Below are 56,233 nucleotides of genomic sequence, written 5' to 3'. Positions count from 1 at the left end.
GAACCCGCGAGACGCGGAGGTCGATGTCCTCGACCCGGCCGCTTTTACCGTCCCACTCGATCCAGTCGCCGACCTCGAACGGCTTGTCCTTGAGGATGAACACGCCGGCGACGAAGTTGCCCAGGAGGTCCTGTGCGGCGAACCCGATCGCCAGCGCGAACGCGCCCCCGAAGACGGCGAACGCCGAGAGGAACGCGCCGAAGCCGGCGACGGTGAAGGCGACGGCGATCGCTGCGAGCCACACGACTGCGTTCGCGACGCTGGTTCCGAGGCTCTGGACCGCCTGGTCGAACCCCCGCGTCCCGAGGGCTCTCCGAACGACCGGCACGAACGCGATCTTGCCCAGTAGGAAGACGACGACGAACCCGACGACGAACGCGACGAGTCCGGTCGCGACCGCGCCGACGTCGATGGCCTCCCACACCGACTGGAGCTGCAACACTGACATGTTCCGTCACGAACGACGGTTCCTACTTAAAAGAAGGTGTTGACTTCCCGATCGTCCGCTGGGGCGAACTCGCCTGCATCGACCCGTCGGCGGATCCGTCTGCTCGACCAGCCGTCCCGGAGATATCTATCGTACACAGGGAGCCGCTCGACGAGCGGGACACCGGCGACATCGGCGATTTCGCGCAACTCCGACAGGGCGGGCCACTCGTACTCCGGATTGACGTAGTCGTCGGTCACGGGGGAGACGCCGCCGAGGTCGTCGACGCCGCAGTCGAGCAACGTGCGGGTCGGCGAGAGGTTCGGCGGCACCTGCACCGACACTGACGCCGGCAGCGCCGCACGCGCCATGGCGACGGTCCGACGCATGGTCTCTCCGTCGGGCCGTTCGAACTCCGATCGGTCGTTCGGGACGACGTTCTGGACGATCACCTCTTGAACGTGGCCGTACCGTTCGTGTAGCTCCCGAATCGCCAGTACCGACTCCGCCCGGTCCCGCGCTGTTTCCCCGATTCCAACGAGGATCCCCGTAGTGAACGGTACGCGTGCACGTCCTGCGTCCCGTATCGTTGCGAGCCGCTGTCCGGGTAGCTTTCGGCGGTTTCCCGCGTGGGCCTGCACGTCGGCGGTCGTCTCTAACATCACGCCCATCGACGCGTTCACCTCCCGGAGTCTGCAAAACGCCGACTCGTCCAGGTCGCCGGGGTTCGAGTGCGGTAACAGCCCTTCCTCTAGAGCAATTTCACACGCTCGATACAGATACTCGAGAACGTCGTCGTACCCCCATTCTGCCAACTGCTCGTGGATCCGCTCGTACCGCGCGTCGGGATCGTCGCCGAAGGTGAAAAGCGCCTCCGTACAACCGGCGTCGGCCCCTCGACGGCACTCTCTGCGGATCTCGTCCGGGCTCATGAGCGACGCCTCGCCCGGTGGATCGTAGAACGTACAGTACGTGCAGGTGTACCGGCATGCGGTTGTCAGCGGCAGGAAGACGTTCCGGGAGAACGTGAGTGCTTCGGCGCTCTCCACGTCGTCGGGCGTGACTTCGAGAAGTGCATCAACCTCCCGTCGGTCGACCGTCACGTCGACGCCGTACTCTTCGCTGCCGGGAAACACGCTGGCGTCTCCGGCGCGGACACACAAAAACCTCACTCCCGCAGGAGATCACTCCCGTCGGACGCCGACCCGTCCGTCGGTGGCGTCGAGTTCGAACCCGGCGCGTTCGAGCCACGCACGGGCGAGCCCATCCGACAGCGACAGTACCTCCACGAGATCCGCAGGCTCGTCGACGTCCGTCGACAGTCGGTGGGAATCGAACTCGCGGACGCTCGCCCCGATCCCCTGGGCGATCCGGAGGTGATCCAGATACGACGTGCCGTGGTAGTCGACGGAAAAGTCGGCGTCGCGCACGACGAGCGCGTTCGTCCCGCCGCCGCGCCCGGGTGCGATGGCGACGTCGCCGTCGACCTCGAGGAACCGGCGGAGTACGGTGGGGGTAACGAGCGGGAGGTCGCTCATCACCACGGCGATCGGGACCTCGTCCAACCTGGCGTTGACCGCATCCGTCAGCGGTCGATCCTCGACGATCGTCCGGGCGTCGGAAAGTACCGTCTGCAGTTTGTCGGTCGGATCCTCGGGCGGCGCCGTCGAGAGCACGACCGGCTCGTGTCCGGCTGCGAAAATCGCTTCGAGAACGTCACAAAGCATTGCGGAGGCGAACGCGGACCGCTCTGCAGAGGAAAGGACAGGGTCGAGTCTCGTCTTCGGTCGATCGGCTGCGAACGGAACGAGTACGTGCACGTTCCTCGAATCGGTGGCCGCGGAGGTTAGAACAGCGATTCCAGCTCGTCGGCGTCGTCGTTGATGAGACTCGAGAGGTTCTCCTCGCTTTCCTCCCGGATCTCGTCGAGGTTGTCCTGCGCCTCGATCGCCACCTGCTGGAGCTCCTTGATGCGCGGGACGTTCGTGACGCCCGACAGGAGGATGACGCTGGCGACGAAGTCGCTGCCGCGTACGGGGTAGTCACCACCCCGGACCTCCATGCTCCCGGTCTGCTCTTCGATCCACTTGCGTCCCCGTTCGATCCCTTTCCGGTTGAGGTACCGCGGCGGACCGGCCATCACGAGGAGAGCGCGCTCGGCCCCCTCGATCTCGCAGGGGAGAGTCAGGCGTCCGAGCGCCGCCTTCCGAACGAGACTCGTGATCCGGTTCGTCGTGTGCGCCGTATCGAGCTCGTCGTCGCTGTCGTCGCCCCGAAGCCGGGAGAGCAGTCCGCCCGACTCCCGCGGTTCGACGTCCTCGCTAGCGTAGCCGACCGTCGAGACTCCGCCGCCCGACAGCGTGTTGATGATCTCCGAGGAGTCGACGACGCTCTCGGCCACCTCCTGGCCTTCGGCCACTTCGCCGGCGCCAAAGAGGATGCCGAACCGGCGAACGATCTCCTCGTTGATCTGATTGTACCCCCCAGAGACCGACTCGCCGGTCTGGCGCCACGCGTCGTTGTCGAACACGAGGAGGTTGTCGACCTCGCGGACGAACGTCTGGAACGACCGTGCGGCGTTCAGCGTGTAGATCCCTCCCTCGTCGGAGCCCGGAAGGATCCCCAGTCCGTAGACGGGCTCCGTGTAGATCCGCTTGAGGTGCTTTGCGAGTACCGGAGCGCCGCCGGAACCGGTCCCCCCGCCGAGCCCGGCGACGATGAGGAACGCGTCCACCTCGTGGACGGGAATCGAGTCGATCGCTCCCTGGATCTCGTCGATGTCCTCCTCGGCGATCTCGGCGCCGAGTTCGTTGTCTGCGCCGACGCCGTGGCCCTTCACGCGGGCCTGTCCGATGAGCACCCGCTTGTCCTGTGGGACGTGTTTCAATCCCATCAGGTCCGCCTTCGCGGTGTTCACCGCGATCGCGGACCGAACGATCTCGGAGCCGTGTCTTTCGTCGTACTCGATGAACTTGTCGACGATCTTTCCCCCTGCCTGCCCGAAGCCGATCATTGCGAGCTTCATTCCTTATTCCCCGTCCTCATTGCTGGATTCAAACACGATTGCGGATATAACCCTTGTGATGGCTGTACCCGCCGTTTCGATCCGCCGTATTGCTGACCCCGTCGTCGTCCGTTATTGGTGATCATTCGTTGTCGTTATCTTTTCCGTTCGTCCGACGGTGCGCCTTCCTGACACGTTCCGATGTCGTGCCCGGACATATTAGCGTTCGTATCAAATTATCACCCGTGATATATCCTGTGAAAGTGTGACGATCCGACGATCTGGTGTCTCTTGCCAGTCAAACCCCCAGATACTCCCGAAACGTCAGTAATTCCTCCTGGTCGACGTCGAACGCACCGATGTCGTTTTCGGCGGTCGTGTTTTCGAATTTGAGCGAGCGATACTGGTCGGGCCCCATCGGGAACCCCGGTACGACGTCGAGAACGGTCAATCCGATTCCGGCAAGTCCCATCGGGAGCGAAACGATGGTGACGTTTTTCCCCTCCGACTCGTAGACGAGATCCGTGATCTCCCGGAGCGTGAGCGGTTCGGGTCCGCCGATCTCGTACGTCTGCTCGGCGTGTTCGTCCGACTCGACGGCGTCGGCGAGCATCGGCACGAGGTCGCCGACGTAGATCGGCTGGAATCGCGTCTTCCCGCCACCGGGAAGCGGATAGACTGGAACGCCGGGCGCGAACATCTTTTTGAGCCGTTTGGTAAAGGAGACGAACTCACCTCCCTCACCGAAGATCACCGAGGGACGGAAGATCACCCACGAGAGATCCGATTTCCGAACGGCGGTTTCCGCCCGGCCCTTCGCTCGAATGTAGGCGGTGTCTCCGTCGGGATCCGCGCCGAGTGCGCTCATCTGTACGAACCGGTCGACGCCTGCCTGTTCGGCAGCCGTGACCAGGTTCTCGGTACCGCGCCGGTGGACCAGGTCGTGCATCTCGTTTCCGCCCTTCGGAACCGACAGCGGTGACAGGGACACCAGATTCACTACGACGTCCTGGTCGGCGACGGCGGGCTCGAGCGAGTCGATCGCCGTGACGTCGCCGGCGACGGCCTCGACGCCGTCTGGGAGCCGCTCCTCGTCCGGCGTCCGAGCCAGAACGGTCACCTCGTGACCGCGATCGACGAGTTCCCGACAGAGGTGAGTTCCGACAAAACCGTTTCCGCCCGCCACGAGCACTCTCATATCGTCAGTTTACGGACTCTCGAGACCTAAAACTACCGCGGCGTCAGACGTGTGACAGACGGCCCACTGATCCGCCCAACCGACGGAGCCTTAAACGCTCCACCGGCACGTTCGGGTATGCTCGTCACCCTGGAGGGACTCGACGGAACAGGGAAAACCACCGTTTGGGAGGCGTTGCAACCTCGATACCCCGAGGCAGTCTTCACTCACGAACCGACCGACTCCTGGTACGGCGACGCGGTGAACCGATCGATAGCCGACGACGACGCCGACTCGCTTGCGGAGCTGTTCCTCTACACGGCCGATCACGCCGACCACCTCTCGAGAGTCGTCCGTCCGGCCCTTTCGGCGGGGACCCTGGTCATCTCTGACCGCTACTCCGATTCCCGATTCGCGTATCAGGGCGCGACGCTGGCTGCCGAGACTGATCTGGAACGGCCGATGGAGTACGTTCTCGGCGTTCATTCGGCGTTCTCCAGGAAACCCGACCTCACGCTCTACTTCGATCTCGATCCGAAAACCGCAGCCGAGCGGGCCGGCGCGACGAACAAGTTCGAACAGGTGGAGTATCTGACTGCGGTCCGGGAGAACTACGAGCGGCTGGTCAGTTCAGAGCCCGAACGGTTCGTCCGGATCGACGCCTCGAGATCCCCGGAAACCGTGATCGAGCGGTGTGAACGCGTTCTCGCCGAGCGGATCGACGGCTGATTGCAACTGGCCCGAAGGCCGGCTGACTACAGGCGACCGTCATCTGACGCTAGACGCCGGCGGCAAGCAGCCCGGCGGTGACGAGCAGGAGGATCGCGAACAGTGCTGCCGCCTGAAACAGTCGGCGCGCGTTCCGGGCGGGCTCTCTGAGTTTCCGCTGGCTCAGTCCCGACTGGACCCGGCGGGAACCGACCTCGACGAGGCCAGTAACGACGAGCCACAGGAAAAACATCGTGAGCACCGTGTGTCCGCTTGGTGTGGCGACGAGTGCACCGAACTCCGGCGGAATCCCCGTGTAGCGAGTCCCGACCAGGTGGGCGCCGGTGACGAGAAATATCACCGCGCTCACGCGGGTGAGCAACTGTAGCTTCGAGAGAAACTCCTCCAGGGGATCGACGTCGATTTCACCCCGGTACGCCGGCGGCATCACCACGCCGGCGACGAACAGAACGCTTCCGGTCCACACTCCCGCAAAAACGACGTGGAGAACCCACATCGCCGTGTCGACGACCATATCTCTCTGTCGGGTGGCCTCCCCTTTGATGTGTCGCTCCGTGGCCCGCTTGACACTGGGAGTCTGGTGCCTCCGGTCTCGGAAACTGTTTTCCTGCTGTAGCCCCAGATTCGGTCGATGGAACGCGACGCCGCCCTCGAATGGATCGAATCGATGCTCGACGTGCTCGACGACGAGGTGATGCCGGTTCCCGTCCGCGAGGTGTGGGTGTACGGCGACGTGGCAATCGGGCTGGATCCGATCGATCGCCTCGACGTGTATCTCACCAAGGACATTCTCATGCGGGGCGACGACGAAGCGGCCGCCGAATTCGAGGAATCACACGGGGTGAAAGGCGTCGGACGAACTGTCAGGGCCGAGTGGGCCCACGAGCATCCGGGGTACGTCGCGACGAACGACAACGGATACGTCGCACCGGAACGGTGCCTGGCGACACACCTTCTGGATGCGACAGTACGGACTACACTACAGTCGACGGACGAACAGACGACCGGGCGGCCCCCAGTTCACTTCGAGGTGTGTAACGCCAGTTTCGATGCGAACGTTACGCAGCGACTGAAGGGGGCGTTGCCCCGTGAGGCGTACGACGAACTACTCGACCCTCGGGGGGTCTGTCTGTGGGTCGATGGTCACCGCGACGAGGACGCGCTCGAACGCTTGCGCGAAGGATCCTTCGTGATGCCCACGCTGTCGGACGCGCTGGAGATGATCGGTGCGGACGGGGAAAGAGCCGACGTGGCGGCACGGACGATCCGCGAGCGCCGCCGAGAACAGTCGGGATCCAGCGTCCGTGGCGACGTCGTCTAGCTTGCATTCGGTCGTGCGTCCGGCCGGGGATCGCCGTCGAACGGCTCCCACCCGAGCGCCTCGTGGACCAGGAATTCGAGGACGTTGACCACGTAATGAGCTACGATCACGAGAAGCAGGCTCCCGGACGCGATGAACAGCGCCGCGAGGAGGAACCCGAGCACTCCAGTTACTACGATCCCCAGTTTCCCCTGGGCGCCGTGACCGAAGCCGAAGGCGACCGAGGAGACGACTGCGAGCAACCACGGGGAGACGTCGAACCCCGCTGCTGCCACGCCGATCAGTGCGCCGCGAAAGAGCACCTCCTCGAAGACGGCGATCAGCGGCAGCACGACGAAGAGTAACGCGAACCACCCCACGACAGTATCGGGTGCAAGGCGGCGACGGAGTTCTTCCGAGCCCGTAAACCCGTGTCGCTTGCCGATCGCTGCCGCCGCTTCGTTTCCGAGGTACAGGAGGACGCCGGCGACGAGGCCCAACCCCACGAGATCGACGCCCACTGTGGCTTCGTCAACGCCGAACGCCCACGCCGGAACTCCGAACAGCCAGGCGCCCAGACCGATCAGGAGCAGAAACGCACCCTGTGAGACGGCGACGTTGGCAAGCAGCGCGGTCGTCGTAAGCTCCGGCTCTGCGGTCGTCATCGTCGACTCCGCACTCGTCGTCGCCGACTCCGTGCTCGCCGGTACGTCACCGGGGGCGGCGGCCCGCCCGTCGTTTCCCGGCTGTCCGCTGTCGTCGGCGTCGGTCTGGCTTTCCGGTTGATCGGTCCGGGCGAGCATCGACTGGGAGGCACGAGCGAGAAGCAACACGAGCACAGTCGTCACGGCTGCAAACGCCGTGAACGTCGTCCAGTCCGGCATTCGTGTGTGGTGATGGAAAATCGGAGTCGGGCTTCGGTCGGCCCGCCGTGACTGTGCTATTGTGGGCTCGGACTCGATGGTCCGGACACGCTTGCCCCCTCGTTCAGCGCCGAGCCGGTGATGCTCTTGAGGCGGTCGACCAGCGAATCCTTCTCGGGTTCGCCCTCCAGGGCGACGTCGAGCACTTCGCTGATGTGCGAGACCGGGATGATTTCGATCATCTCCTCGTATTCGTCTTCGATCATCACGTCCTGCTCGTTCGCTTTGGGGATGATCACGCGTTCACAGCCGGACTTTGCGGCCGCCTCGATCTTGTGGGTGACCCCGCCGACGGGGAGCACGTCACCCCGGACGGACAGCGATCCGGTCATCGCGAGGCTCTGATCGACGCCGACGTCCTCCAGTGCGGAGATCACCGCCGTCGCGACCGTGATCGACGCCGAGTCGCCGTCGACACCCTGCTGGCCCGCCTGGATGAACTGGATGTGGATGTCTTTCTCCGAGATGTTGACGTCCGAGAACTTCTTGATGATGGCGGAGACGTTCGAGACGGACTCCTGGGCCATTTCCTTGAGTTTGCCGGTAGCGATCACTTCGCCGGGGCCCTGGGAAGGGGTGACTTCTGCCATGACTGGTAGCATGATCCCGGAGTCTTCTCCCATCACCGCGAGCCCGTTGACGCGACCGACGACGAACCCTTCAGAGACCTGCATCTCGTAATCCTTCCGACGCTCGATGTAGTCGTCGGCGAGCTGCTGTTCGATCGACCGGGAGCGGTCCTTCGCGGAGAGCACGTGCTGTCGGGTGGTCATCTCCGCGTCCTCGCCGCGGGCGATGTCGCCGGCGACGCGGACGAGCCCGCCCAGCGTCCGGAAGTGAAGCGTCAGGTGGTTCTTCCGCCCGGCACGCCGTTTCGCTTCCAGGATGAGCTCCCGAATCGCGTCGTCGGTGAACTCCGGGAGCCGGCCGTCCTTGGCGACCTCTTGGGCTACGAAGCGTGCGTACTTGCGCCGCATTTCTGGAGTGTCCTCGATGGTGTCCTCCATGTACACCTCGTAGCCGTATCCCTTGATCCGGTTCCGCAGCGCGGGGTGCATGTTCTCCATCGCGTCGAGGTTCCCCGCGGCGATCATGATGAAGTCCGTCGGGACCGGTTCCGTCTGGACCATCGCACCCGAGGAGCGTTCGGACTGGCCGGTGATGCCGAACTCGCCCTCCTGGATCGCGGTCATCAGGTGCTGCTGGCTGCGGATGTCCAGCGTGTTGATCTCGTCGACGAACAGCACGCCCTTGTTCGCCTTGTGGATGGCGCCGGCTTCGACACGGTCGTGACTCGGCGTCTCCATGCCGCCGGACTGGAACGGGTCGTGGCGGACGTCCCCCAGCAGTGCACCGGCGTGGGCGCCGGTGGCGTCGCGGAACGGCGCCGTTTTCGTGTCGGCGTTGTTCACCAGCAGGTTCGGCACCATCGCGTCGGAGCCTCGGGACGCGTACTTGAAGGCGATGTAGATGATACCTGCCGCGAGGATACCCAGCAGGATCTGTCCCGCGATGATGAGCGCGTACCCGAGCACCACGATGATGATGATCCACATCAAAAACGAGCGCATCTGGTTGCGCTTGCGGGCCTCCTCCTTGTGGGCCTGGACGATCTGTTCGCCCTTGCCCGCCGGCACCGTCCGAACTTTGGGCTTGTTGCCGTCGTCGGGATTGTGGTAGACGAGGACGTCCTGAAGCTCCTCTTTCGGGAGGAGTTCGGACATCGCCTTCGCCAGCATCGACTTCCCGGTTCCCGGGGAGCCGATCATCATCACGTGGCGCCGCTGTTTGGCAGCCTTGATGATTACGTCACGGGCGTGTTCCTGGCCGATAACCTGATCGACCAGCCGTTCGGGGATGTTGATCTCCTCGGTCGAGTCGATCTTCAGCCCACCGAGTAGGTCCTCGGGGTCGGGATCCTCTTCGATCTCTGCGTCGATCTCGACGTCGCTACCGAGGTCGTCGATCGACGGTGCTTGCTCCTCCCCGTCGGCCGACTGCTCGTCGGCCCCTTCCTCGAACGTCTCTCCCGGTGATTCGCCGTTTCCGGCGAGCGTTTCTTCGATCGCCGATCCGGGGGTTTGCCACGGATCGTCGTCGTCCTGTTTGTTCCCGTCGATCGGATCGACTGAATCGCCGACTTCCTCGGAATCACCGACTTCCTCGGAATCACTGACTTCCTCGGAATCACCGACTTCCTCGGAGCCGTCGGACTCCTCGACGTCTTCCGATTTCTCGGGGATTGTCCGTTCCTCGCGGTCGGACGACGCGTCCTCGGCGGGCTCTTCCCCGTCGGAACGTCGCCGATCGCGGGAACCGTTGTTGTCGTCGTTACTCATAGAACCGATTGGTTACCCGAAAAGTAGTCCTCGCGATTGATATACTTTCTCCCCCTGGGCGATCCGTGTGCACCGAGTTAATCACCAGATAGAGGGCGTATACCTCCGTTATTCTGCGTTTCGATCGGACCCGCGGACTTTATAAATGTACTCGAGAAAGAACGGTGTATGCGGGGGTTCTACATCGGCCGCTTCCAGCCGTACCACAACGGCCATCAGTACATGGTCGAGGAAATCGCCGAGGAGGTCGACGAGCTCGTCCTCGGAATCGGGTCGGCGGGTGACTCTCACACCGAGAAGAACCCCTTTACTGCGGGGGAACGCGTCATGATGCTCACGAAGGCAGTGCAGCCGTACGACCTCACCGCGTACGTAGTTCCGATCGAGGACCTCGATCGCAACTCCGTCTGGGTGAGCCACGTCCAGTCGATGTCGCCGGCGTTCGAGGTGGCCTACTCGAACAATCCCCTGGTCATTCAGCTGTTCGAGGAAGCGGGCGTCGAAGTACGGCAGTCGCCGATGTTCAATCGGGACGTCCTGGAGGGTTCAGAACTCCGACAGCGGATGATACACGGCGAGCCCTGGAAACATCTCGTTCCCGAACCTGTCGTCGAGGTGATCGACGAGGTCGATGGCGTCGAGCGACTCCAGCGGGTCAGCGAGACGGACTCGACCGACGACGAGTACGGCGTCGACGATCCCGATATCGGATCGTTCGACGAATCGGAGACGGAAACCGACGCGAAATGATCACGCTCAGTTCGGACTTCGGATCGCCGTATCCTGCCGCGATGAAGGGGGTACTTCTCCGACGCACGGACGCCCGAATCGTCGATGTGGCCCACGACCTTCCCAGACAGGACGTCCGCGCGGCCGGTTTCTGGCTTCGGTTCGTTCTCCCGGAGTTTCCACCTGGAGTTCACTGTGCGGTGGTCGATCCTGGTGTCGGGACCGACCGGGATGCGATCGTCATCCGAGCCGGCGACCACGCGCTCGTGGGTCCGGACAACGGGTCGCTCGTTCCGGCTGCCCGAGCGTTCGTTGACGAAGGCTCGCCCGGTCGCGGGTCCAGTGGAGACGAGTCGGGAGGCGACTCGGGGGGCGATCGCTTCGAGGTGTTCGTCTATCGTCCCGACGATCCCGCCTCGTCGACGTTTCACGGCCGGGACGTCTTCGCGCCGCTTGCCGCGGACGTCCACGAAGCGGGGATATCGTCGATCGAGGATATCGACGGGGTGGAACCGACCGGGTCGTTCGTCGATCTCCGATTTCCCGAACCGGTGCCGATCGACGACCCAGAAGCGGTAGGCAGGGACGTTGACACTGTCGACGGGATCGCGGGGGAAGTACTCGTGGTCGACGGGTTCGGTAACGCCATCACAAACGTTCCTGGTGCTGTCGCGGAAGGCCACGACCGGGCCGCAGTGAACGGGACATGGCTGCCGGTCGTGGACACGTTCGCAGACGTCGATCCGGGAGATCGCCTCCTCACGGTCGGAAGTCACGGCTATCTCGAGTGTGACGTCCGGGAAGGCCGAGGGGACGAAGCGTTCGATCTCGAACCGGGAGATCGAGTCGTGTTCGGGTTTCCCACGGCGGCCGATGGCTCCGGAGACGTTTCGGAGAGACTCCGCAACGGTTAGGGGCCGAGCAGCCGGACTGGAGCGTATGAGCGAGTCAGACTGGGGAACGTGGCTGCCGGACGCGATCGCAGACGCCGAACCGGAAACCGTCGCCGTGTGGTATCTGGGCTGCAACGGCTTCGTTTTCAAGGGATGTGCGGGAACGACGGTGTGGATCGACCCGTACGTCGGCCTCGGTGATCCACCACGGACGGTTCGGATGATCCCCGTGCCGTTCGACCCGGAGGACGTCGAGGAAGCCGATGCGGTTCTCGCGACTCACGAACATACCGACCACGTTCACGGGCCTTCACAGGCACCGATCCTGGCAAACACTGGGGCGACGTATTACGCCCCCGACGACTCGCTGTCCGTCGCCCGCGACGAGGAATCCTGGACGGAGCACTGGGACGCCGAGGAGAGTCAGTTCGCGGAAGTCTCAGAGGGCGACACCGTCGAGATCGGGGAGTTCGAGATCGACGTCGTCGAGGTGTTCGATCCGGACGCGACTCACCCCGTGGGCTACGTCATCGAACACGATGCCGGAACCGTCTTCCACGGCGGGGACACCAAACCGTCGGAGGATTTCTCGCAACTCGGGCAGGAGTACGACATCGATCTCGGAATCCTGGCGTTCGGGAGCGTCGGGAGGATACCGGACAAAGAGACCCGCGAGCCAGTTCGGACGAAGTGGTACAGCGACGAAAACGAGATCGTCGAGGCGGCGAGCGATCTCCAGATCGATCGGCTGGTCCCGTCCCACTGGGACATGTGGAAGGGACTCACTGCGGACCCGACTGTCCTCCACGATCACGCCCGGAGCTTCGAGTACCCCCGCCGACTGGAGATCGTCGAGATCGGGGATCGGATCGATCTCTGAGTGTTAAGTCACTCGATAACCCGTCCGTGAGTTTATGTCATCTCCCAGCGAACTTCGCGTATGCGCCACGCGCTTGCGGTCGTCTCGTCGACGGAGGGATCGAAGGAGCTGGTTCGAGAGGCGGGAACGCTCGCGGCAGGTGTCGACGCACGGCTCACGCTGTTGCACGTCACGACGGAGGAGAAGTACAACGACACGTATCGGGAGCTACAGTCGATCTCCAGCTACGGTGGGGAGTACGGGGTTTATCAGGCGGAACAGGGTGCGGCGAACTACGCGGAGGACATCGCACGGGAAGTGCTTTCGGACGTCGACATCGAGTACGACGCCGTCGGTGCGCTGGGCGATCCCGTAGAGAGGGTGCTCGATCACGCCGAAAGCGAGGGGTGTGATCACGTCTTCGTCAGCGGTCGGACGCGTTCCCCCGCCGGCAAGGCGCTGTTCGGCGACGACACTCAGCAGATCATTCTCGAGTTCGACGGCCCGGTTACGGTTTATACGACCTGACTGTCCACGGCCACCTTCCCAGTATCAACCGCGACAATCGGCCCATACCATTTACAAGCCCGTCTGCTGAACGGCTATCCATGAGTCCCAGCGACGGCGCCATAACCGCTTCGAACGGCGAGTTGAAGGTGAGAAAGACCTTCAGCACTGACGAATTCCCGGTGCCGGCTGTTTCGTTTCTGGTCCATTCGACCCACGAAGCGCCGGTCACCGTCCGCCTCGTGGATCAAATCCCGGAATCGTTCCCGATGGACCGGATCGGGTTCCATCCCGATTACGGCAGCGAAAACTGGACCGCCTACCGCGACAACAGAGTGGAGTTCCGAACCACCCTGGAGCCTGGAGAAAGCGTCACGACGGTGTACGGTGTGCGGACCGACGACCCGTCGGACCTGGAGGCGTTCCGAACCGAGCCGCAGGTCGAGGAGGTGACGGAAGACGACCCGGAGCCGGAATCGATCGAGGACGTCCTCGGCTCGGACAACAGTCAGGCGATCCGGGAAGTGCTTGCGGGGGAACGATCGACGCTACCCGGGCTCGACGAGGAGGACGACGACGAAACGGACGACGAGGAGCCTGATCCGCTGGCGGAACCCGTAGAGGAGGATCCGCTTGCCGAGCCAGCGGAAGCTGATCCTCTGGCTGACCCCGAAGAATCCGAACCGGTGGACGAGAGTGACGATTCCTCGGAGGAGCCGATCGTCCTCGGCGAACCGGACGAACCTGCTGAAGCCGAGGAGTCTACGGGCGCCGAAGACGACGAGGACGTCGAGGAAGAGCCCCTCGAACTGGAAGATCCCGTCTCGGACGAGGGGCCGGAGGAGGAAGCAGAACTGGAGTTGGACGAGGGGCCGGAAGAGGAAGCAGAACTGGAGTTGGACGAGGGGCCGGAAGAGGAAGCAGAACTGGAGTTGGACGAGGGGCCGGAAGAGGAAGCAGAACTGGAGTTGGACGAGGAGGGCGCGAGTCCGGAGCCGAACGCTGTCCCGGAAGACACGACTGCGGCAATCACACCACGCGAGGACGACGAAGCTCTCGCGGAGGAGCCCGCTGTCGACGAGCAAGAAGAGCGCAGAGCGGAACAGGTCCCTCCGGAGGGGATCGCCGCTGCGTTGGCACGGGAGATCCGAGAAGACGAGGTTTCCGACGAGGACCTCGAACTGCTCCGGGAAGAACTCGACGTCGGCGTTCCGAACAGCGTCGACGTGCGGTTGAGCCGCCTCCAGTCGCGAGTGGCCGATCTCGACGCCTACACGGACGCACTCGAGGAGTTCATCGACGAGAACGGGACCGCAGACGAACTACTCGCGGAACTCCAGTCGGAGGTCGAGGGCGTTACCGACAGCCTCTCCGAGATCGAATCGGACGTCCGACGGCTCGAAGGAGACGTCGAAGTGGGCGCACGGGAGCGCCACGAACTCCGGGAGAACACTTCGGAGCTCGAAACCGAAACCCAAGAGATCGCCGATTGGACCGGCGAGCTCGCGGAACGGACCGACGCCGTGGAGGCGAAGGCCGCCGACCTCGACGACATCACGGCGGATCTCGACGACACCACCGTCGAACTCGCGGATCGGGTCGTCGACGTAGAGGGGGAGACCGACGACCTGGCCGGCCGGGTCGAGGACGTGGACCGGCGGAGTACCTCGAACGAGGAGCGCACTGACGCGCTCGAAGAGTCCACGGAAACGATGGGATCGTCGATCGAATCCGTCGAGGAAACGGTCGACGAACTCGACTCGCGGGTCGGTGAGCTGTCCACGACGGTTGGGGAGCTCGAAACCACCGTCGAGGAAGTCGAGAGCGAACTCACAGCGGTCGGGAGCGACGCCGAGGAGGCGAACGAGTCGGTCGAAACGCTCTCGGCGGACGTGGCGTCGCTTCGGGAACACGTCGACGACCTGTTTACGTTCAGGCGGGATGTCGACGAGAGTCTCGAATCGATCGAAGCACAGGTCGGCGAGCTCGAAGCACTCGACGAACGCGTCGATTCGGTTCGTGCGGATCTCGAGCAACTCGACGCACAGATCGGCGACGCGGACGACGAGATCGCAGACAGCGTCGAGTCGCTCCAGGAGGACGTCGCGGAGATCCACGACCGTCTCGAGACGTTCGACGAGTTCCGGAAGCGCCTCGGCAGCGCGTTCGGCGACATGTAAGCTGCGGTGGGGAGACGTTCGATTCGCGTCGGTAGGAGACTGGCCGACACCGAAACGCAACCGGTTTACTTCGCTGTGCCGTGTTTTCGCGCAATGAACGAGTCGGTTGCGGTCGCGGTTCCCCGGAAGGGACGGCCGCTGGAAACGATTCTCGAGCGGCTAGCGAATCTGGCCGACGCGGCGACGCTCGCAGACGAGGTGAGTTCGACGCTGCGGTATGAGAAGGCGATCACGAAAGGCCAGATTCAGCCGGAGAGAGACGTCTACGAACGGCTCGCCGCCTACAGCGAGCCGGACGCACCGGACGGCCCCGAATACACGCTGTACCGCGACGACCGTCCCGGGTTTCCGCGACGGATCGTGTTCGATTCCGCGCGGATCGACGTCGGTGGGTTGGATCTCCGGCTGATCGGTCGGGAGGAGCCGTTCCGTGCGTTGCGGACCCACGAGTTCGCGTTGGGGTTCGACAGCGCGGATCTCGTACTCGAAGAGGCCGTGACGCTGCACGAACGAGGGATCGACTCTATCGCCGAGGTGAACGAACGGATCGATCCCCGGGATACCGACGTCCGTGTCGTCACCGGACTCGGAGACACGGTCTATCACACGTTGTTGGCCTCCCCCGATTCGGTTCCGGCGGGAGAATCACTCGATCGGTCGTTCCTGCACGACTATCAGGGGGAACTGTGTATCTCGCCTCGGTACGAACGTCTCGTGGCAGCGGTGCTCGGTACGGAGGTAATCGAGGACGTCGAATTCGTGTTCGCGAACGGCGACCGGGAGGAGGAACGAGCGATCGCCGACGCCGGGGTCGGTGTGTATCTCACGGTGACTGGTAGTACCGCACGGGACCACGGGCTCTTGCTCGGGGAACAGCTGTTCCCGAGCGAAACAGTGCTTTTGAGAAACGTCGCCGAACGAACCCCCGCCGTCGAGCGCGTCGAGCGTCTGTTTTCCGGGCTGGATCTCGAGACCCAACTCCGGGTTTGACCTGGGGACCCCTGCGTCTGTACTGTCTCGAACGTCGATACTGATCCGGGAACGCAGAGTGTGGCGTCACGTCCGCTGGAAAATTGTTAGGCTTCACACCGGCATTGGGTACATTACCATTGGTAATTGTTCGAACAAGTAGAGGAAAGAAGCAGACTAACTATGTCATAGTCTCACAATACGTTTTGTAGGTCTGTGAGTAAAACGCGGTCGTGGTGGGAATTAACGCATGTATTCGAAACTACGCACATTCTACGAGATGTGGCGGAGGGATGGGCTCAAACCAGCTGGTCGTAACGTCCTCATCTTTTTCAATATTCTAAACGTTATCAGATTCAGGGAGCCCAGATTACGGCTCGCATGTGATATTGAACATACTCAGTTGCCAATTTCGACATTCATTCCCCATCCTGTCGGTATTACAGTTGCCAGTTGTGCAGAGATCGGACACGGCGTACGGATAGGCCAAAACGTAACAATCGGTCTGAAGGATGGGGGCTGTCCAACAATCTGTGACGAGGCTGAAATACATACTGGAGCAGTGGTAATTGGCGATATTCGGGTTGGAGAAGAGGCAGTAGTAGGGGCAAATGCTGTGGTCTTGGATGATGTGCCTGATGGGGCCACCGTTGTGGGAGTGCCTGCGAGGAACATTGAAAACCGGGGTGAATTCGTCGAATAAACTGGGAGTTGGTAACCTCGGTCGAATCTGTCGACATCTTGGGGTAGCGAGTTCGCCGAAGGGGCGATGAGCAGTTAGCAGCCATTTCATTTTGAGTCCGGCAAATGCCCTCGCGTCTCCGTCAATCGGCCTCTGAATAGTCTGATGTCCTCGAAGATTTCGGCCTCTCAAAACTCATCCCACTACCTGCATATTTTACACCTATGCTATTATTGTAAAATTATGTGGCGGGTATTCTCCTGCAAAAGAGCATTTCAGCCGTCGGCAGGATGATTTGTTATCGCACTATGTGGTTTATTTACCTACGATTTCTCGAACACCAAAACCAGGCCGTCGACGATAGTCTCACAGACTCCGTCGGTTTTTGAGTAGATCGGGGTCGTTTCTCGAATACTTCCGGCGGACGGACCCGACACCGCTCTCCGCGTCTGTATCGATCAGAAGATCGGACAGGTCCGAGTACGCTGAGCCAGGCATCTCATTGCAGTTGACTCACCGGCAGGTATCACGCCGGAACCTTGATTTACTATCGCACTATGGGGTTTATTCAGCCGCGAATTCTCGAACACGCGAAAACGATCCGTCGGCGATAGCGTCACAGAGTCCGCCGATTTCGAGGGAATCGGGGACGTCTCGGGGATACTTCCGGCGGAAGTAGCCGATCACGTTCTTTGCGTCCCGGTGAAGTAGTTCGCGCGCGTTGTCGTGGTCAGTCGACACCGCCTGGGGCCAGTCGAAGATGACAATCCCGGATTCGGAGATTGCCACGTTGTATTCGCTCATGTCGGCGTGGACGAACCCCAGTTCGTAGGCGCTCGTCAGTTCTTCAAAAACGAGATCGATCACTCCGAGGACCTGATCCGACGGGAGTTTCGATCGAGGAAGCTCGACGCCCTCGAACTTCCCCATTACGATCGCATGCCGGTTCTGATCGATCGGCCGTGGGACCGAGACGTCCGGATAGAGGGATTCGAGCACTTCGTACTCCCGCTCGGCGGCCTTCCGTGCGGTATACAGCCAGGAGACGTGATTTCGGTCGGCGGTGTACTCCCGTTCTTTTCTGACCGCCCGGAAGTTGGTGTACCCCTCGCGGTGGAACTTTAGCGCTAGCGGTTCGAACGAACGTGCCTCGTAGACGTCCGACTCCTTGCCGACGCCGAGCGGGGCGCCGACGTCTGTGACTGTCTCGCGTTCGGCGAACGTCCGGAGCGCCAGCGCGTCGTACCCTTCGAACTTCAGTCGATACCCCTCGTACTGGATGGTCTTCCGTTCGATCAGCTCTCGCCGCATGCATCGATCCAGACGGTACTCGACTTCCTCGGGCGTCAGGTCGGCATACTCCGGGAGCTTGTCGCGCCGTACCCATTCGGAAAACCGCATCCCCTGCTCGATACCGGAAAGGAGATAGAAGTCCTCCGTCTCGAGCTCCGGCATCAGCCCGGCGACGTTCTGTACCATGTGTCGGGATGCGTGCGCCGCGGATAAAAGCCCGCCGCGTCGGGGTGATAAACGAATAACCGCTATACAAAATTGCAGCCCCCCCGTGATGGCCTCAGCGCTCGTCGGTCTCCAGACGGCTTTTAAGATCCTCCAGCGTCGTCTGTAGTTCGCGTTCGTTGTACCGGCGAACGAACGGCTCAGCAACCGACGACAGTACCCGCCCGGGAATCTCGTAGGTCCCGGTGTAGGTCATCCGCGTAACTCCTCCCGTCTCTGCGAGTTCCAGATCGATTTCCCCGTCGAGCTTGCCTCGCATGTCGAACCGCAACCGCCTCGGGGGGTCGTGGACGGTCTGAACGAGCTCGCCGTCGATTCCGATCCCGGCCATACCATAGGTGAACTCGAGTCGTTTGCCGCCATTCTCGAGCGGATCCACGTTCCGCACCGAAGAGAGGCTCGGCGTCACCTCGACGTGGTTGTGGGGATCATCGAGGTACTCGAACACCTGTTCGATCGGAGTCTCGATCTCGATCGATTCGCTCACTCCAGGGAAAAATGGGTTACACACGAGCACGACCTTGCGAATTGCCTTTCGTTTTCATGATGTAAGAACCGGTGACTCCCTTTATGTTTAGGGTGGCCTAAATTACGTGTATGGGCCGGCTCGGGAACACTGTCGCGAGGCTGGAGAAGTCGTGTTCGGTCGCTCCGCGGCTGTTTGATCTCTACACTCGTCTGTACCGTTCGGTCGTCGACCGGGAGATCGAACTAGCGGAAATCGACGAGGACGATGTAGTTCTCAATGTCGGTTGTGGTGCGATGCCATTTACGGCTGCACTACTCGCGAAACGGTCCGGGGCGACCGTGTACGCGCTCGATCACGACCAGAGCGTGGTTCGGGAGGCGCGCCGAAACCTCGCACGTGCCGGCGTCGCCGACGACGTCGAGGTCGTCGTGGGGGACGGCAGGGAGGTCGTCGGTGACGGCACCCAGCTTCCGGAACCCTGTTCGGTGGCTATTGTCGCCTTGCAGGCGGAACCGAAAGACGATATCGTCGATCGGTACCGACGGACGCAGGGCACCCCGAGCCGAGTAGTCGTCCGTCAGCCGCGGCCCGCGTTCTCGGCCGATTACGATCCGGTGACCACGGAATCGCGAGACGTCGCGTGCGACGGTGGCTGCTCGTCGACGTTCATCGCTCCTTCGAGAGACACCTCACCGTCGCCGGCTGACGCTGTTTCACACTGGATGGTAACGTTCGATCGATCGCTCCTGTTCCGGACGGAATGAAGCGGAAGATCGCGCTGTGGGTGATCGGATTTGCGACCCTGATCGGGTTGCTGTGGATCGCAGGATGGTCGGAGGTCCGGACTGTACTGGGCAGGTTCTCTCCCGGGATGCTTCTCGGGCTCCTCGCGTTGCAACTCGTCACACTCGGGCTCATCGCCTACCAGTGGCACTACGTGCTCCGGCGCGCGGAGATCCCGCTTCCGTTTTCCGAGGTCCTCGCCGTGAACCTCGCTGGGGGGTTCGTCGAGAGCGTTACTCCCTCCTCGAAACTCGGCGGCGAAGCCGCGAAAGTGTACCTGTTCCGTCGGCTGACCGGCGCCGGATACGACGAGGTTTCCTCGGCGTTGGTGGTGCACAAGTACGTCTCACTGGTTCCGTTCTTCCTGTTGTGTGTGGGGATTGCCGGTTTCGCCGGGATACGGACGGACGTGACGGTTTCTACGACCGCCTCGCTGGGACTGCTGGTCGTTGCGTTGTCGGCGACGGTGTTGACTGTCGCCCTCCATCGAGGATCGACGGCCGATCTGCCGGTCGGACGTTCGCCACTGTCTGGATCGCGGGTCAGGTCGACCGTGGGAACGATGGAACGTCTGCTCCCTCGGCGGATACGGCGATCGATCGATGGAGCGACGGGATTTCTTCGGCGGGCCCTTTCGAATGCCGGATCCCTGCTGACCGCTGCCGATCGTCGGTGGCTGTTTCTGGTCTCGTTTTTCGTCTGGGGACTGTACCCAGTCAAAATACATCTGGTGGCGCTGATGCTGGGGATCGACGTCGGGTTCGAGGTCGCGGCAGTTGGGACGATTCTCGCGTATCTCGTCAGTATCGCACCGCTTTCTCCCGGTGGGACCGGAACGTTCGAAGGGACACTGGCGGTGATCTTTCTGGCTGGGGGTGCCACGTTTTCGGAAGGGTTCACAGTCGCGATACTCTCGCGTGTCGTCGTGTTCTGGTTTCCGCTTTTGTTGTCTGCAGCGGCGGCGGCGTGGCTGGTGTCCTCGGATCACCGGCTCTCACCGGATGGACTGGAACTTCCGGTCGGTACCGCTCGTTTTCGGGAGTGAACTCCGGTCGATCGTCGCTGTTTTCACGCAGTGGGAACCCGCTCCCGCATTTAATTTAGGAGGGCCTAAAGATACGGATACAGGTCGATCCTCCGTGACGAATACAGACGGACAACGAGAGCGCGACGACGCAGCGACTGGGGGCGTCGAGTCCGGTTCCAGTGCGGTAGCCGCGAGTGCGGGCGTGTTGAAACGTCTCGAACGGCTGGACCGGGTGTCGTGTACGTTCGGAAACCTCTACCGTCGGCTATTCTACCAGGACGTCATCGAGCGGGAACTGGGCCTCGTCGGGCCCGACGACGACGCGTCGGTGCTCCAGGTCGGCTGTGGCCCGTTGCCGATGACCGCGATGGCGTTGGCCGAACACGGCTACGACGTCCTCGCGATTGACAACGACCCCGACGCGATCGACGCCGCCCGCCGGGCGGTCGAGAGCCGGGGACTCTCCGAAAAGATCGACCTCGCTGTGGGCGACGGCCGGACGCTCGAGACTGTCTCCTTCGACGTGATCTGGATGGCGTTTCACGTCCACCCGAAGGCGGAGATCGTCACCGAAACCATGTCACAGCTCCATGCGGGACAGACGCTCGTCTATCGCCGGCCGCGGGACTGGGCCAGTACGTTGTTTCCAGACGCCGAGGCGCCGTCGGGAGACGTCTCCTCGGAGACGATTACCCACCGGTTCGGCAAGGAAAGCGTGGTCGTCTGCAACGACCCCACCGACTGTGTCGGCTGTTCGGACGCGCCGGACTGTCCGGCGTCGCAACCGACCGCGGATACGGAGGCGTCTCCGGCAGCTGCTGCCGACGGGGGAACTGTTGCTCGCGGCGGATCGGCCGGCGGATCGTCCGGCGGATCGGCCGACACCCCGACGGCGCCGGAGGGCCCCACACTCGAGTCGCTGGACGACGGGGAACACGCCGTCGTCAGCGGCGTTCCGGATCACGACCTGTTGTCGCCGCTCGGCGTCCGACCCGGGAATTCGGTCCGGGTTCGAGGACGACAGCTGTTCGGGGGGCCGTTGATCGTGGAAGCAGACGGCCGCCGGGTCGCGATCGACCGAACACTCGCCGACAACATCCGGGTCGAACGCGAGGAGACGGACCACGATTCGAACCCGAATCTCGATGTCCCGTCGTGAGGGGACGGTCGAGGAAACGGCCGACTCCGCATCCACCCGCGTCGCGCTGATCGGCCCACCGAACGTCGGAAAGAGCGTCCTGTTCAATGCGCTGACCGGGCTCGACGCGGGGATCGCGAACTATCCCGGTACGACTGTCGAGTACAAGCGGGGGACAGCCACGTTCAGAGGCGAGGAGGCGACCCTGATCGACGTCCCGGGGACGTACTCGCTCGCGGCGACCAACGAGGCCGAACAGCTGGCCGTCGACATCCTTGAGGGCGGCTGTGACGCCGTCGTCTGCGTGCTCGATGCGGCAAATCTCGAGAGTAGCTTACATCTCCTGTTGCAGGTGCTCGAACACGACGTGCCGACCGTCGTTGCGGTCAACCGCGTCGACCTGCTGGAGGAAGGGAGAACGCTCAGGCCGGAGGTGCTCGCTCGAGAGCTGTCGGTTCCCGTGATCCCCACAGTCGCGACGATCGGAAAAGGGTTCGAAGAACTCGTCGACGCCGTGGCCGGCACGCTCCGGAACCCGACCGCTCCCGGAACGGACGAGGCAACCTGGGATCGTGCCGAGACACTCGCGGAGAGTGCGATCGTCGACGAATCGTCCGGTGAACCCCTCCCCGAAGGGCGGTTACAGCGGTGGGGTGACAGGCTCGTCGAACCGTGGCCGGGCCTGCCCGTTGCGCTCCTGGTGCTCGTGGGAACGTTCGCGATTGTCGTCGGGGTCGGGATGGGAATGCGTCAGTATCTCCTCGTCCCGTTTTTCGAGAGACTGGTGTTTCCGGTGATCGAACGCGCGGTGCGATCGGTCACGGAACCGGGGATGTTCAGATCTGTACTGATCGGCGAATACGGCTTTCTGATAAAGGGGATCGAGTGGCCGTTCGCGCTCGTGATGCCGTACGTGATCTCGTTTTACATCGCATTGAGCCTGCTGGAGGACAGCGGTTACCTCCCACGGCTTGCGGTGCTGCTCGACGGATTGTTTGCCCGGATCGGATTGACGGGGAGCAACGTGGTCCCTCTGCTTTTGGGCTACGGCTGTGCGATCCCCGGGATCACCGGTACCCGGGCGGCCGAGACGTACAAACAGCGGCTCTCGATCACGCTCATGATCTGTCTCGCGGTGCCCTGCGTGGCCCAGACCGGGGCGTTCATCGCGTTGCTCGCCGAGGCAACGATCTTCCTCGTGATTGCGGTGTTTTTCGTGTCGTTTCTCGCGCTCGCCACGGCCGGAGTCGTCCTCGATCGGGTTCTCGAAGGGGACCGGAGTCCGACGGTCGCCGACGTCCCGCCGCTTTTGATCCCGAAGGCCCACATCACGATGAAGAAGGTCTGGATGCGGCTGAAACACTACCTGTTCGGCGGCGCGATCCACATGATCTACGCGATCGGGGCGGCGTCGCTTTTGTACGAGCTGGGCGTCCTGGAACTCATTGGCGAGTATCTTCGTCCACTCGTCGTCGGCTGGCTCCTCTTGCCGGAGGAGGCGGCGACGCCGCTGATGTTGGGCATCGTCAGGCGCGAACTGACGGTGTTGCCGTTGCTCGAGATGGATCTCTCGACGGGACAGCTGTTCGTCGGCGCGATCGTCGGCCTGTTTTACGTCCCCTGCATCGCGGTGTTCGCCACCGTCGCAGAGGAGTTCGACATCCGGATCGCCGCCGTCGTCCTCGTGTTGACGATGGGGGTTTCCTTCCTTCTCGGCGGGCTGATCGCACAGACGCTCGCACTCTTTTAAGCCCTCAGTTACGTTGCCAGCGCCGCCGGACACCGGCGCAGATCGGTCACACGTCGGATTCGATGGTTCCGGCCGACATGCGGACGAATCCACCGAACGCTCGCCGGCTCACCACGCCCTCACAGCGCTCGTGTAGCGTCCGGTGACCCGCCAGAACGCGCTCGTCGAGCAACTGTGCGGCGCACCGGGTTCGTCCCTGTCCGCCCGGCGGTGAACTCGCACGTACCAGCGCAGCGAAAGCCGGATTGCCGAGTCGACCTAGCGGGGTCGTGCTCCGGGCGAGGTTGCACAGCCCCAGTCGGCCGCCTTCGCCGGCGAGCTTTGCCCACGCTTCGACTGCGCCTCCCGGATCGGGGAGCATCCCGACGACGAACGTCGCGAGTACGACGTCGACTTCGCCGGCTCCGAGTCCGAGTGACTCGGAGGGAACCGCCGTCGACTCCCCGACGAACGGCGGACGGGTCGCGTCGCCCCGAACCACGTGGACGTTCTCCCAGCCGTGTCGACGAATCCGGTCGTGCGCCCGCTCGAGAACTCCTTCCGAGAGGTCGACGCCGACGACGGTTCCCTCCCGGCCGACACGGTCCCGGAGCCACGGGAAGTTCGCCCCGGTACCACAGCCCATCTCGACGACCACGTCCCCGCGGGACGGCGAGAGGAGGTCGAGGAACGTCGACCGCATCCGGACGACGCCGGGGGCGTCGCTGGCGATCCGGTCGTAGACGCCGGCCCATCGGGTGTAAAACGATCCCGGGGTGGAGCGATCACTCACGGTTGTCGTCGAGACACTTCTCGATCGGTGCGACGATCCGTTCGGCCACCGCGTACGGGTCGGTCTCCCGCCGGGCCACCCGCTCGGCGAGTCGGTCGATCCCTCCGTGGCGATCCAGCTCCCGTTCGACGAGCGCCGCGACGTCGTTGCGGAGCAGCGTCCTGATCCCCTTCGCGTACCTGTTTTCGATCTTCTCTTCGAGCTCTCCTGACGCCTCGAGGTGCGCGTAGTGGGCATCGATCAGTTCGAGCAGTTCTTCGATCCCGTCGCCGGTCGTCGCGACGGTTTCGACGACCGAGGGGTTCCACTCTGGCTCTTTCCCGTCGGTCGGTTCCTCGCCGTCGACCGACTCGATCCTCTCCGTCGGGCCGTCTCTGCTCGCGTCTCCGTCTCCGGCCTCGATCGACTGGAAGCCGTGGTGGCCGGTGTTCAGTCCGGCGGTGGGGCTGTCCCGCATGTGGAGCATCTCCTCGAGTTCGGCGACGGTCCTGTCTGCACCCTCCATGTCGGCCTTGTTGACGACGAACACGTCGCCGATTTCGAGGATTCCCGCCTTGAGCATCTGTACGTCGTCGCCCGACCCGGGCTGGACGAGGACCGCGACGGTGTCGGCGGTCTCGACGACGTCGACCTCGTTTTGCCCGGCGCCGACCGTCTCGATTACGATGCGGTCCTTCCCGAACGCGTCCAGCGCCGTCACTGCGTCGGCGGTCGCCATCGAGAGCCCACCCAGCTGCCCCCTGGCGCTCATCGACCGGAAGAATACGTCCATGTCGCCGACTGTCGAGGCCATCCTGATCCGGTCGCCGAGCACCGCGCCGCCGGTGTACGGAGAGGAGGGGTCGACCGCGATCACGCCGACCGTCTCCCCGCGATCGCGGTAGCGTTTCGCCAGCTTGTCGACCAGCGTCGACTTCCCTGCTCCGGGAGAGCCGGTGACGCCCACGATCTGTGCGTTTCCGGCGTGTGTGTGAAGCCGGGAGACCAGCTGTCTGTACCCCGGCCGCCTGTTTTCGATCTTCGAGATGACCCGCGCGAGCGCCCGATGGTCGCCATCGAGCAACTCGTCGACGAGGTCGGTCTCGGTACCCCGACTCATGCGGCTACCGCTCCGGGACGTTCTCCCTGACGAACGAGATCGTCTCCTCCATCGGCGTTCCCGGACCGAACACCTCCGAGACGCCGAGTTCCTTCAACTCCTCCTCGTCGTCGTCGGGGACGATCCCTCCGACGAGCACGAGGGTGTCCTCGAGGGCGCCGTACTCCGCGAGGCCGTCGAGCACCTTCGGGACGAGCGTGTTGTGTGCCCCCGACAGGATGGAGATTCCCAGCACGTCGACGTCCTCCTGGACGGCCGCCTGCACGATCTCGTCGGGCGACCGGTGAAGCCCCGAGTAGATCACCTCGAACCCGGCGTCCCGGAACGCCCGGGCGATGACGTGTGCCCCCCGGTCGTGGCCGTCCAACCCTACCTTCGCCACGAGACACCGGACGGTCCGCTGTTCCTGGTCGACGCTCATGGGCTCACGTTCGCGAGGAGTCGGTTTGACTTTAACGGACGATCGGGAAGGATCGGCGGCGCCGACATCCTTTTGTCCGGACGGTCGTCATCCCCGAGGTGATGGACACCGGCGGACGATCGGCGAACTCTCACGGACGTTTCGGGGCGGTGACCGGACGGATCGGAGAGCTGTTCTCGCGTTCTGACCTGCGTCGCGACGTCATGGTGATCGGCGGGCTGCTGGCGATCCAGTTGGCGTTCGTCGCGGTGTACTTTCTGGCCACCGATGCGGAGGCGACACAGCCGCGGTATCTGCTGTATCCGCTGGCGTGGGTCGCCGTCGGGCTGTGGGCACCGTTCCGTGTCGGGCCGAAAACCGGTAGCACCCGTGCCAGGATAGTCGGTGCGGCGGTCGCGGTCGGTTACTTCCTGCTGGTCGTGTGGATCGCCGGCCTGATCGGCACGCACGGCGATCACGCTCACCACGTGCAGACGGGACTCGACGTGGCGCTCGCGTCGCCGGGCTGGGGCCCCCGGGTAAGCTACGTGACCGCGGTCGGACACGTGACGGTGATCCCGTATCTCGTTGTCGGCTACGCGACGCTGTCGTATCTGGTGTACGCGGCGATCGCCGATGCGACATCCGCCGCGGCCTCCGGCGTGCTCGGCCTGTTCGCTTGCGTCGGCTGTAGCTTCTCGCTGCTCGCCTCCGTCGTCGCCGGCGCCGCCGGTGGATCCTCGGGGCTCGCTACGGCGGTGTACTCGCTGTCGATCGACCTCTCGACGCTGGTATTCCTGTTCGCGGTCGGGCTGTTGCTGTGGCGGCCCGGTTTCCGGGACTGACCGCGGGCGTTCCGACTGGCGAGCGAGGAGGTCGCTACCGAACGGAGGCGACTGCGAAAAACGAATCCTGCGGCGTTATTCGTCGCCGAGTTCGTCGTCGGCGATTCCTTCGAGTTCCTCGCCGAGCTCCTCGTCCAGGTCCTCGTCGATCTCGTCGCCGAGTTCGGCGGCGAGTTCGTCGGGATCCAGTTCGACGTCGCCGGCGCCGCCGGCGCCGCCCATCATGCCGCCGAGGCCGCCCATCATCCCGCCCTCGATGACCTCCTCGATGACGACCCGGTCGAGGTCTAGCCGGCCCATCAGATCCTGGGCGATCTGCTGTTTCGAGAAGAGCCACTGCTGGTTCATCGACATCGCGGGGGTGGCCTCGATGTAGAGGACCTCCTTGTCGACCTCCTGGAGCTCCGTTTCGGGTTCTGCTGGCTCGTCGTCTTCTTCGTCGTCCTCTCCCTCGCTATCTCCTTCGTCCTCGTCGGATTCCTCCGCTTCCTCGTCGGGTTCGACGACGACTTCCTCCTCTTCGGTGACCGTTTCGATGCGGACGTCGGGCGTCTGCTGGAGGTACATCCCCAGCAGGCCGGCAGCCTGCTCCTCGCGGTCGTCGACGACCTCGACGATCTCGTAGTCGTACTCGAGGTCCTCGCCCGCGAGCGGGTGGTTGAAGTCGACCCGGGCGCGGCCGCCGATGATCGTCTCGAGGTGCCCCTGGTCGCCGTCGATGGTCACGGGCGCGCCGGGGTACCGGTCGTCCTCGGGGATCTTGTCTGCGGCGACGGTCCGGACCTGATCGGGATCGTATTCGCCGAAGGCTTCCGTCGCGTCGACCACGACCGAGCCCTCGTCGCCGGCTTCGGCGCCGGAGAGTTCCTCCTCGACGCTGTCGAAGACGTGACCCGCACCCACGACGATCGTCCGGGGGCCGAACTCGTAGTCTTCGTCGTCGATACCGGCTTCTTCGGCGATCTCCTCGTCCGTGGTGTCGACGACGGTCCCGTCGTCGACCGTCCGGATCGTGTAGGCGATGCGTACGAAGTCTCCGTCGCCGATCCCGGCGGATTCGGCTTCCGTTTCCGCTTCGGTCTCGGACTCCTCGGCGTCGACGGCGTCGTCCGCCTCTGCCTGCGGTTCGTCACTCATGCTATGAAAATCTCCCGTTGGACCCTTAAGGAGCACGATTCGACGCCGCGTCGGACCGACACCTCGGCGTCCGTCACGAACCGCGTTCGAAGTCGATCACGCGTCGTGACCGTCGTACGATTCGATCCGTTTCCGGAGGCTCGGATCGATCGCCGGCGGCTCGTACCGGTCCAGCAACGTCTCGACGCGAGCCTGCGCGCGTTCGACGGCCGACCTCCCGCTCACGTTCGGGCTATCGCCGGCATCCCGAACCGCGAGATCTGGACGGAACAGTGACTTGCGGGCGTGTTTGACGGTGTGGCGAGCGCTCAAGAAATCCCCGTCCGGGGAGGTTTCAGCCAGCAGCGCTCCGGCGATCGTCTCCCCTGTGACGTCGATCCCCTGCCGGATCCGCCGGATCGCTCGGATCCGTTCACAGTCCAGCAGAAACTTCTCCGGGGATACCGCCCGGTAGGAATCGAGGATTCCGACCGCGTGCAAGGTGAAGTCGATTCCGGCGTCGATACCTGCCAGCAGGCCGAGCATCGATTCGGAGCCCGCCTGGTCGTCGAGCCGCTTTGCGTCGGTCACCCCGCCGCCGCCCCGGCTCGGCAGGTTGTACGATCTCGCCAGCTGGGCGGTCGCGGCCGCTCCGAGCGCCGCCTCGGGGGCCGCCGCAGCGATCGATGTCGTTTCCATATCGAGGGCGGTGAGCGCAGATCCGTACACGACGGGTGTCCCAGGGTTTTCCAGCTGTGCGAGGACAATCCCCGAGAGGATCTCGGCGTTTGCCAGAATCACCGCGCCCGCGAGCGTCGCCGGGGCGGAGGCGCCCGCGAGCGGCTGGGACATCACGATCACCGGCTGTCCACGCGCGGCGTACGTGAGCAGCCCTGCAGCCATCGCCTCGGGCCAGCGGCGCGGCGAGACGGGCGACACCTGGCCGAGCACGCGCGGCCGGGTGAGATCCGGGTCGTCGGCCGCGATCCCGGCCAGTTCGAGACATTCCTGGGACCGACGGCGCCCGTACGCTGATCCGACGACGGGAAGGTCGGTCGTCAGCAGGGTCCGCTTCATCGATTCGCGGGCACGCTGCGGCTCCGGCACGTCCACCGGTTCACAGACGTTGTATCCGGCACAGTCGACAACGTCCTCCTCGTGAGCGAGCCTGGCGAACGTCTCGACGTCGGCAAGTGTCGCTTCCCGGAACCCGTCCCCTTCGGTGTACAGTTCGGTCGGTCCGAACGCCGGGGCGAACACCGGTTCCCCCTTGCCGACGACCACCGCGTCGCCGTTGCGAGTGTGCAGTGTGAACGACTCCGGTGCCCGATCGATCGACTGTTCGAGCACCGGTTCGGGGATCCGAACTGTCGTCCCCGACACCTCACAACCGCCTGCCGAGTATCGGTCTCTGGCTGTTTCGTCGGCGACGTCGACGCCCTGGTTCGACAGCAGTTTCACCGACTCCTCGTGAATTCGGGAGAGCTCGGTTTCGTCGAGTGGTGCAAAAAGCGTCATCGGTGTTCAGTCGGTCGTCCGGTTCTCTCGTGGTCACGTTGATTCTTGTGATTTCACTCTCGACACGTGTTCACGTCCGCTCTGTCACGAATGCCGGATTTCGCCTAAAAAGAACCTTTTTGTGGCATATGATCGGGTCATATGTTAACCAAGTAACTATTTTATTACCGTGGGAGGAGTAGGTTCGGTTGCGATGATAGATTTCAGTAACCGCGTCGCGATCGTGACGGGAGCAGGACGTGGAATCGGGGAAGCGACGGCGACGTTGCTGGCCGAACAGGGTGCCGATGTCGTCGTGACCGACGTCATCCCCGAACGCGAAGCGGTAGGCGAGGCCGTCGAGGAACGCGGGGGAACTGCGCTCGTCCGCGAACTCGACGTCACTGACTACGAACAGGCACAGGAAGTCGTCGAGGACACACTCGAGGAGTTCGGCGGCGTCGATATCCTGGTGAACAACGCGGGGATCTTCCCGACGGCCACTCTCGAGGAGATGACTCCCGAGGACTGGCAGCGGGTGATCGACATCAACCTGACCGGCGTGTTCAACTGTACGAAAGCCGTTCTCCCGGCGATGCGCGGGCAGGGCTACGGCCGGATCGTCAACGTCTCCTCGGCGTCCGGCGGGCACATCGGCTGGTCCGGCGACCTCTCACACTACGCCGCGAGCAAGGGTGGCGTCGTCGGCTTTACCCGGAGCGCTGCGATCGGTCTCGGTCCGCAGGGGATCACGATGAACGCCATCGTTCCCGGCATGATCGACACGGGTGCAGCCGAGGAGGTCGCCACGGAGGAAGAGATCGGGGCGGCCGTGAATATGACGCCAGTCGGCCGACAGGGCGATCCCGTAGAACTGGCGAGTTCGATCGCCTATCTCGCTTCCGAGCCCGCGGCGTTTATTACCGGCGCGACGCTGGTGGTCGACGGCGGCCTCACACTCGTCTAGAAGGGTCAGAGTCGGACGGCCCCCGCGAAATCCCCGTGTTCGCCACACGCCTGTTTTCACTGCTCGCTATCGCTCGCAGGAAAACGGGCGTGACGGGATCCCCGCGATCGATGCGAGGTGCGACCGAAGGGAGCACCTCGAGAAGCGAACGGCGAAGCCGTGAGCGAAGCGAGCGGGGGTAAGTCGCGCCCGTGACCGAACGAAGTGAGGGAACGGGCGTGACGGGATTCGAACCGAGTGGAGACGGTCCGGGCCTGCGGCCTCGCTTCGCTCGGCCGTTCCGGGCTGCGACTCCCCGGGTTCGAATCCCTTTTTGCCGTACCGGTGGCTCACTACGTTCGCCACACGGTACGGGCGTGACGGGATTCGAACCGAAACCAGACGTGCTCGCTCACAGTCGTTCGCTGCGCGCGACTGGTAGGATTCGAATCCCTTTTGGCCGTTTTCACTGCTCGCTATCGCTCGCAGGAAAACGGGCGTGACGGGATTCGAACCCGCGATCCCGAGGTTAGGAACCTCGTGCCGTATCCGCTTGGCCACACGCCCAGGAAGGAAGAGATCGGCGAGCCCGAAGGCGGTTTTAGACTTCCTCTGCGGACCGATCAACTTCGGTTTCCTCGTCTTCTACCGAGGAAACCGTCTCGTCGTCTTCGATGTCCTCGACGTCCTCGACGTCGGACTTCAGCGTGTCATCTTGCATCTCCTTGAGTTCCTCTTCGACCTCTTCGCGACCCTTCTTGAATTCGCCCATGGCCTGGCCGGTCGACCGCGCGAGTTTGGGGATCTTGTTTGCCCCGAACAGCAGCACGAGCACCAACAGCACGATCAGGAGTTCGGGCCCGCCGGGAATGCCGGGAAACAGTGGAATCGTGGATACCATCTCTACCCGCTTTTTGCCTTGTGCTGATTATAGGCTTTTTGCCTTGTGCGGGAGGTCACGGGGACGGATGATCGCTATTCCGACGACGATCGCACCACAGCGGAGGGTCGTTCCGGCCTCCTCCGCGGCCGCCCTCAGATCTCCGTTCCCTGGAGGTGGAACCGCTCGGCGGCGGTCTCCATGTCCTTGTCCCCGCGGCCAGAGAGATTGACGAGGAGGGTGTTGTGCTCGTCGGCGAGCTCCTTTGCAAGCGCGATCGCGTGGCTGGATTCCAGCGCGGGGATGATGCCGTCCGCCTCCGAGAGGTCGCGAAACGCTGCGAGAGCCGCGTCGTCGTCGACGCCACGGTAGTCGACGCGTCCGGCCTTCCGGAACATCGCGTGTTCGGGCCCCACGCCCGGATAGTCGAGCCCGGCGGAGATCGAGTGGACCTCCACGTCCTCGCCGATGACGCGGGTTTTCATTCCGTGGAGGACGTCGTCGCGTCCCGACGCGAGCGGTGCGGCGTGACGGGGCGAATCGGCGCCCTCGCCGCCGCCTTCGGCGCCGTACAGCGCGACCTCGTCGTCCCGGAACGCGTGAAACAGCCCGATCGCGTTCGACCCGCCGCCGACGCAGGCGACGGCCGCATCCGGCAACTCGCCCGTCCGGTCGTGGAACTGCTCGCGCGCCTCCTCGCCGATCACCGACTGGAACTCCCGGACCATCCGCGGGAACGGGTCCGGCCCGACGGCAGAGCCGACGAGGTAGTGGGTGTCCTCGACGTTGTGGGCGAAATCCTCCAGCGCGGCGTCGACCGCGTCCGCGAGGCCGGCACCGCCCTCGGTCACCTCGTTTACCTCCGCGCCCATCAGGCGCATCCGGAAGACGTTCATCCGCTGGCGATTGGCGTCCTTTCGACCCATGTAGATCTCGGTGTCCAGATCGAACAGCGCTCCGACCATCGCGGTTGCCACGCCGTGCTGGCCGGCGCCCGTCTCCGCGATCAGCCGCTTTTTGTCGGCTTCGACCGCCAGAAGCGCTTGTCCGACCGCGTTGTTGATCTTGTGGGCGCCGCCGTGGAGCAGATCCTCCCGCTTGAGGTAGATGTCCGCCCCGTATCGCTCGGAGAGCCCCGGCGCGTACGTGATCGGTGTCGGCCTGCCAGCGTACTCCTCGAGGGTGTCCCTGAATCGGGCCTGGAACTCCGGCGTCTTCACGATCGAATCGAACGCTTCGGTCAACCGATCGAGCGGCTCCCCCATCACGTCGGGCACGTATCGACCGCCGTAACCGTCGAAGTCGCCCGGTTCGCCGCTTCCGCCCACCGATTCCGTCTCCTCCGTTTCGCGACTGCTCATACGTCCTCCTCCGAAGCCAATGTACATATATGTTCGGTATTGTCCAAAGGTGTTCAAAGGAGGGCAAACTGCCGGTGCTGGGGCCGGCCGTAGCGGCTACCAGGCGGACCAGGCGTCAGTCGTCTCGTCGCGTGCGTACACGCGCTTTACGTCTTTGGCGAACACGCTGTCGCCCTCGTGGTCGAACTTCTCGAACCGGTAGCCGTCGGCGTCCGAGCGGATCTGGATCCCTTCGATCTCGAACTGTTCGTCGCCGAACGTCTCCGATTTCCCGACGGTGAGCTCGTAATCCCCCGGAACGTTGATCGTGAGACTCCGGCTCTGATCGCGGTTCCCGTCGCCCGGATGGAGGGTGACGCTTACCGAGACGTTGTCGACAGCGCGGGTCCAGATCGTGTCGACCTCCTCGACGGTCGCTTCCTCCACCCGGTCGCCGTCGCCGCGTTCGAGTGCGGTGATCCGCGCGGTCAACAGCGCCTCTTTGCTGTCCACGACGAACTCGTCGCCGACCGACAGGCTGTCCGAGGGGGACATCTCGATCGTGGTGGTGAACGATTCGCCCGACTGGGAGACGACCACGGTCCGTTCGACGTCGGATTCGATTTCGACGCGTTCCTTGTGGACGTGGCTACACTCGGTACACCGAACGGTAACCTGGCCCCCGGGCTTGAGCACCTCGTGGACCACCTCGGCGTCGGGAGAACAAGAGGGACACGCGACCGCGATCCGGTCGCCGGCTTCGATATCGGTCATTGGCGAGAATTGACGACTGGAGCGTATAAAAGCGCGCATCTCCGCCAACGGCGGTTGGCGTCAGCAGTCGGCGGACGTCGGGAGATCGATCTCCTCGCCGTCGGCGTACACCGTCGGCTCCCGCAAGATTCCGTCCAGGTGGACGGGGGCGTCGGTGTCGCCGCCGATGCCGGCGTCGTCGCCGATCGCGAGATGTACCGTCCCCCCTGCCTTCTCGTCGAGCAGCACCGACCCCACAAGCTCGGTCACGCCGACGTTGGTCCCGATCCCGAGTTCCGCGAGGTTGTACGCGTCCCGGCCGACCGATTCCGCGGCAGCTTCGAGCTGCGCTCCGATCTCCTCGTCCGAAACCGACGTAACGAACCCGTCCTCGACCTCGAACTCCAGGGTTCGCCCCTCGAGTAACCCGTGGGGCATCATCGTGCCGTCCACGACGTACCGTCCCTCGGCGGTCTCCGGCGAGACGAACACTTCGCCGGCCGGAAGGTTCGAGAACGCGCCCGGCTCCTGGATCTGTCCGGTGTCCGAGAGCCACTCCCGATCGCCGGGTTCGACGGTGAGGTCGGTCCCCTGCGGGGAGGTGATCCGGATCTCGTCTGCATCCGCGACCCGATCGTGAACCGCCTCGCAGGCGTCCGCGATCGCGTCGTAGTCGGCGTCGAGGCCGGCGACGAACACTTCTTCGGTTATCCCCGGGAGTGTCGCCCCGCGGGCGCCGGCCTCGCAGGCGTCCCCGCGAGCTCTGGTGTGGCTCAGGCTCTTCGTCGTCGGAGCGAGGAACGCGTCGGCGCCCTTCATCGCGGCTGCAACCGGGACCGGCGGCTCACTCCCGTGCTGTTTCCCCGAGGGATACTCCAGCAGTACCGCCTCGTCTGTGACCTCGCGTGCTACCTCGTACAACGCTTCGCCGATCGGCCGGCGCTTCTCGTCGGTGACGACCGCACACGACTCACCGGATCCGAGCGACAAACACTGCAGCACCGCAGTCTCGGCGGGTTTCCGTAGTCGTTCGACCATACTGTCCGTATTTGCTGCTGCTTCCCTGAGTCTTGTCCTTCCGGTCGTTCCGTCGCCCGTCCCCCCGTGGCCACTCCGATATCGTTACTCGCAAGGAAGTTAATTCCCTGGGACGAACACTCGAAACGATTATACGGAACCGGAAGCGAGGCTTCGGTAATGATACGTGTGGGCATAAACGGGTACGGCACCATCGGCAAGCGCGTCGCCGACGCGGTGACGGCCCAGCCCGACATGGAACTCGTGGGCGTCGCGAAAACCCGGCCGAACTTCGAGGCCGACACGGCGGTGCGAAAAGGGTATCCGCTGTATGCGGCGATCCCGGAACGGGCGGGCGCGTTCGACGCCGCCGGGATCCGTATCGCCGGCGAGGTGACCGAACTGGTCGGCGCGAGCGACGTCGTCGTCGACACCTGTCCCTCCGGAATCGGCGCACAAAACCGTGCGATGTACGAGGCGTATCAGACGCCAGCGATCTTCCAGGGTGGGGAAGACGCCGACGTGGCAGACGGGAGCTTCGTCGCCCGTGCCAACTACGATGCCGTGCGGGATCTCGACTACGTTCGTGTGGTCTCGTGTAACACGACGGGGCTCTCGCGGCTGCTCGCACCGCTCCGGGAGGAGTACGGCGTCCGGAAGACCCGGGCGACGCTGGTGCGGCGGGGCGGCGATCCCGGCCAATCCGATCGGGGGCCGATAAACGACATCCTTCCGGACCCCGTCGAGATTCCGTCCCATCACGGCCCGGACGTGAAGACGATCTTCCCCGAACTGGACATCGACACGATGGGGATGAAGGTGCCGGCGACGATGATGCACATGCACGGCGTCAACGTCACTCTCGACGCTACCCCTCCCGCAGAGGAGATCCGGCAACTGCTCGACGCGGAGTCCCGACTCTTTTTGATCCCCGAGGAGGCGGACATCGACGGCGCGGGAAAGCTCAAGGAATACGCGCTCGACGCCGGTCGGCCGCGGGGTGATCTGTGGGAGAACTGTATCTGGGGTCGCTCGATCTCGACGAAAGGACGGGACCTGTATCTCTTCCAGGCGATCCACCAGGAAAGCGACGTCGTCCCCGAGAACGTCGACGCGATCCGGGCGGTCTGTTCGGACGTCGACGCCGGCGAGAGCGTTGCCCGCACCGACGAGTCGCTGGGCATCGGATTCGAGAGCCGGTTCTAGCCGGCGGCGGCGCCATCGAAGAAACCCTTTTATATATAAACCGTTTACCTGATGTATATGGACTCCGCGGTACTCCTGGATCTGCTCGGCAACGAGAACCGCCGACGGATCCTCCGTCTCCTCTCGCAGAAACCCTGCTACGTCACGGAGATCAGCGAGTATCTCGGCGTCAGTCCGAAAGCGGTGATCGACCACCTCCGGAAGCTGGAGGAGGCCGGTCTCATCGAATCGGTTACCGACCAGAAGCGCCGGAAGTATTTTCACATCTCCCGGAGCGTGAGGCTCGAGGTGAGTCTCTCCCCGTACAGCTTCGACGCCAAGAGCGCCTACCCGGCGAACCTCGATCTCGACATGAACGGCCGGTGTCCCCACCTGTCGGTCGAGATCCCGGAGAGTGACGGTCCAGCCGACGTCGAGGAACTGGCCGCCGAGTACGAGGACCTCCGGGACCTCACCCGGGAGCTGTCGATCGCACAGCGGTGGGTTCACGGCCGACTGACGGAAGTACTCGATCAGTTCAGCGACTATCTCGGCACCGAGGCGGACTCCCAGTTTTACGCCGAGGTGCTTGCGGCGGTCGCGGCGACCGACGGAACGCCCTCGGCGGTCGCAGCCGAGATGAACGCCCGGCGGGAGACGGTCGAGGAGGCACTCGTGGTGCTCGGAAACCGCGGGCTGCTCGCCCGCCGCGGGAACCGGTTCGAGATACCCTGACTTCCGTTCCGGGAACTCACTCCAGGTCCCGGGAGAGCCCGTCCCGGAGATCCCGGCCCAGGTAGTGTCCGACAACCGCCAGGACCAGTCCGACCGCGGCGGCGACAATCGCGAAGCTCACGCCGTAATCCTGGAGCACTTGCAGGCTCACCGGAAGGAACGCGCCCCCGAGAAACCCCGACAGGACGGTGACGGTCGCGGCGCCGGCGCCGACGAGTCCCGTCTCGAGGTAGCGCCGTTCGGAAAGCACCAGTCCCACGAGGAACGCTGCCAGAAACAATCCGACGAACCGGCCGATTCCCCCGATAAGCGGTATCGCCCCGCCGAGGAACATGCCGATCCCGGTCAGGAGGATCGCGAGAAGCGTCGCCTTCCCCGAGAACAGTCGCCCGTTCGTCCCAACGAGCGGGGGTTTGCCGTCGGTTGTCTCGGCCGCGTCCGGAGCCGATTCGGGGGCTTCCGTCACGCCGGTCTCCCGGGATGACCCTCCGGCGTGTGGACCGTCCTCGAGGAGGTCGTCGTCGAGAAGGCTCTCGTCGATGATGTCCTCGACGGACTCGCCCGCTCCGGCATCGGTCTCCTCGCGCTCCCTGGAGGGTTGCATACTCTCCGTTTGGTATCGACGCTCAAAGGACTTTAGGTCACAACGAGGCAGCAAAATCAGACACTCCAATCGACGCGACGACTGGAGAGAATGTGGCAGGCGGTGCCGGACAGGAGGCCGGCGGCTCCGCGAGGTGACTTCCCGATCCCGTCAACCACCCCACTCCCCGCGCATGTCGTCGGCGACGTTGTTTCGCCACTGTTCGAATCCGCGTTCGCAGGTCGGATTCTCCCGCAGGTGCTCCATGAATCCCGCTCCCGGATCCGCAAGGGCCGCCTCACAGAAGGGACACTGCGAGGGAGCGACCCAATCGGGTGCCGGGGGCGGCGGTGTGGTTTTCGTTGACATCACAGCCATTCTCAGGGGAGTAACCTACTTATAATTATCCTAGTAGAGGAATTTCTTCGAGATATCTGGAATTCTCGCGCAAATATTCCCGATCTATCTGGACGTTCGTATGGATATATTCGATAATACACCTTATATGCTGGTGGATGATGATCGGTGGATCGGCGGCAGAGCGGTTAACCGAATTCGGGCCCTATCCCGGAACATGCCCACCTACAGGCGCGAGACGCGGATCGCCGCCCCGCTCGAGGACGTCTGGGAGTTTCACTCCCGGCCCGATGGACTGGAGGCGCTGACGCCCGACTGGATGGGAATGTCCGTCGAGTCGGTTCGCGGTCCGGACGGCGAGCGGAACCCACCGATACTCGAACAGGGGGCACAGCTCCGGCTCTCGATGCGCCCGTTCGGTGTCGGTCCTCGGTTTTCCTTTACCGCCCGGATCGTCGAACGCTGCCGCGAGGAGGGTCGCGCGTGGTTCCGGGACGACATGGTCGGCGGGCCGTTCCGGAAGTGGGAGCACACCCACTCGTTTTTCGGCGACGCGGACGAGACGGTGATGGTCGACACCGTCGAGTACGAGCTCCCGGGCGGCCGGCTGAACGTCCTCGCGTCACCGGTTTCGTCCCTCGGATTCGACGGCATGTTTCGACGGCGGCACGCGAAGACGCGGGAGCTGCTTTCCGGCCAGGACGCCGATTGATCGCTGTCAGGGCAGATCGATCCGCTCCACCTCGAACGTGGCGACGTCGCCGCCTGTGGCTCCCGCGTCCACGACGGCGACAGTCACGTCTGCCGGTCCGTGGTCTCGCTCGTCGGGAAGCACGACCGTCGCGCCGACAGTGATCGGGGCGAGCACGCCCGCCGCGAGGACGCGCGGATCCGTCGGTAAGCCGTAGACGGCGACCCTGTCGTCGGCAGAGAGGTGCATTCCGGAAGCGGCGACGGCTGCCGCCCCGAGTGCGGCTGCGTGAGTGACGACAGGTCCCGCCCCGGAGACGTCGGCGTCGACCTCGAGCAACACGTCGTCGGGCGCGACGTCGTACGGCGGAACGCCGGGGTTCTCGCTCCAGGCCTCCTTTTCCCAGTGGGTCGTCCGGGGGTCGTCGGGACTCCCACCGTACACTGCGAGTTTGCTCCCGGGCGGGAGGTCGAACTCGCGCTCCCGCCGGGCGGGAACGACCGTGGCCGCGGGAGCGCTGTCCGGCTTCGGGGCAGTTTGCGGGGCAAACGACACCGGCGCGCCCAGCATTGCGGCACCGAGGAAGGTAAACAGGGGTTTGGGCGCGAGTTCCGGTTCGATCTGGACCCGGGATCCGCCTGTCGTCCCGAGATACCTGAGGACGTTACACGCCCTGTAGGAGGTCGTGATGAGGTCGTGATAGCTGAACTCGCGGTCCGAGCCGGCGTCGTAGAGTGCGGGATCGGCGCTCCGGCGCTCCCGCGAGAGCAGGTCGCCGACTACTGTTGTGTTCCCGCCGTCGACCACCGCGTCGCGAGGTGGATCCATACGGGCAGTAGACGCTCCCCTGATAAAGGGGTTGTCGAGTTCGGAGATGGGTGGCGGTAGAGTGCCGGGAATGTGCCTCGTTGACGCGAGCCGAGAATGGACGGTTTTAAGCGACTATCGGACGCGGATACGGACGTATGAAACTGCACGAACACCAGGCGAAGGAAATCTTCGCGGACGCGGGAATTCCAGTACCGGAGTCGAGGCTCGCCTCGAGCGTGTCGGAGGTTCTGGACGCGGTCGACGAGATCGGCTTCCCCGCGGCAATCAAGGCCCAGGTTCACGTGGGCGGTCGGGGGAAAGCCGGCGGGATCAAGATCGCAGGCGACCGCGAGGAGGCGGAAACGTACGCCGAGGAGATTCTCGGGATGGATCTCAAGGGATACACCGTCGAGAAAGTGCTCGTCGAGGCAGGGGTCGACTTCGTCGACGAACTGTACGTCGGCGTGACGATGGACCGCGGGAAGGGACGGCCCGTGGCGATGGTCTCGACGGAGGGCGGTGTCGACATCGAACAGGTCGCCGAGGAGACGCCCGAGGCGATCGCCCGCGAACACGTCGATCCCTCCTTCGGCATGCAGCCGTACCAGGCTCGCAAGGCCGTCTACGACGCGGGCGTCCCCCGTGAGTTCGCGCGCGACGTCTCCGGGATCCTCTCGACGCTGTATGACCTCTTCGAAGAGCGGGACGCCTCCGAGATCGAGGTCAACCCCGTGATGATCACCAGCGACGACGAGGTCGTCGCCGCCGACGCCGTGATGAACATCGACGAGGACGCGCTGTTCCGCCAGCCCGAACTCGCCGAACTCGAGGAGGAGGCCTACGAGGACGACCTCGAGCGGAAGGCCGGCGAGTACGACCTCGATTACGTCCGGCTCTCGGGTAACGTCGGTATCATCGGCAACGGCGCGGGCCTGGTGATGACGACGCTCGACCTGGTGGACTACTACGGCGGCGACCCCGCGAACTTCCTGGACATCGGCGGCGGCGCGAAGGCCGAACGCGTCATGAACGCGCTGGATCTGGTGTTTTCGGATCCGAACGTCGAGTCGGTCGTGTTCAACATCTTCGGCGGGATCACCCGCGGCGACGAGGTCGCTCGGGGGATCAACGAGGCGCTGTCGGCGTTCGAGACGGTTCCCAAGCCGGTCGTCGTTCGGCTGGCAGGCACGAACGCCGAGGAGGGAATGGAGATCCTCGATACGGATCTCGTCGACGTCGAACCGACGCTGGAGGAAGCCGTCCAGCGTGCGATCGCGAACACCGAGGAGGTGACCGAAGAATGAGTATCTTCGTCGACGACGACACGCGAGTGGTGGTACAGGGCATCACCGGCGGCGAGGGTCGGTTCCACGCCGAACAGATGATCGACTACGGGACGAACGTCGTGGCCGGTGCCGTCCCCGGAAAGGGCGGCGAGTCGGTCCACGACGTCCCCGTCTACGACACCGTCGATCGGGCGGTCGAGGCCGAGAACGCGAACGCGTCGGTCGTGTTCGTTCCGCCGGCGTTTGCGGCCGACGCGATCTTCGAGGCGCTGGACACGGATCTGGATCTGGTGGTCGCCATCACCGAGGGGATTCCGACCCAGGACATGGCACGGGTCAAAAAGCGGCTTTCGGAGGTCGACACCCGGCTCATCGGACCGAACTGTCCGGGGATCATCACGCCGGGCGAGGCCAAACTCGGCATCCTGCCGGGCAACATTTTCGCGGAGGGGAACGTCGGACTCGTCTCTCGGTCGGGAACGCTCACCTACCAGGTGGTGGACAACCTCACCCAGCGGGGGATCGGTCAGACTACCGCCGTCGGCATCGGCGGGGATCCGATCATCGGGACGTCGTTTATCGACGCGCTCGAAGCCTTCGAGGCCGACACCGACACCGACGCCGTCGTCATGTGTGGCGAGATCGGCGGGGAGGACGAGGAACGGGCGGCGGCGTTCATCGCCGAGCACATGGACACTCCGGTCGCGGGCTTTATCGCCGGCCGGACCGCCCCGCCGGGCAAGCGGATGGGTCACGCCGGCGCCATCGTCTCCGGCTCCGGCACCGGCACCGCCGAATCCAAGATCGAGGCGCTCAACGAGGCGGGCGTCCCCGTCGGCGACACGCCCGAGGAAGTCGCAGACCACGTCGAAGACTTCCTCTAGCCGCCGAGTTCGATCGCAGTGCGGTCCGTTTTTTGCCGGGAAGACACGACAGTTTAGGGGGTGGAGTGCGTGCGATCGATAGGGATGGAGTCGAAACACGCCGTCGGGCTCCGGGATCTCGATCGCGAGTTCGGCGAGACGGCGCTCGGCGTCGAGGGGGAACTTCCCGACTGGCTGGCGGGCACGCTGCTGTGTAACGGTCCGGGTCGGTTTACGATCGCGGACGGGCGCTCGGTGAACCACTGGTTCGACGGTCTCGCACTGTTGCGCCGGTTTCGTCTCGACGGCGCGTCGAACTACGTTTCCTTTGCCGCACGGTTTCTCCGATCCGAGGAGTTCGAGTCGGTCGACACGGAGGGTCGCCTCGCGCGCGACCAGTTCGGCACCGACCCGTACGCCGACGTCTTCGAGCGGCTGGGTCGGGTGCTTTCGCCCGCACCGACCGACAACGCCTCCGTCGGGTTCGAGGTCGTCGACGGCTCGATCCGTGCGGTGACCGAGACGCCGCGGGGGGTCGTCGTCGATCTGGAGACGCTCGATTCGGGACCGACTGTCGATCGGATTGTCGACACCGACGCGACGATGCTGCTCGCGCACGTCCATCGGGATCACCGACGCGGCGAGGCGATCGCGGTCGGCACCAGGTTTGGATGGACCAGCGAGTATCTGCTCTGCCGTCGCGAGCTCGGAGAGAAGACGTTCGAGACGTTCGGGCGCCTCGAACGCGAGCGACCCGCCTACCTCCATTCGTTCGGTCTGACGGACGGCCACGTGGTTTTGCTGGAGTCACCGTTCCGGATCGAGCCCCTCGACCTGCTCGATGAGGGGCCGATCAGTGAGGCGTTCGAGTGGACCGACGACGACGCGAACCTGCTCGTGTTCGACCGCGAGACGGGCGAGCACGTCGCGATTGCGCCCCTCGATCCGTGTTTTGCGTTCCACCACGTCAACGCCTTCGAGCATCCGGTGGGGGACGGCGGGAACGGGACGGACGACGGAACGGGCCTCGTCGTGGATCTGGTCGCCTACGACGATGCCGAGATCGTCCGATCGCTCTCGCTTTCCACCCTGCGGAACTCGGAGGCGACGCTGCCGGGCGGACAGCTCCGGCGACACGAACTGTCGATCCCGACAGCGCGAAACGGCGTCGCCGAACGTTCGGCGACGACGGAGTCGCTTTACGACGCTCCCGTCGAGTTCCCGACCGTCAACTACAGCCGGATGAACGGACGTCCCTATCGGTACGTTTACGCCGCAGGTAACGGTGATCGACCGGCGCGAACCCTTCCCGACCGGCTCTGCAAGATCGATCTCGAGGCGCGAACGACTCGGGTGTGGCGGGAGGACGACTGTTACCCGGGAGAGCCGGTGTTCGTCCCGCGCACGCTCGCAACACGGGATGCCGACCACGGAGACGGTGGGAGAGATGGAGACGGTGAGGGAGACGGAGACGAGGACGACGAAGATGAGGACGACGGCGTCGTCCTCTCGGTCGTTCTCGACGCCGATCACCCGGCGCCAGTCGACGAGTCCGGGGCCCGGTCGTTCCTGCTCGTGCTGGACGCCGGATCGTTCGCGGAACTCGCCAGGGCGCCGCTTCCCTGCGTGTTGCCGTTCGGCTTCCACGGACAGTTCTTCGGAAAACAGTTTCTCGAAAATCGCGGCGAGTTCGTGCGGTCGATGGCGTGACCGGATGGCTGATCTCGGCTACCGATCCCGATCGAGGGTACCCCGCTCTTTGATCCGCATGATGTTGCGGACGTTCCGGTAGATGTCTTCGGGGGTAGTCTCCTCGTCGGGATCGTACAGGTCCGACACCCGGTAGAGGAACGCGGCGACCTGTTCGCTTTCGGAGCTTCCGCCGCGGACGTCCTCGGCCACCTCACGGAGCATTCGGGCGCGTTCGGGGTCGTCTTCGCCACTCATGAGCGGTACTGACGTCGATCAGGAGTTCTGCTGGCTCGCGTCGCGACGCCGGACGATGCCGACGTTGTTGGCAACGTTCTCCGTGAGCGTGCGGAACGCCTCGCCGGTCTCGCTGTCCTCGTCCATCACGACCGGCTTCCCCTCGTCGCCGCCCGAGCGGACGGCCGGATCCAGCGGGATCCCGCCGAGGAACGGCAGGTTGTTCTCCGCGGCGAACTCCTCTCCTCCGCCCGAGCCGAAGATCTCGTGGAAGCTGCCACAGTCGGGACAGCGGAACCCGGACATGTTCTCGGTGATTCCCAACACGTTGGTGCCGTGTTCGCCGAACATCCGCAGTCCCTTGCGTGCGTCGTCGACCGCGACGCCCTGCGGGGTGGTGACGATGACGGCGCCCGTGAGCGGTAGCGTCTGGAGGATGGTGAGCTGGGTGTCGCCGGTTCCGGGCGGCATGTCGAGCACGAGGTAGTCGAGTTCGCCCCATTCGACGTCCTCGATCAGCTGGGTGAGCACCTTGTGGACCATCGCACCCCGCCAGATGACCGGCTCCTCCTCGCCGACGAGAAAGCCCATGCTCATCAGCTTCATGCCGTGTTTCTCCGGCGGGAGGATCGTCTCCCGCTCGGTCGCCTGGGCGTGCTGGTCGGCGTCGAGCATCCGCGGGACGTTCGGCCCGTACACGTCGGTGTCGAACAGCCCGACGCGGGCGCCGAGCTGGGAGAGCCCGGCCGCGATGTTGACCGAAACCGTCGACTTCCCGACGCCGCCCTTCCCCGAGGCGACGGCGATGATGTTTTTGATGTTCGGTAACACCTGCTCCTCCTCGGACAGCTGGGAGGGAACTGCCGCGGAGATGTCGACCTCGAGCCCCTCTGCAGAGAGTACCTCACGGACGTCGTTTGCGATCTGACTCTCGTGTGGGGCGTACGGTGCCCCGAGGGCAAGCGAGACGCGGACCGTCTCCTCTTCGATTTCGATGGCGTTTACGAGCCCCAGGGAGACGATGTCGTCCCCGAGATCCGGATCCTCGACGGCTTCGAGCAACTCGCGCACTTCCGATTCGTCCATAGGGAAAATCCGGAGTTGTCGGGGTTAAGAGTTGTGGGATCGTCGTCGGAGAGAACGTCGTCTTTGGGTCACATCATCCTTCTGTGTGGCGTTTCTTCCTCCCAGGGGACCAGATAGCGCTGGATCCGCTCGAGGCCGTAGGTGATCGCGATCCCGAACGCGCCGATGACGACCACCGAAGCGTACAGTTCCCCGAGCTGATAGGTGTTCCACGAGACCCACATGAAGTAGCCGAGCCCGTCGTTGGCGGCGATCAGCTCCACCGAGATCACAATCAAAAACGACGTGCTCAACCCCAGGCGAAGTCCCGTGAACACGACCGGGAGTGAGCCCGGAAGCAGCACCTCCCTGAACAAGGCGTACGTCGACGTTGCGCCGTTGTCGCGGGCGACGTCGAAGTACACTGACTCGATTCCCCCGGCGGCGCTCATGGCGTTCCACGCCACGAGGAAGAACCCGCCGAACGCGGCGGCGAATATCAACGCGCCGTCACCCCGGCCGAAGATCAGGATCAAAAGCGGCAACAGCGCAACGACCGGAAGCGGGTACAGTGCCGAGAAGATCGGGCCCAACAGCGACCGGATCGTGTCGCTGTACCCCATCGCCAGCCCGATCACGATCCCGAACCCGGCCGCGAACGCCGACGCGATCACCGTGCGTCGGAGCGTCGACCCGACGTGGGCGAGAAAGCCCGCGTCGGTCGCGAGCGTCGCCGTCGTGACTGCGATTGCCGTCGGCGCCGGCAACACAGACGGGTTGATTAGGCCGACAACGTCGACGGAGAGCTGCCAGAGTACCAGGACGGCCACGGCGGAGCCGATCTGGGCGGCGTATTCGCGGTTTCTCATAGCCCCACCCCCGAGTGCAGTGATCCAGTCATGCTCCCTCCCAGGGCGTCAGGTATTCGCCCAGCTCCTCGATACCGTAAACGAACACGACCCCGAGCACGTTGATGACGAAAAGCGCGACGTACATTCGGGTGATCGTGAACAGCTGCCAGGAGTTCCAGATCACGTAGCCGAGCCCGGAGTTCGCGCCGACCATCTCGATGACGACGATCAGCACGAACCCGATCCCGAACCCGAGGCTGAGTCCGGTCGTGATCTGCGGTAATGCTCCGGGGACGATGACCTCCCGATACAGCGCTAGCGTCCCTGCCCCGTTGTCGATGGCGACGTCGACGTAGACGTCGTCGATCTGCCTGACGCCCGCCATCGTGTTGACTGCCACCAGCAGGAACACCGCAAGGCCCATGGTGAGGATCCGCGCGAGTTCCGTGACGCCGAACAACGAGAACGCGATCGGCAACAGCGTGATCTTCGGGACGGGATACAGTATCGCGACGTGGGGGTTCACCAGCAGCCGGATCTCGCGTGACCACCCCATCACCAGCCCAACTGCGATCCCGCCTGTGGCGCCAACCAGGAATGCAAGCAGGATCCGCCGGAGGCTGACCCCCAGGTGATACAGCAGTTCCCCGTGGAGAAACTCCTCGACGGTCGCCACAAGCACCGTCGTCGGCGCCGGGAAGAACACCGGATGAATCAGGGCGGCACGGGAGGCAACCTCCCACAGCAGCAGCACCGAAAGTATCGGAAGGAGGTTCAATCGGAGCCGGGCGCCGACTGTCGAACGGGACTGCATGACCGATCAGGGGGTCCGCCCACTCGATCGTTCGACCGACCGCTCGACCTCGTCGCTCAGGCTGGTCCACACCGTTTCCTGGATCTCCTCGAACCGGCCAACCGGAATGTTGTCGCGGGTTCGGGGCCGATCGAGATCTACGTCGACGACAGTCTTTATCCGCCCCGGTCTGGCAGACATGACGCCGATCCGGTCCCCGAGGTGGATCGCCTCCTCGATGTCGTGTGTGACGTATACGACGGTCTTTTTCGACTCGTTCCACAGGGAGAGCAACTCCTCGAGGAGGTACTGTTTCGTCTGTGCGTCGAGCGCTCCGAACGGCTCGTCCATGAGGAAGATCTCGGGATCGTTCGCGAACGCTCGCGCGATGCTCACTCGCTGTTTCATCCCGCCGGACAGCTGGTGTGGATACGACTCCTCGAAGCCGTCCAGGTTCACCTTCTCGATGTACCGCCGGGCGATCTCGTGGCGGCGGGGTTTGGGGACGCCACGCATCTTGAGGCCGAAGGCGACGTTCTCCACGACGGACTTCCAGGGGAAGATCCCGTACTCCTGGAAGACCATACTGGTCGTCGGCCCGTCCTCGGGCTCGGGTTTCAGGATCTCGATATCGCCGGAGTCACACTCGAGTAGCCCGCCCAGAAGCCGAAGGAACGTCGACTTGCCGCAGCCGGAGGGGCCGACCAGACAGAAGAACTCCCGGTCGTACACCTCGAGGTTTACGTCTTCGAGTGCCGAGACGTCCCCGGAGGGTGAGCGGTACACCTTGTTGACCGCAGTCGCTCGGAGGCAGGGATCGCTTCGTCCGGATGGCGTCCCCGACCCCGTGCCGTCGGGTAACTCGCTACCGGCTGACCCGTCGCCGACACCGGCCTCGCCCGGGGCGGAAGCGTCCCGCATTGGGTGCTGGTTGGGGCTGGAGCTACTGGAACGTTTCCGTTCGGAGACGTTCGACCACGACCGCGATCCGAACTCTGGAGATCCCAGCGTCACAGGGTATCACTCGCAGATCCGTTCCCCGGGGAATCCCTCCGGAACGGTGATCTCTCCGACCGGGGCGTACGGAGCCGGCGCCGTCTCGCTCCACTCGTGGATCGTGTCCACCGAGGGAGTCGCTTCCGCCTCGTCCAGCCGCCCGACCTCCTCGAGGGCAGCGTCCAGCAGGGTTTCGTCGACGATTTCGTCGGCGGAAACCGTCTCGTCGAGATAGCCGCGACACGCGTGAAACTCCTGTTGCCGCATCAAGCTGTCGACGTTCATCCGGCCGTTCTTGTGGACGAGCGACGGGATCGACGCCTGGATCGCGGGGACGGGAACGTCGATCTCCTCGCTGATGATCGAGGCGACCTCCTCGTTCGGGAATCCGCCCATATCGTAGTACTCGCGGACGCCGAGGAGATACGCCTCCAGCCACCGTCTGGCGACGTCGGGTCGGTTCTCCATGAACGGCTCCCCGAAGAAATACGTCGCGATCTGCATCCGGGGGGCGAGCTGGGAGCCGTACAGCAACTGGCCCGCGCCGGTTTCCTGGGCGACCTGCAGCCCGAGCGGATCGGGGATCGTACAGGCGTCGATCTCCCCCGAGCCCATCGCCGAGATCATGTCCGGGAACGGCATCTCCGTTACCGTCAGGTCGTTCCAACCCATGTCGTTGAGCTGGAGCAGCCGCCCCAGAAGGTAGTCCATCGACGTCGCCTCCCCGTTGATCGCCACTGTCGGGTTCTCCGGGAGGTCAGCAAAGGACATCCCTTCCTGGTACAGCTCCGCTCGAATCCAGAACCTGTTACCTGATGGCTGGTCGTCCCAGTACTGCGTCTGGTCTGCCACCGCCCGAACGGGGACGTCCTGGGCGATCGAGTTGAACACGCCCGCCCCGATCGAGCCGCTCGCGACGTCGATATCCCCGGATGCGAGCTGGGGAACCGCCTGGGAGGCGCCGGTGATTCGTTCGGTCTCGATCTCGATGTCCCGATCCGCGAAAAAGCCCCGGTTCTTGGCGACGAACACCTCCGCAACTGCGGCGATCGGCAGCGTTCCGAACGTGACGGTGTCCGTCGTTTCTCCGACGTCGCCGAGACAGCCACCGAGAGACGTCGCCACGGTGGCGCCACCGAAGGCTAGAAATCTCCGCCTCGACGTCCGTCCCCTTCTTTGAACCGACCGTCGATTACTCATTATCAGTTATTGGTTTTCTGTAATGTACTATAAGGATTGTGGTCAGTCCCGCCGGCACGGAACGGAGTTTCCGTGGGAGACCGGGCAAAAGCGGCGGACTCCGGAGAGAGGACGATCGAAAACTATCGGAGGGACGATCGAAAACTCTGGGCCAAACGCCGTAGCTCCCGGGTGGCCGGGACTACTCCGGCGACGAGAGGGTTGTGGGTGCGATCGCCGGATCGTCGGGGAACTTCCAGTCGATCCCGTCCTTTTCGGTTTCCCGTTTCAGGACCGCCGCGATGTGGCCCTGGATCATCCGTGCGTCTGCGGGACTCATGTGTTCGAACAGCTGGTCGAGGCTGGTTTCGTCGGTGTCGGGATCGTCGAGGATCACGAGTACGCCGGTGATCGCCTCGAGCAGGATCGTGTAGTTGTTCCGATCCAGGAACATCTGGACGTCGTCGGACTGTACCCCGCGTCCCAGCACGCCGATGAGCGTACTGTGGATGTTAAACTGGGGACCGATCCCCTTCGGGTGCTCCGAGACGAAGATCTGCATCCTGGAGGGCTTGTAAATCGTGGCCCGGGTGTCGGCCGACCCCGACGGGTAGAGGCTTCCTTCCTCGACCATCTCCTTGGTGAGATTGTACAGCGTGCTCTGCGGGATCGACGTTACCTCGGTCAGCCCTTTGATGTCGAGCCCCTCGTGGAGCCAGACCTCGTGCCAGATCTTGCATTTCCGTGGGGACGCGAGCAACTGACCCGCGGCGACGACGGTGTCTACCGTGGTCCGGATCTCGTCCCGGGGAAACGAGGGAACGGCGTCGTCCCGGTCGGACGAAGCGTTGTCGGCCATCTCGGTTATCTATTTCCTGGAATACGCAATAAGGCTGCTGGTTCTCGGTGTGTGTCGGAAGGTGGAGGAGTCCCGGCCGCCTCGCCCGTGTCAGCCAACCAGTTCGTCGAGCTTCTCGAGGTACGCCTCCCGCGGGAGCTGGTACGCCTCGCGATAATCGATGTCGCCGTCGGCGAACTCCTCGGCCAGCGAGATGGCCCCGTCGAGTGCGTCGCTTTGATCGTCGTATCTCCGGTGTTCGAGTTCGATCTCCGGTTCCAGGAACAGCACCACCTGCCAGCCGTCGGTCTCTCGGCGGGCGGCTGCCGGGCGCGAGTCCTGCGGCCCGTCACTCACGTAGATCGTCGGCAAACAGGGAGCAGGAAACGCCTGAGAGTCGAACACGTCCGGCCGATACGTGAGAACGACCTGCCCGTTCGATCCGTCGTTCCAGACCGTCCACCCGTCCGGCAGCGTCGGCAGCTTCATGTCCTTATTGTGAGCTACAGCCGGAAAGCGATCCCGCTTCGGTGAGGGTTTCTCGGTATAGTACTTAAAGACGGCTCTTTTTTCACATGATATCACTCCGCATGGCTCCTCTCTGTCTTTGGCTTTTCTTTCTGCGATAACTGGGACTCACGATACACTTAAATATCTCTAATCCTCATAACCATAGTAGTCCCGGTACCGGATCGGGAATACCGACCACTCCCGTCCGCTGGTCCCCGAACGATGTGTCGTCGGCTTCGACGCCCGGTCGCCGCGGAGGTGTGGTAAATGAGCACACACAACAATGACCTCGCCCAACGCGTTCCGGGCGGACGGCGCGCCCTGGAAACGAACCTGCACCGAACACGAACGCACCGAACACGAACGCACCGAACACGAACGCATTCTCGAAGAGAGCGCACGCACGGTCCTCGGTAAAACGAGACCTGTGTCGACGCCCGGGAGCAAACGATGACGCCCGGACGGACGCTCGAGGAAATCAGCCGGAAGTACCGCGAGTCAGTGCCGTCGGATCTTCGCGAGGCGAAGTCGTTCGAGTGGTATCTCGAGGCGCTGTACGAGGATCCCCACGTCGCACGCAACGCTCACCAGCGGGTCGCCGACATGTTCGACCACTACGGCACCACCTACGACGAAGATCGTGGCGTCGTCGAGTATCGGCTCGCCGCGGAGGATCCGCTACACGACGGCGAACACGTCTTTTATGGCCGGGAGATCCACGAGGCGATCCACGAGTTCGTCAACAAGGTGAAGTCGGGCGCCCGGGGGCTCGGCCCCGAAAAACGGATCAAGCTCTTGCTCGGACCGGTCGGCTCCGGGAAGTCGCACTTCGACTGGCTGGTGCGGCGCTACTTCGAGGCGTACACCCTCGAGGACGCCGGTCGGATGTACACGTTCCGGTGGACGAACCTGTGTGACGTCATTCGCGATCAGGATCCGGCCGACGACGAGGTCCGATCGCCGATGAACCAGGACCCGCTCGTGTTGCTCCCGGCCGGACAGCGCGACGAGATCCTCGAGGACCTCAACGACCGGTTGGACGCGCCGTACACCATCCGGAACGACCAGTCGCTGGATCCGGCAAGCGAGTTCTACATGGACACGTTGCTCTCCCACTACGGCGACGACCTCGAGGCAGTCATGGACACCCACGTCGAGATCCTCCGACTGACAGCAAGCGAGAACAAGCGCCAGTGTATCGAGACGTTCGAGCCGAAGGACAAGAAAAACCAGGACGAGACCGAACTCACCGGCGACGTCAACTACTCGAAGCTCGCGGTCTACGGCGAGTCGGATCCGCGAGCGTTCGACTACGCCGGGGCGTTCTGCAACGCCAACCGCGGACTCTTCTCGGGGGAGGAGCTGCTCAAACTCCAGCGGGAGTTCCTCTACGACTTCCTGCACGCCACTCAAGAGCGGACGATCAAACCGAAGAACAACCCCCGAATCGACATCGACCAGGTGATCGTCGGCCGGACGAACATGCCCGAATACCGCGAGAAGACGGGTGACGAGAAGATGGAGGCGTTCAACGACCGGACGAAACGCATCGACTACCCGTACGTCCTCGAGTACGAGTCGGAGGCGAACATCTACCGGAAGATGCTGCGGAACGCGGACGTCCCCGACGTCAACGTCGAGCCCCACACCCTGGAGATGGCGGGACTGTTCGGCGTGTTGACCCGGATCGAGGAGCCGTCCGACGAGTCGGTGTCGCTGTTGCAGAAGGCGAAGGCGTACAACGGGGAACTCGACGAGGTCGACGCCGTCGACGTGAAGAAGCTCCGGGAGGACGGCGACGAGCGCGCCGAGATCGCGGAAGGGATGTCCGGCGTCTCGGCCCGGTTCATCGGCGACGAGATCGCCGAGGCAATCATGGACGCGACCCACCGTGAGCGCGGATACCTTTCGCCGCTTTCGACGTTCCGTCACTTCGAGGCGAACCTCGAGAGCCACGGCTCGATCGACGCCGACAACCTCAAGCGCTACGAGCGGCTGCTCGAACTGGTCCGCGAGGAGTACAAAGAGCGCGCAATAGAGGACGTCCGGCACGCGCTGGCGTACGACGTCGAGGAACTGCGACGCCAGGGCGAAAAGTACGTGGATCACGTGATGGCGTACATCGACGACACCACTGTCGAGGACGAACTCACCGGCCGCGAGGGGGATCCCGACGAGACGTTCCTGCGTGCGGTCGAAGAGCGGCTCGACATCCCGGCGGATCGCAAGGACGACTTCCGACAGGAGATCTCCAACTGGATCTCCCGGCGGGCCCGGGAGGGAACCTCCTTCGACCCTCACGAGAACGATCGACTGCGACGGGCGCTGGAGCGGAAGCTCTGGGACGACAAAAAGCACAACATCAACTTCTCCGCGCTCGTGTCCGCAAGCGAGACGGACGACGACGATCGGGCTGCCTGGATCGACGCCCTGAGAGAGCAGGGCTACTCGGCGGCGGGCGCCCGTGAGGTGCTCGAGTTCGCCGGCGCCGAGGTCGCCAAAAACGAACTCGAGGAAGATGTCTGACGGAAGCCGGCCGGCGGACGCAGACGCCTACCGCCGGGCTGCAGACGAGGCGCTCTCGGAGGCGTTCGAGCCCCCGATGAGTCTGAGCGAGTACGTCGACGCAGCGTTCCACGATCCCCAGATCGCGGCGGGGGCGGCACGGTATCTCCTCGCCGGAATCGAGTCCGTGGGCACCCGGACCGTCTTCGAAGGGGGCGAGCGTCTGACCCGCTACCGGTTCTTCGACGACCCGTACGGCGACGGCGAACACGCGGTTCTGGGCAACACCGCGACGCTCAACGCATTCGTCGACGATCTGCGGGCGATCGTCGCCGGGCGAGGGAAAGCCGAGAAGATCATCTGGTTCGACGGTCCGACCGCCACCGGGAAATCGGAGCTGAAACGGTGTCTCGTCAACGGGCTCCGGGGCTACTCCCGAACGCCGGAGGGACGCCGATACACCCTCGAGTGGAACGTCGCCGGCGCCACACAGGATCGGAGCCTCGGCTACGGGGACGGCTACGCCGACGAGGAAGACTGGCACGAGAGTCCGGTGCAAGTCCACCCACTTTCAGTGTTTCCGCGGGAGGTCCGCGAAGAGATCGTCGAGGACCTCTCGGAACTGGTCGACGGCGAGATCTCGGTTCCGGGCGAACTCGACCCGTTCAGCCGCGAGGCGTACGACTTCCTCGAAGAGCAGTACCGGCGGTCCGGCCGGAACGATCTCTTCTCGGCGGTGACCGACGGCGAACACTGTCGGGTGATAAACTACCACGTCGACGTCGGTCGGGGGATCGGGATCCTCCATGCGGAAGACGACGGCACACCCAAAGAGCGACTCGTCGGCTCGTGGATGCCCGGGATGCTCCGGGAGCTCGACTCCCGCGGGCGGAAGAATCCGCAGGCGTTCTCCTACGACGGCGTGCTCTCACAGGGAAACGGTCTGCTTTCGATCGTCGAGGACGCGAGCCAGCACGCCGACCTGCTGCGGAAGCTGCTCAACGTTCCCGACGAGGGGCACGTCAAGCTCGACAAGGGGATCGGGATGGATATCGACACCCAGCTGATCGTCATCTCGAACCCGGATCTCGACGTGGAGTTGGACCAGTACGCCGACCGGGACGGAACTGATCCGCTGAAGGCGCTCAAACGACGTCTGGATCGCCACGAGTTCCGGTATCTCACCGATCGGCGGCTCGAGGCGGAGCTCATCCGCCGCGAGCTGACGGGGGAAACCGAAGTGTGGGCGACTGCGGAGGGGATCGATCCCGACGATCGCGTCCGGGAGTCCGTCCACGTACCGATCCACGACGGGAGCGGGGTGGTTCGGGAGCTTGCCCCGCACGCGGTCGCCGCGGCAGCGACGTACGACGTCGTGACCCGGCTCGATCCAGACCGGCTCCCCGCGGATCTCGGAACCGTCGAGAAAGCGAGCCTGCTCGAGCAGGGGTACGTCCAGATCGGCGACGAGCGGCGCGAGATCGGGGAGTTCGACTTCGGCGGCGAAGGGACCCGAGACGCCAGTCGAGACGGCGGCAAGACGGTCGGTCGAGGCGGCGGTAGAAACCACAGCAACGACGGTCGCAGTGGGATTCCCGTGACCTACACCCGCGACGTGATCGCCGAACTATTGGAGGAGCCACGGGACCGGTCGCATCCGGAGCTTGCAGTCGAGAACGTGATCATGCCCGACGACGTGCTCGACGCGATGGCGAACGGGCTGGCTGCCGCCCCCGTGTTTTCCCGGGCGGAAACCACGGAGTTCGAAAGCCGGGTCGCGGCGGTGAAGTCCCACGTTCGGGACCGCCAGGAGGCGGACGTCCTCGGCGCGATACTCTCGGAGGTGGGGGTCGACGAGGCGACAGTCACCGAGTACGTCGAGCACGTGTACGCCTGGGACACCGGCGGAACCGTTGCCACGTCCCAGGGCGAGGTGGAGCCGGATCCGCTGGTCATGAAGCTGTTCGAAACCGAGCAGCTCGGCCGGTTCGACGACGCCGAGTACGATGGTTCCTCGGCGGGCGACGATGTGGCCGAATTCCGGCGAACGAAGGTAATCGCGGCGCTGAACAGGTACGCGTGGGAGCATCGTGACGAGGACTTCTCCGTCGAGGGAGTCGATCTCCGGGAAGTCCCGATCATCCGGACGGTGCTCGAGGCTGACAGCTGGGAAGACGTCAGGCGACTGTTTCCGGACTTCGACCCCGGCCAGTGGGCGGACCCCCCGGGGGACACCGAGACCGCCACGGTGAAGCGTCGAACGATCGACCGGCTGTGCGAACGCGGTTATTCCACCGCGTCGGCCGAACTGACGACCGGACGCGTCCTCCGGGAGGTGGCACACGAATGGGACTGAGAGACGATCTCGACCGGTTCGAAGCCGTCGGGGAACAGCGCAGGCAGGACCTCTCGGAGTTCATCACGCACGGCGATTTGACCGGATCGTCACCGGATCGGGTCCGAGTCCCCGTCAAGATCGTCGACCTACCGTCCTTCGAGTACGATCGCCGGTCGATGGGTGGGGTCGGACAAGGGGAGGGCGCAGAGCCGGGACAGCCGGTTTCGGTTCCCGGAGAAGACGACGGCGACGGCGAGGAGGACGGGGGGCCGGGGGACGAAGGCGGGAACCACGAGTATTACGAGATGGACCCCGAGGAGTTCGCCCAGGAGCTCGACGAGGAGCTCGGCCTCGATCTCGAACCGAAAGGGAAACGCGTTCTCGAAGAGATCGAAGGGGAGTTCACCGACGTTACCCGCAGCGGTCCGAACTCGACGCTGGACTTCGAGGAGCTGTTCAAGCGCGGCCTCAAACGGAAACTCGCGACGGACTTCGACGGGGAGTACGTCCGGGAAGGACTGCGCGTCGCGGGTGCCGACGTCGACGACGTCTACCGGTGGGCTCGCAGCAGGCGGATCCCGGTCTCGCGGGCGTGGATCGCCGACGCCGCGGCCGACCTGACCGGAGAGATCGACCGCTGGGAGAGTTTCGAAGAACTGGAGGAGAACGTCGAACGCGAGCCGGTATCGGTTCGGCTCCGCCGGGAAGGGATCCGGGAGATACCGTTCCGACGGGAGGACGAACGCTACCGCTACCCGGAGATCATCGAGCGGCGACAGAAGAACGTCGTCGTCGTCAACATCCGTGACGTGTCGGGGTCGATGCGCGAGCGGAAGCGGGAACTCGTCGAGCGGGTGCTGACGCCGCTCGACTGGTATCTCACCGGCAAGTACGACGAGGCGGAGTTCCGGTACGTTGCCCACGACGCCGAGGCGTGGGAGGTCGAACGCGGGGAGTTCTTCGGCATCCAGTCGGGCGGCGGGACCCGGATCTCCGCAGCCTACGAACTGGCCGCCGAGATCTTAGAGGAGTATCCGTTCGACGAGTGGAACCGGTACGTCTTCGCCGCGGGCGACAGCGAGAACTCCGCGAACGACACCCGCGAGCGCGTGATCCCGCTGATGCGGGAGATCGACGCGAACCTCCACGCGTACGTCGAGACTCAGCCCGGCGGCGGTGCGGTAAACGCCACCCACGCCGACGAGCTGCTGGAGCTGTTCGGAGACGCAGACGACGTCGCCGTCGCGCGGGTGTCGGACGCCGACGACGTGACCGACGCGATTTACGAAATCCTGAGCACGGAGAGTGATACCGAATGACCGACGCCGACGGGAGTGACGACGAATGAGCAACGCATACCGGGACGACCGACTGCTCGCAAAGCGGGAGGCGACGGAGCTTCTGGGTCCGGTTCGGGAAGCCCGAAACCTGGCCCGGAAGCTCGGGCTCGACCCGTATCCGGTGAACTACTGGGTCGTCGACCACGAGGAGATGAACCACCTGATCGCGTACGACGGCTTCCAGCGACGGTATCCACACTGGCGGTGGGGCATGAAGTACGATCGCCAGCGGAAACGCGACCAGCACGGACTCGGGAAGGCCTTCGAGATCGTCAACAATGACGAGCCAGCGAACGCGTTCCTCCAGGAGTCGAACTCGCTCGCCGATCAGAAGGCGGTCATCACCCACGTCGAGGCCCACGCGGACTTCTTCCGGAACAACGAGTGGTATCGGCTGTACGCGGATCGGGGGGAGGACGGGCCCGCCGCCGCGGCGATGCTGTCCCGTCACGCCGACGCGATCGAGGAGTACATGGAAGATCCCGAAATCCCTCGAGACGACGTCGAGCAGTTCATAGACGCGGTCAGCTGTCTGGAGGATACGATCGACCAGTATCGGCCGCTTTCTGCCGACTCCGACCGCGATTCCGACAGCGAGAACTCGACCAGCGGCGACGATCCCGACGGGGCGGAGGACGGACGCCGCGAGGTATCTGCAGACCTCGAACTGTCCTCGGAGGTTCGGGAGGCGGTCTTCGACGACGAGTGGCTGGAGGGGGAGTCCAAGGGAACGGCATCGGAGCCGCGGCGTGACGTACTCGGGTTCCTTCTCGCATACGGCAAACGGTACGACGAAGAGGAGCGGAAAGCGGTCGACCGTCCGGAGTGGCAGACGGACGTGCTCTCGATGCTTCGGGAGGAGGCGTACTACTTCGCCCCCCAGAAGATGACCAAGGTGACAAACGAGGGGTGGGCGAGTTACTGGGAGTCGTTGATGATGGCAGACGAGCAGTTCGCCGGCACGGACGAGTTCGTCACTTACGCCGACCACATGTCGCGGGTTCTCGCCTCCCCCGGATTGAATCCCTACAAACTCGGCAGGGCGCTGTGGGAGTACGTCGAAAACCGCGCCAACCGGCGCGAGGTCATAGAGCGGCTGCTCCGGGTCGACGGCGTCACCTGGCGGAACTTCGAGGACACGGTCGACCTCGAGTACGTCCGGGAACTGCTCGAACCCGACGAGACGGTCGCGAACGTCGGTATCGAGTCGCTCGATCGACTGGATCCCGACGACCCGCGGGTGGACGCGTCGGCGCTTGCAGCCGCCAGACGGACCCGCGACGGGGAGATCCCTCCCGACGACGAGAGAGCCGT

55 protein-coding genes, 1 tRNA gene and 1 pseudogene (2 of these 57 running past the window's edge) are annotated in these 56,233 nt (G+C 64.1%); 26 read left to right on the top strand and 31 right to left on the bottom strand.

The window, feature by feature from the left end:
* The 5 genes from RH858_RS04370 to RH858_RS04350 form a co-directional block, all read right to left on the bottom strand.
* Positions 1-448, bottom strand: the 5' portion of a protein-coding gene (locus tag RH858_RS04370; protein ID WP_310561212.1) for a mechanosensitive ion channel family protein. Its footprint begins 416 nt before the window's first position; only the first 448 of its 864 coding nucleotides appear in the window; its start codon is at positions 446-448; the stop codon falls past the left edge of the window.
* Positions 449-474: 26 nt separating this feature from the next.
* On the bottom strand, positions 475-1,563 hold the full coding sequence (gene cofG / locus RH858_RS04365; protein WP_259535150.1) for a 7,8-didemethyl-8-hydroxy-5-deazariboflavin synthase subunit CofG: 1,089 nt from the start codon (positions 1,561-1,563) through the stop codon (positions 475-477).
* A gap of 48 nt (positions 1,564-1,611) precedes the next feature.
* Positions 1,612-2,247, bottom strand: coding sequence for a 2-phospho-L-lactate guanylyltransferase (gene cofC, locus RH858_RS04360; RefSeq protein WP_310561211.1), 636 nt, complete (start codon positions 2,245-2,247; stop codon positions 1,612-1,614).
* A 26-nt stretch (positions 2,248-2,273) separates the two neighbouring features.
* Positions 2,274-3,452 (bottom strand): tubulin/FtsZ family protein, encoded by a 1,179-nt coding sequence (locus RH858_RS04355; protein ID WP_259535152.1) that lies wholly within the window; start codon positions 3,450-3,452, stop codon positions 2,274-2,276.
* A gap of 277 nt (positions 3,453-3,729) precedes the next feature.
* On the bottom strand, positions 3,730-4,629 hold the full coding sequence (locus tag RH858_RS04350; protein ID WP_259535153.1) for a complex I NDUFA9 subunit family protein: 900 nt from the start codon (positions 4,627-4,629) through the stop codon (positions 3,730-3,732).
* Positions 4,630-4,746: 117 nt separating this feature from the next.
* Here RH858_RS04350 and tmk point away from each other — a divergent pair, with 117 nt between their 5' ends.
* Entirely contained in the window at positions 4,747-5,337 is a 591-nt protein-coding gene (tmk, locus tag RH858_RS04345) for a dTMP kinase (RefSeq protein ID WP_310561210.1), read from the top strand.
* A 49-nt stretch (positions 5,338-5,386) separates the two neighbouring features.
* Here tmk and RH858_RS04340 read toward each other — a convergent pair whose 3' ends face one another.
* Positions 5,387-5,851 (bottom strand): hypothetical protein, encoded by a 465-nt coding sequence (locus RH858_RS04340; protein ID WP_259535155.1) that lies wholly within the window; start codon positions 5,849-5,851, stop codon positions 5,387-5,389.
* A 117-nt stretch (positions 5,852-5,968) separates the two neighbouring features.
* Between RH858_RS04340 and RH858_RS04335 the strand changes: the two genes are divergently transcribed.
* Positions 5,969-6,658: a hypothetical protein gene (locus tag RH858_RS04335; protein WP_259535156.1), complete on the top strand. Its 690-nt coding sequence runs from the start codon at positions 5,969-5,971 to the stop codon at positions 6,656-6,658.
* Here the strand turns inward: RH858_RS04335 and RH858_RS04330 are convergent.
* Both RH858_RS04330 and lonB read right to left on the bottom strand, forming a co-directional pair.
* Positions 6,655-7,521, bottom strand: a complete 867-nt coding sequence (locus RH858_RS04330) for a CPBP family intramembrane glutamic endopeptidase (protein ID WP_259535157.1) — start codon at positions 7,519-7,521, stop codon at positions 6,655-6,657. The two genes, RH858_RS04335 and RH858_RS04330, sit on opposite strands and share 4 nt — an antisense overlap.
* Before the next feature lie 56 nt (positions 7,522-7,577).
* Positions 7,578-9,899 (bottom strand): ATP-dependent protease LonB, encoded by a 2,322-nt coding sequence (gene lonB / locus RH858_RS04325; protein WP_310561209.1) that lies wholly within the window; start codon positions 9,897-9,899, stop codon positions 7,578-7,580.
* Between the two features lie 168 nt (positions 9,900-10,067).
* On the opposite strand from lonB, the gene RH858_RS04320 reads away from it, so the two are divergent.
* From RH858_RS04320 to RH858_RS04290, 7 genes are all read left to right on the top strand, one after another.
* Complete coding sequence (locus tag RH858_RS04320; RefSeq protein ID WP_259535159.1) at positions 10,068-10,649, top strand: nicotinamide-nucleotide adenylyltransferase; 582 nt, start codon at positions 10,068-10,070, stop codon at positions 10,647-10,649.
* Positions 10,646-11,542 (top strand): SAM-dependent chlorinase/fluorinase, encoded by an 897-nt coding sequence (locus RH858_RS04315; RefSeq protein ID WP_259535160.1) that lies wholly within the window; start codon positions 10,646-10,648, stop codon positions 11,540-11,542. The genes RH858_RS04320 and RH858_RS04315 overlap by 4 nt, the downstream gene beginning before the upstream one ends.
* A 25-nt stretch (positions 11,543-11,567) precedes the next feature.
* The gene (locus RH858_RS04310) at positions 11,568-12,401 is read left to right on the top strand and encodes an MBL fold metallo-hydrolase (protein WP_310561208.1); all 834 of its coding nucleotides are present in this window, start codon (positions 11,568-11,570) and stop codon (positions 12,399-12,401) included.
* 60 nt (positions 12,402-12,461) lie between these two features.
* Positions 12,462-12,908: a universal stress protein gene (locus tag RH858_RS04305; protein ID WP_310561207.1), complete on the top strand. Its 447-nt coding sequence runs from the start codon at positions 12,462-12,464 to the stop codon at positions 12,906-12,908.
* Positions 12,909-12,988: 80 nt separating this feature from the next.
* The gene (locus tag RH858_RS04300) at positions 12,989-15,067 is read left to right on the top strand and encodes a hypothetical protein (protein ID WP_310561206.1); all 2,079 of its coding nucleotides are present in this window, start codon (positions 12,989-12,991) and stop codon (positions 15,065-15,067) included.
* A 93-nt stretch (positions 15,068-15,160) separates the two neighbouring features.
* Complete coding sequence (locus tag RH858_RS04295; protein ID WP_310561205.1) at positions 15,161-16,057, top strand: hypothetical protein; 897 nt, start codon at positions 15,161-15,163, stop codon at positions 16,055-16,057.
* 229 nt (positions 16,058-16,286) lie between these two features.
* Entirely contained in the window at positions 16,287-16,739 is a 453-nt protein-coding gene (locus RH858_RS04290; RefSeq protein WP_310561204.1) for a serine acetyltransferase, read from the top strand.
* Between the two features lie 543 nt (positions 16,740-17,282).
* Here RH858_RS04290 and RH858_RS04285 read toward each other — a convergent pair.
* Positions 17,283-18,197 (bottom strand): RIO1 family regulatory kinase/ATPase, encoded by a 915-nt coding sequence (locus tag RH858_RS04285; RefSeq protein WP_310561203.1) that lies wholly within the window; start codon positions 18,195-18,197, stop codon positions 17,283-17,285.
* A 94-nt stretch (positions 18,198-18,291) separates the two neighbouring features.
* Positions 18,292-18,723 carry an SRPBCC family protein gene (locus RH858_RS04280; RefSeq protein ID WP_310561202.1) on the bottom strand — a complete coding sequence of 144 codons (432 nt, stop codon included), beginning with the start codon at positions 18,721-18,723 and terminating at the stop codon, positions 18,292-18,294.
* 110 nt (positions 18,724-18,833) lie between these two features.
* Here RH858_RS04280 and RH858_RS04275 point away from each other — a divergent pair, with 110 nt between their 5' ends.
* The 4 genes from RH858_RS04275 (at position 18,834) to RH858_RS04260 (ending at position 23,403) form a co-directional block, all read left to right on the top strand.
* Entirely contained in the window at positions 18,834-19,469 is a 636-nt protein-coding gene (locus RH858_RS04275; protein WP_259535170.1) for a methyltransferase domain-containing protein, read from the top strand.
* Complete coding sequence (locus RH858_RS04270; protein ID WP_259535171.1) at positions 19,466-20,533, top strand: lysylphosphatidylglycerol synthase transmembrane domain-containing protein; 1,068 nt, start codon at positions 19,466-19,468, stop codon at positions 20,531-20,533. Before RH858_RS04275 ends, RH858_RS04270 begins: the two co-directional genes overlap by 4 nt.
* A gap of 94 nt (positions 20,534-20,627) precedes the next feature.
* On the top strand, positions 20,628-21,674 hold the full coding sequence (locus RH858_RS04265; RefSeq protein WP_259535172.1) for a nicotianamine synthase family protein: 1,047 nt from the start codon (positions 20,628-20,630) through the stop codon (positions 21,672-21,674).
* Positions 21,661-23,403 carry a ferrous iron transporter B gene (locus tag RH858_RS04260; RefSeq protein WP_259535173.1) on the top strand — a complete coding sequence of 581 codons (1,743 nt, stop codon included), beginning with the start codon at positions 21,661-21,663 and terminating at the stop codon, positions 23,401-23,403. Before RH858_RS04265 ends, RH858_RS04260 begins: the two co-directional genes overlap by 14 nt.
* A gap of 46 nt (positions 23,404-23,449) precedes the next feature.
* On the opposite strand, the gene RH858_RS04255 is transcribed toward RH858_RS04260, so the two are convergent.
* From RH858_RS04255 to RH858_RS04245, 3 genes are read right to left on the bottom strand one after another with little or no spacing between them, the layout of a single operon-like run.
* A complete protein-coding gene (locus tag RH858_RS04255; RefSeq protein ID WP_310561201.1) occupies positions 23,450-24,175 on the bottom strand; it encodes a class I SAM-dependent methyltransferase in 726 nt (241 codons plus the stop codon).
* Positions 24,168-25,274, bottom strand: coding sequence for a methylmalonyl Co-A mutase-associated GTPase MeaB (gene meaB, locus RH858_RS04250; RefSeq protein ID WP_259535175.1), 1,107 nt, complete (start codon positions 25,272-25,274; stop codon positions 24,168-24,170). Before meaB ends, RH858_RS04255 begins: the two co-directional genes overlap by 8 nt.
* A gap of 4 nt (positions 25,275-25,278) precedes the next feature.
* Positions 25,279-25,695, bottom strand: a complete 417-nt coding sequence (locus RH858_RS04245; RefSeq protein ID WP_259535176.1) for a cobalamin B12-binding domain-containing protein — start codon at positions 25,693-25,695, stop codon at positions 25,279-25,281.
* A 101-nt stretch (positions 25,696-25,796) separates the two neighbouring features.
* Here RH858_RS04245 and RH858_RS04240 point away from each other — a divergent pair, with 101 nt between their 5' ends.
* Positions 25,797-26,519, top strand: coding sequence for a hypothetical protein (locus tag RH858_RS04240; RefSeq protein WP_310561200.1), 723 nt, complete (start codon positions 25,797-25,799; stop codon positions 26,517-26,519).
* Positions 26,520-26,594: 75 nt separating this feature from the next.
* Here the strand turns inward: RH858_RS04240 and RH858_RS04235 are convergent, their stop codons facing one another.
* Entirely contained in the window at positions 26,595-27,656 is a 1,062-nt protein-coding gene (locus tag RH858_RS04235) for a peptidylprolyl isomerase (protein WP_310561199.1), read from the bottom strand.
* Positions 27,657-27,752: 96 nt separating this feature from the next.
* Positions 27,753-29,153, bottom strand: a complete 1,401-nt coding sequence (locus RH858_RS04230) for a trimethylamine methyltransferase family protein (RefSeq protein ID WP_259535179.1) — start codon at positions 29,151-29,153, stop codon at positions 27,753-27,755.
* Between the two features lie 193 nt (positions 29,154-29,346).
* Here RH858_RS04230 and RH858_RS04225 point away from each other — a divergent pair, with 193 nt between their 5' ends.
* Entirely contained in the window at positions 29,347-30,099 is a 753-nt protein-coding gene (locus RH858_RS04225) for an SDR family NAD(P)-dependent oxidoreductase (RefSeq protein WP_259535180.1), read from the top strand.
* A gap of 473 nt (positions 30,100-30,572) precedes the next feature.
* Here the strand turns inward: RH858_RS04225 and RH858_RS04220 are convergent.
* The 5 genes from RH858_RS04220 to RH858_RS04200 all read right to left on the bottom strand — a co-directional run bounded on the left by RH858_RS04220 (position 30,573) and on the right by RH858_RS04200 (position 34,089).
* A tRNA-Arg gene (locus RH858_RS04220) sits at positions 30,573-30,645 on the bottom strand.
* A gap of 34 nt (positions 30,646-30,679) precedes the next feature.
* On the bottom strand, positions 30,680-30,979 hold the full coding sequence (tatA, locus tag RH858_RS04215) for a twin-arginine translocase TatA/TatE family subunit (RefSeq protein ID WP_310561198.1): 300 nt from the start codon (positions 30,977-30,979) through the stop codon (positions 30,680-30,682).
* Positions 30,980-31,113: 134 nt separating this feature from the next.
* Positions 31,114-32,319: a tryptophan synthase subunit beta gene (trpB, locus tag RH858_RS04210; RefSeq protein WP_259535182.1), complete on the bottom strand. Its 1,206-nt coding sequence runs from the start codon at positions 32,317-32,319 to the stop codon at positions 31,114-31,116.
* A gap of 96 nt (positions 32,320-32,415) precedes the next feature.
* Positions 32,416-33,072 carry an HVO_0476 family zinc finger protein gene (locus tag RH858_RS04205; protein WP_310561197.1) on the bottom strand — a complete coding sequence of 219 codons (657 nt, stop codon included), beginning with the start codon at positions 33,070-33,072 and terminating at the stop codon, positions 32,416-32,418.
* A gap of 60 nt (positions 33,073-33,132) precedes the next feature.
* Positions 33,133-34,089, bottom strand: coding sequence for an aminopeptidase (locus RH858_RS04200; protein ID WP_310561196.1), 957 nt, complete (start codon positions 34,087-34,089; stop codon positions 33,133-33,135).
* Between the two features lie 159 nt (positions 34,090-34,248).
* Between RH858_RS04200 and RH858_RS04195 the strand changes: the two genes are divergently transcribed.
* On the top strand, positions 34,249-35,274 hold the full coding sequence (locus RH858_RS04195) for a type II glyceraldehyde-3-phosphate dehydrogenase (RefSeq protein WP_259535185.1): 1,026 nt from the start codon (positions 34,249-34,251) through the stop codon (positions 35,272-35,274).
* 57 nt (positions 35,275-35,331) lie between these two features.
* Entirely contained in the window at positions 35,332-35,988 is a 657-nt protein-coding gene (locus RH858_RS04190) for an ArsR family transcriptional regulator (protein ID WP_259535186.1), read from the top strand.
* A 16-nt stretch (positions 35,989-36,004) separates the two neighbouring features.
* Here the strand turns inward: RH858_RS04190 and RH858_RS04185 are convergent, their stop codons facing one another.
* Positions 36,005-36,592 (bottom strand): hypothetical protein, encoded by a 588-nt coding sequence (locus tag RH858_RS04185; protein ID WP_259535187.1) that lies wholly within the window; start codon positions 36,590-36,592, stop codon positions 36,005-36,007.
* A 150-nt stretch (positions 36,593-36,742) separates the two neighbouring features.
* Positions 36,743-36,940, bottom strand: a complete 198-nt coding sequence (locus RH858_RS04180) for a hypothetical protein (protein WP_259535188.1) — start codon at positions 36,938-36,940, stop codon at positions 36,743-36,745.
* Positions 36,941-37,145: 205 nt separating this feature from the next.
* Here RH858_RS04180 and RH858_RS04175 point away from each other — a divergent pair, with 205 nt between their 5' ends.
* Positions 37,146-37,640: an SRPBCC family protein gene (locus RH858_RS04175; RefSeq protein ID WP_259535189.1), complete on the top strand. Its 495-nt coding sequence runs from the start codon at positions 37,146-37,148 to the stop codon at positions 37,638-37,640.
* A gap of 6 nt (positions 37,641-37,646) precedes the next feature.
* Here RH858_RS04175 and RH858_RS04170 read toward each other — a convergent pair whose 3' ends face one another.
* Positions 37,647-38,447, bottom strand: coding sequence for an acetyl-CoA synthetase (locus RH858_RS04170; RefSeq protein WP_310561195.1), 801 nt, complete (start codon positions 38,445-38,447; stop codon positions 37,647-37,649).
* A gap of 137 nt (positions 38,448-38,584) precedes the next feature.
* Between RH858_RS04170 and sucC the strand changes: the two genes are divergently transcribed.
* From sucC to RH858_RS04155, 3 genes are all read left to right on the top strand, one after another.
* Positions 38,585-39,733, top strand: a complete 1,149-nt coding sequence (sucC, locus tag RH858_RS04165; RefSeq protein ID WP_259535191.1) for an ADP-forming succinate--CoA ligase subunit beta — start codon at positions 38,585-38,587, stop codon at positions 39,731-39,733.
* Positions 39,730-40,599 (top strand): succinate--CoA ligase subunit alpha, encoded by an 870-nt coding sequence (sucD, locus tag RH858_RS04160; RefSeq protein ID WP_259535192.1) that lies wholly within the window; start codon positions 39,730-39,732, stop codon positions 40,597-40,599. The genes sucC and sucD overlap by 4 nt, the downstream gene beginning before the upstream one ends.
* A gap of 69 nt (positions 40,600-40,668) precedes the next feature.
* Positions 40,669-42,288, top strand: coding sequence for a carotenoid oxygenase family protein (locus RH858_RS04155; RefSeq protein WP_310561194.1), 1,620 nt, complete (start codon positions 40,669-40,671; stop codon positions 42,286-42,288).
* 18 nt (positions 42,289-42,306) lie between these two features.
* Here RH858_RS04155 and RH858_RS04150 read toward each other — a convergent pair.
* The 8 genes and pseudogenes from RH858_RS04150 to RH858_RS04115 all read right to left on the bottom strand — a co-directional run.
* Positions 42,307-42,510, bottom strand: a pseudogene (locus tag RH858_RS04150) (hypothetical protein); the annotation flags it as partial.
* A 33-nt stretch (positions 42,511-42,543) separates the two neighbouring features.
* Positions 42,544-43,590: an Mrp/NBP35 family ATP-binding protein gene (locus tag RH858_RS04145; RefSeq protein WP_259535194.1), complete on the bottom strand. Its 1,047-nt coding sequence runs from the start codon at positions 43,588-43,590 to the stop codon at positions 42,544-42,546.
* A 68-nt stretch (positions 43,591-43,658) separates the two neighbouring features.
* On the bottom strand, positions 43,659-44,438 hold the full coding sequence (locus RH858_RS04140; protein ID WP_259535195.1) for an ABC transporter permease: 780 nt from the start codon (positions 44,436-44,438) through the stop codon (positions 43,659-43,661).
* A 28-nt stretch (positions 44,439-44,466) separates the two neighbouring features.
* The gene (locus RH858_RS04135) at positions 44,467-45,234 is read right to left on the bottom strand and encodes an ABC transporter permease (protein ID WP_259535196.1); all 768 of its coding nucleotides are present in this window, start codon (positions 45,232-45,234) and stop codon (positions 44,467-44,469) included.
* 6 nt (positions 45,235-45,240) lie between these two features.
* On the bottom strand, positions 45,241-46,134 hold the full coding sequence (locus RH858_RS04130; RefSeq protein WP_259535197.1) for an ABC transporter ATP-binding protein: 894 nt from the start codon (positions 46,132-46,134) through the stop codon (positions 45,241-45,243).
* Positions 46,135-46,233: 99 nt separating this feature from the next.
* Positions 46,234-47,334: an ABC transporter substrate-binding protein gene (locus RH858_RS04125; RefSeq protein ID WP_310561193.1), complete on the bottom strand. Its 1,101-nt coding sequence runs from the start codon at positions 47,332-47,334 to the stop codon at positions 46,234-46,236.
* A 256-nt stretch (positions 47,335-47,590) separates the two neighbouring features.
* Positions 47,591-48,247 carry a hypothetical protein gene (locus RH858_RS04120; protein ID WP_259535199.1) on the bottom strand — a complete coding sequence of 219 codons (657 nt, stop codon included), beginning with the start codon at positions 48,245-48,247 and terminating at the stop codon, positions 47,591-47,593.
* Between the two features lie 90 nt (positions 48,248-48,337).
* Complete coding sequence (locus tag RH858_RS04115) at positions 48,338-48,709, bottom strand: DUF5820 family protein (protein WP_259536526.1); 372 nt, start codon at positions 48,707-48,709, stop codon at positions 48,338-48,340.
* Between the two features lie 310 nt (positions 48,710-49,019).
* Here RH858_RS04115 and RH858_RS04110 point away from each other — a divergent pair, with 310 nt between their 5' ends.
* The 5 genes in view from RH858_RS04110 to RH858_RS04090 are tightly spaced (at most 25 nt apart) and all read left to right on the top strand, a layout consistent with a single transcriptional unit that may run on beyond the window.
* On the top strand, positions 49,020-49,190 hold the full coding sequence (locus tag RH858_RS04110) for a hypothetical protein (protein ID WP_259535200.1): 171 nt from the start codon (positions 49,020-49,022) through the stop codon (positions 49,188-49,190).
* Positions 49,187-51,262, top strand: a complete 2,076-nt coding sequence (locus RH858_RS04105; protein WP_259535201.1) for a serine protein kinase PrkA — start codon at positions 49,187-49,189, stop codon at positions 51,260-51,262. Before RH858_RS04110 ends, RH858_RS04105 begins: the two co-directional genes overlap by 4 nt.
* Positions 51,255-53,597, top strand: coding sequence for a kinase anchor protein (locus RH858_RS04100; RefSeq protein WP_259535202.1), 2,343 nt, complete (start codon positions 51,255-51,257; stop codon positions 53,595-53,597). The genes RH858_RS04105 and RH858_RS04100 overlap by 8 nt, the downstream gene beginning before the upstream one ends.
* Entirely contained in the window at positions 53,588-54,898 is a 1,311-nt protein-coding gene (locus RH858_RS04095) for a DUF444 family protein (RefSeq protein WP_310561192.1), read from the top strand. The genes RH858_RS04100 and RH858_RS04095 overlap by 10 nt, the downstream gene beginning before the upstream one ends.
* 25 nt (positions 54,899-54,923) lie before the next feature.
* Positions 54,924-56,233: the 5' portion of a SpoVR family protein gene (locus RH858_RS04090; protein WP_310561191.1), read on the top strand. Its footprint extends 751 nt past the window's final position; only the first 1,310 of its 2,061 coding nucleotides appear in the window; its start codon is at positions 54,924-54,926; its stop codon lies off the right edge, out of view.

This window comes from Halalkaliarchaeum sp. AArc-GB, from assembly GCF_031432225.1.
Lineage (GTDB): Archaea > Halobacteriota > Halobacteria > Halobacteriales > Haloferacaceae > Halalkaliarchaeum.
This window is presented reverse-complemented; position numbering and strand designations above follow the sequence as displayed.

Coding starts and splice junctions, on each gene's coding strand:
- sucC (WP_259535191.1), top strand. CDS start 38,585: ATGAAACTGCACGAACACCAGGCGAAGGAAATCTTCGCGGACGCGGGA.
- RH858_RS04260 (WP_259535173.1), top strand. CDS start 21,661: ATGTCCCGTCGTGAGGGGACGGTCGAGGAAACGGCCGACTCCGCATCC.
- RH858_RS04240 (WP_310561200.1), top strand. CDS start 25,797: ATGGACACCGGCGGACGATCGGCGAACTCTCACGGACGTTTCGGGGCG.
- RH858_RS04290 (WP_310561204.1), top strand. CDS start 16,287: ATGTATTCGAAACTACGCACATTCTACGAGATGTGGCGGAGGGATGGG.
- RH858_RS04185 (WP_259535187.1), bottom strand. CDS start 36,592: ATGCAACCCTCCAGGGAGCGCGAGGAGACCGATGCCGGAGCGGGCGAG.
- RH858_RS04355 (WP_259535152.1), bottom strand. CDS start 3,452: ATGAAGCTCGCAATGATCGGCTTCGGGCAGGCAGGGGGAAAGATCGTC.
- RH858_RS04235 (WP_310561199.1), bottom strand. CDS start 27,656: ATGAGTGACGAACCGCAGGCAGAGGCGGACGACGCCGTCGACGCCGAG.
- RH858_RS04205 (WP_310561197.1), bottom strand. CDS start 33,072: ATGACCGATATCGAAGCCGGCGACCGGATCGCGGTCGCGTGTCCCTCT.
- RH858_RS04225 (WP_259535180.1), top strand. CDS start 29,347: ATGATAGATTTCAGTAACCGCGTCGCGATCGTGACGGGAGCAGGACGT.
- RH858_RS04175 (WP_259535189.1), top strand. CDS start 37,146: ATGCCCACCTACAGGCGCGAGACGCGGATCGCCGCCCCGCTCGAGGAC.
- RH858_RS04330 (WP_259535157.1), bottom strand. CDS start 7,521: ATGCCGGACTGGACGACGTTCACGGCGTTTGCAGCCGTGACGACTGTG.
- RH858_RS04110 (WP_259535200.1), top strand. CDS start 49,020: ATGACCTCGCCCAACGCGTTCCGGGCGGACGGCGCGCCCTGGAAACGA.
- RH858_RS04340 (WP_259535155.1), bottom strand. CDS start 5,851: ATGGTCGTCGACACGGCGATGTGGGTTCTCCACGTCGTTTTTGCGGGA.
- RH858_RS04190 (WP_259535186.1), top strand. CDS start 35,332: ATGGACTCCGCGGTACTCCTGGATCTGCTCGGCAACGAGAACCGCCGA.
- RH858_RS04320 (WP_259535159.1), top strand. CDS start 10,068: ATGCGGGGGTTCTACATCGGCCGCTTCCAGCCGTACCACAACGGCCAT.
- meaB (WP_259535175.1), bottom strand. CDS start 25,274: ATGAGTCGGGGTACCGAGACCGACCTCGTCGACGAGTTGCTCGATGGC.
- RH858_RS04135 (WP_259535196.1), bottom strand. CDS start 45,234: ATGCAGTCCCGTTCGACAGTCGGCGCCCGGCTCCGATTGAACCTCCTT.
- RH858_RS04170 (WP_310561195.1), bottom strand. CDS start 38,447: ATGGATCCACCTCGCGACGCGGTGGTCGACGGCGGGAACACAACAGTA.
- tatA (WP_310561198.1), bottom strand. CDS start 30,979: ATGGTATCCACGATTCCACTGTTTCCCGGCATTCCCGGCGGGCCCGAA.
- RH858_RS04105 (WP_259535201.1), top strand. CDS start 49,187: ATGACGCCCGGACGGACGCTCGAGGAAATCAGCCGGAAGTACCGCGAG.
- sucD (WP_259535192.1), top strand. CDS start 39,730: ATGAGTATCTTCGTCGACGACGACACGCGAGTGGTGGTACAGGGCATC.
- RH858_RS04350 (WP_259535153.1), bottom strand. CDS start 4,629: ATGAGAGTGCTCGTGGCGGGCGGAAACGGTTTTGTCGGAACTCACCTC.
- RH858_RS04195 (WP_259535185.1), top strand. CDS start 34,249: ATGATACGTGTGGGCATAAACGGGTACGGCACCATCGGCAAGCGCGTC.
- RH858_RS04245 (WP_259535176.1), bottom strand. CDS start 25,695: ATGAGCGTCGACCAGGAACAGCGGACCGTCCGGTGTCTCGTGGCGAAG.
- lonB (WP_310561209.1), bottom strand. CDS start 9,899: ATGAGTAACGACGACAACAACGGTTCCCGCGATCGGCGACGTTCCGAC.
- RH858_RS04145 (WP_259535194.1), bottom strand. CDS start 43,590: ATGGACGAATCGGAAGTGCGCGAGTTGCTCGAAGCCGTCGAGGATCCG.
- RH858_RS04300 (WP_310561206.1), top strand. CDS start 12,989: ATGAGTCCCAGCGACGGCGCCATAACCGCTTCGAACGGCGAGTTGAAG.
- RH858_RS04270 (WP_259535171.1), top strand. CDS start 19,466: ATGAAGCGGAAGATCGCGCTGTGGGTGATCGGATTTGCGACCCTGATC.
- RH858_RS04140 (WP_259535195.1), bottom strand. CDS start 44,438: ATGAGAAACCGCGAATACGCCGCCCAGATCGGCTCCGCCGTGGCCGTC.
- RH858_RS04100 (WP_259535202.1), top strand. CDS start 51,255: ATGTCTGACGGAAGCCGGCCGGCGGACGCAGACGCCTACCGCCGGGCT.
- RH858_RS04315 (WP_259535160.1), top strand. CDS start 10,646: ATGATCACGCTCAGTTCGGACTTCGGATCGCCGTATCCTGCCGCGATG.
- RH858_RS04310 (WP_310561208.1), top strand. CDS start 11,568: ATGAGCGAGTCAGACTGGGGAACGTGGCTGCCGGACGCGATCGCAGAC.
- RH858_RS04295 (WP_310561205.1), top strand. CDS start 15,161: ATGAACGAGTCGGTTGCGGTCGCGGTTCCCCGGAAGGGACGGCCGCTG.
- RH858_RS04305 (WP_310561207.1), top strand. CDS start 12,462: ATGCGCCACGCGCTTGCGGTCGTCTCGTCGACGGAGGGATCGAAGGAG.
- RH858_RS04200 (WP_310561196.1), bottom strand. CDS start 34,089: ATGGTCGAACGACTACGGAAACCCGCCGAGACTGCGGTGCTGCAGTGT.
- trpB (WP_259535182.1), bottom strand. CDS start 32,319: ATGAGCAGTCGCGAAACGGAGGAGACGGAATCGGTGGGCGGAAGCGGC.
- RH858_RS04275 (WP_259535170.1), top strand. CDS start 18,834: ATGGGCCGGCTCGGGAACACTGTCGCGAGGCTGGAGAAGTCGTGTTCG.
- RH858_RS04130 (WP_259535197.1), bottom strand. CDS start 46,134: ATGCGGGACGCTTCCGCCCCGGGCGAGGCCGGTGTCGGCGACGGGTCA.
- RH858_RS04180 (WP_259535188.1), bottom strand. CDS start 36,940: ATGTCAACGAAAACCACACCGCCGCCCCCGGCACCCGATTGGGTCGCT.
- RH858_RS04120 (WP_259535199.1), bottom strand. CDS start 48,247: ATGGCCGACAACGCTTCGTCCGACCGGGACGACGCCGTTCCCTCGTTT.
- RH858_RS04095 (WP_310561192.1), top strand. CDS start 53,588: ATGGGACTGAGAGACGATCTCGACCGGTTCGAAGCCGTCGGGGAACAG.
- RH858_RS04335 (WP_259535156.1), top strand. CDS start 5,969: ATGGAACGCGACGCCGCCCTCGAATGGATCGAATCGATGCTCGACGTG.
- RH858_RS04230 (WP_259535179.1), bottom strand. CDS start 29,153: ATGACGCTTTTTGCACCACTCGACGAAACCGAGCTCTCCCGAATTCAC.
- RH858_RS04285 (WP_310561203.1), bottom strand. CDS start 18,197: ATGGTACAGAACGTCGCCGGGCTGATGCCGGAGCTCGAGACGGAGGAC.
- tmk (WP_310561210.1), top strand. CDS start 4,747: ATGCTCGTCACCCTGGAGGGACTCGACGGAACAGGGAAAACCACCGTT.